This window comes from Streptosporangiales bacterium (assembly GCA_009379825.1).
In the GTDB taxonomy this organism is placed as follows: Bacteria; Actinomycetota; Actinomycetes; order Streptosporangiales; family WHST01; genus WHST01.
This window is the reverse complement of the sequence record WHTA01000021.1, coordinates 1-57671: the sequence shown is the minus strand read 5'-3', so window position 1 is coordinate 57671 and position 57671 is coordinate 1. Positions and strand designations below refer to the sequence as shown.

Here is a 57671-nt window from a genome sequence, read left to right as displayed (position 1 = left end):
GCGCACGCTCGTCGAGTCGCCGCTGGTGTGGCGCGACGGCGGGCCGAGCCTCGACCTGGACGACCTGGCGGCCAAGTTCGCCGCCGGCGCCCGCGTCTACCTGCTGTGCCACCCGCACAACCCGTCCGGCCTCGTGCTCACTGCCGCCGAGCTCGCCAGGATCGTCGAGCTGGCCGAGCAGTACGGCGTGCTCGTCGTCAGCGACGAGGTGCACGCTCCGCTGACCTACCCGGAGACGGCCTGCACGCCGCTGCTGAAGGTCGCAGGCGCCGACCGCGTCGCCGTCGCCGTCACCAGCGCGAGCAAGGCCTGGAACATCCCCGGCCTGAAGACGGCGGTCGTCGTCGCCGACGACCCGGCGCGGCACCAGGCACTGCTCGACCTGCCGGTACGCACGCGGATGGGAGCGAGCATCCTCGGCGTGCACGCCAACATCGCGGCCTGGACGCAGGGCGCGGCCTGGCTCGCGGACGTGCTCGGCTACCTCGACGGCCAGCGCAGATACCTCGCCGAGCTGCTCGCCGCGGAGCTGCCGGACGCCGGGTACACGGTGCCAGCAGCCACCTATCTCGGCTGGCTCGACCTGCGCGCGTACGGGCTCGACGACCCTGCGGCCGCGATCCTCGAGCGCGGCCGCGTCGCGGTGTCGAACGGCGCCGAGTTCGGCGAGCCAGGAATCGGCTGGGTACGGCTGAACTTCGCCACCTCGCGCGCACTGCTTGCGGACCAGGTACACCGGATGGCGAAGGCACTGCGCACCGGCTGACGCCGGGTCAGCGGCCGCGAGCTATGGCCGACCTATAGCGGCTCTCCCTAGCCTCGTACCGAGCAGGCGAGGTCGTCCCTTAGGAGCGCTGCATGCCGAAACCGAGCTGGCTGCAACGGTTGCAAGAACGCCGACAAGAGAAGCAGTACGACAAGGCGTACCGGAATGCGCTGTCCAACGAGATCGTGATGCAGCACTATGCGGAGAACAGGTGGCAGTACCCACCGGGAGCCAGGCCCCAGCCGCTGGAGAGAGCATTCCTGGAGAAGCACGGGTTGCAGAGCCGGGCGAGGCCCAGCGACCGGGAGCGTGGCCGCGGCAGTGAGGACAGCGGCCGCAGCACGCGCTGACCGGTCACCACAGCCAGCTGCCGGTGTCCTCGAACGTCCAGTGCTCACCGGTCTCGTCGTGCGTCCACGACGAGCGGACGTGCCCGTTCATCAGCCTGGTGGCCATGGCGTGGAACTCGAACAGCGCCTGGAACAGGTCATCCGGGTAATCCGCACCGAACGGCGTGCGCCCGTTCACGGCTATCCGCACCCGTTTGTCGTCCTGCTCGACCACCTCGTACGGACGCCGGCTGGCCTTCAGCAGCTCGGTGTGCAACGTGGCGACATCGGCGAGCGACGACCCCTCGGCACCCGTACGCGCACGCAGGTCGGGCAGGTACTGCACGGCAAGCATGCGCATGGTGTCGCCGACGATGTCGTGCGTGATGTTCGTGCCGAGGTAGCGGTAGAGACTGTCCACGGTCGCCTGGCTGTACCTGGACGAGAACTTCGGCCGCGCCTTGAGCATGCGCACCTCTGGCCACAGCTCGGGGTCGAGCGTCGGCGCTACCGCCGGATCGAACTCTGGCGTCCTGGTGGCGACCTCGAAGCGCATCACCTGGTCCGGCCGCAACGACTCGTCGTGCTCGATGAAGTAACCCTCGTCGTACGGGTCGCCCTCCATCACGAACTTCGTGCCGACGTAACCGAGCCGGTCGCAGCCCATCAGCTCGCCGTTGCGCGGGTGCCAGGAGCTGAAGATGGTGCGGCGCAGGTTCCCCGGCATCGCCATCAGCGCGGTGCCCGCGTACGTCCACATCGGCGACAGGTACCTGATCCATACCTTCTTCTTGCTCTCCTCGACGTACTCCATCTCGAGGCCGCCGATGATGTTGGTGAAGTAGTGGTACTTCGCCGCGGCCACGGCCGGCGGGTCGCCGTCGATGCCGAGGCGGCGCAGCCCGTCGACGTACTTGTCGTCCTGGTGACTGGTGAGCACCGAGTACCAGAGCTTGTTCACGAAGTCGCTGCCGTGCCAGCGGTACGCCACCGCGGTCAGCCCGGAGAACGCTTTCGACCAGAACGCTGTCGCGAGCTCGGAGTAGCGCCTGACGACGTCCTCGTCGGTGCTGCCGAACGGGTCGGTGTACATCAGCAAGACCTCCACTGTGCTCAGAACTCGGTGCCTGCGGCGCGGTCACGTAACGGCGCGCGGGCGATCTTCCCCGACTGCGAGGTGGGCAACGTCTCCACGAACTCGACCACCCGCGGGTAGCCGAACTTCGAGTGATGGGTGCGTACGAAGTCCTTGATCGAGTCGGCCAGCCCCTGCCCCGGTTCGCCTTCGACGACGAGGAACGCCTTCACCAGCTGGCCGCGCGCGGCGTCCGGCACCCCGACGACGCCGGCCACGCGTACCTCTGGATGCCGTTCACAGACCTGTTCGATCTCGTACGGGCTGATCCGGTAGCCGGCCGACTTGATCAGGTCGTCGCGGCGGCCGAGGTGCCAGAAGTAGCCGTCCTCGTCGACGTACGCCGCGTCCTTCGTGCGGAACCACTCGCCGCCGAAGTCGCGTTCGGTGTCCTCCGGCCGGTTCCAGTAGCCGAGCGGGAACTGTGGGTTCGACCGCGCGCGCAGGCAGATCTCGCCCGGCTCGCCCTCCGGCACCGGCTCGCCGTTCTCGTCCAGCACGTGCACGTCCCACCCGGGCGTGGGACGCCCGATGGAACCGCGCTTCACCGGCATGGTGCGGAAGTTCGCGACCATCGGGTACGCCTCGGTCATCCCGTAGTTCTCCAGTACGGGGATCCCGAACTGGCTCTCGAACCACTCCGCCTCCGCCGCGCCCAGCGGCTCGTTCGCCGCACAGCAGACGCGGAACTGCTGCGGGTACCGCTTCGCGGCGTCGTCGACCTGTGTCATCAACCGCAGACCGGTCGGGTTGACGAAGAGGTTCGTCACCCCGGTCCTGGAGAGGAAGTCGAACAGCCGCTCCGGGTCGTACCGCCGCTTCGTGCTCTGTACGGCGTTGACGGCACCGAGCCGCCACGGGCCGAGGATCTTGTAGATGCCCCACGCCCAGTCGCCCATCCAGTAGCTGAGCTCACCGTCGCGCAGGTCCTGGCAGTACTCGAACTCGTTGTGCGCGAGCAGAGCACGGTGCGGCGACACCACGCCCTTCGGCCGTCCTGTGCTGCCCGATGTGTAGTAGATGAACGCAGGGTCGTCCGCGGACGTGTCGAAGGTCGGGCAGTCGGCGGAGTACGCGGACAGGTCGAGCCGCGCCAGGTCCACCGCGCCGCCGCACGCCGCCACAGGCGGCCGGTCTACGTTCTCCGCGTTGGTGAACACGACCTTCGGCGTGCAGTCAGCCAACCGGAACTGCAGCGAGTCGTCGCTCCACAGCGGCGACATGGTCACGGCCACCGCACCGACCTTCAACGCGGCGAGCACCGCTGCCGCCGTCTCTGGCGCGGGCCGCAACAGCACGGCGACCCGGTCGCCGGGCACCACGCCTTGCGACCGCAGGAAGTTGCCGAACCTGGCGGCCAGCTGTTGCATCTCGCCCCAGCTGACCCGGCCACCGCCGCCGGCGTCGTCCTCCCACATCATGGCGAGCTTGTCCGGCGGGTGCCGGTCGCAGACCGCGGTGGCCACGTTGTAGCGCGCCGGCACCTGCCACCGGTGCCGGTCGCGCATCGTCTCGTAGTCGGCGAGCACGCTCATGAGGCTGGCTTTCCTTGTGAGGCGGCATCGTGCAGGTCGATGGCTGCGTCGACGGTTCTGGACAGCTGGCCCTTGGCGACCCGGCGGCTCGGCGTCAGCGGCAGCTCACCCACCAGCTCGACGTACCGCGGTAGCTGGAAGTCGGCCAGCCGTTCGCGCGCCCACCGCACCAGCTCGTGCGGGTCGACGGCCCGGTCCCCCTCGGGCGCGACGAACAGCTTGATCTCCTGCTCGCCGACCTCGGCTGCCACGCCCACGGCCGCGCACTGCGCGACGTTCGGGTGCACGGCGAAGACGTTCTCCACCTCCCAGGCGGACACGTTCTCGCCGCGGCGGCGGATGCTGTCGCTGCTGCGGCCGGCGAAGTGCAGATGGTTGGTCTCGGCCACCCGTCCCAGGTCGCCGGTGCGCCACCACTCGCCGGCGGCGGCCTTGCTCGTGGCCGCCGGGTTGTTCAGGTACCCAGGTGTCACCAACCCCGGCAACGTGCCGCGGACGAGGATCTCACCGGCACCGCGCACCCCGTCGTCGCCGCCGTCGAGGCGTAGCTCGAACCAGGGCAACGGCAGTCCGGCGCCGAACTCCGGGCCGTCGCGGTTCACCGTCACGACACTGGACGTCTCGGTCATGCCGTAGCACTCCCGCAACGTGATACCGAACCGGCGCTCGCACTGCGCCCAGATCGACGGCGTGGCACCGGCTCCCCAGCCGACCCGTACGCGGTGCCGCTGTTCCGCAGGCGACGGCGGCTGGTTCAGCAGCATCTGCAGGATGCCGCCGAGATAGTGGATGTGGGTCGCGTCGAGGTGCGCTACGTCGGTCCAGAACCTGGACGCACTGAACCCCTTCGCCATGGCGATGCTGACGTCGGCGAACAGCGGCAACAGCAGCACCTGTGCCCCGCCGATGTGGTATACGGGCTCCCACAGGTACATCCGGTCACCTGGCACAGGCCCGGCGGCTTCCACGCAGCCGAGCGCGGAGGCCAGCAGCATCCGGTCGGTCACCTGCACGCCCTTGGCCGGCCCTGTGGTGCCTGAGGTGTACAGCACGGCGCAGGTACCGGACTCGACGTCCGGCGTCGCTTCCGGCCGGCTCGGTGTCACGACACCGATGCCGCCGTACGCCTCACCGAGACCACCGAGCGACTGCTGCTCGAACGGTGCGCGCTTCGCCGCAAGCGCACGGTGCACGGCGTCCTCGGACTCGCTGCCCACCCGCACGATGACGTGCGTCGCCGCGCAGTCGTCGATGACGTGCTCGAGCGGCGCCCCGCGCAGCCGCACGTTCAGCGGCACCCACAGCGCACCGAGCTCGAGCAGCGCGAACAGCACGCTGATGTGCGGCATGGAGTTCGGCAAGCCGAGCATCACCCGCGCGCCTCGGCCGACGCCGAGCTCGGCGAGGTGGGCGGCCACCCGGCTCACCTCTGCGTCGAGCTCCCCGACACACACGCTGCGCTCCGCGTCGATGCAGTACAACCGATCCGGGTCCGACTGCGCCCGGTCGGCCAGCAGTCCGCGGACGGTCGTACGCAGGATCTGCGTACGCACGCTCAGTTCGACCATGGTCAGCTACCGGCCCGGTCGGCGTCAGGACTGTGCAGCGGCACGCCGGTCCCGCCGCTCGGCGAAGAAGTCTCGCGCAGTGGCCTGCGGCTCACCGGTGCCCCAGGCCACCCGGTCGACCTCCCTGGCGGTCTCGAAACCGTCGGCAAGCCCAGGCCACAACACGTCCCTGATCCGTTGCTTGGTGAGCCGCAGCGCGGTGGCCGGCTGCGCGGCCAGCTGCTCCGCGACCGCGATCGCCTTCGACAGCACGTCTTCGGCCGGTACGACGTGGTGGATGAGCCCGAGCCGTTCGGCTTCGTCGGCATCCATCATCCGCCCGCTGAGCATGAGCTCTGTGGTACGGGAATGTCCCACCGACTGCCAGGTGAGGTACATCCCCGTGATGCTCGGGATCCCCGAGCTCACCTCCGGCTGACCGATGCGCACGCCCGGGTGGGCGACCCGCACGTCACAGATCAACGCCACCTGGTAGCCGGATCCGGCTGCTACGCCGTTGAGCGCGGCCACGACCGGCTTCGGCGTCGACAACACCGCGTCGTAGAGCTCCGCGAACCCGTCCAGCCACACGTCGACCTGGTCGGTGGTGAACCCCGCTGTCTCGTTCAGGTCCTGCCCGGCACAGAACGCGTCACCGGCACCGGTGAGGACGATCGCGTCGACATCCGCGTCCTCCGCCAAGCTGGTGAGCTGCGTCCGCACCTCGCGTTGCATCGACATGTCCCAGGCGTTCAACGCCTTCGGCCGATTCAACGTGAGCACACCGACCCGTCCGGTCAACTCCCGCAACACCTGTGACACGCAACGTCCTCCGTTCGATCGACACCGTGACTCGCAACCGGCACTCAGGCCGCGTCGGACGACTGGCCGACGACCCAACTCATTCGTCGCTCCGCCAGGTATTCCAACAACTTGTCGGTGGCGAACCCGGCAGCACCGATGCTGATCATCGCCGCGACGACATAGTCGAACTTGAACTGGCTGTAGCTGTACATCAACGTGTAGCCGAGCCCGCTCTTCGCACCGAGCATCTCCGCCACCACGACCGTGGTCCATGCGATCGCAGCCGCCACACGCATCCCCACCACGATGTTCGGCAACGCCGCCGGCAGCACCACACGGAAGGTGATCTGCGACGGCCGCGCCCCGAGCATCCGGGCTGCTTGCACCAGCCGGCCCTCCGCGTACCTCGCACCGGAGAGCGTGTTGACGTACACCGGGAAGAACGTGGCCAACGCCGTCAGGAAGATCGCCGGCCGGTAGCCGATGCCGAAGATGATCAGTGCCAGCGGCACCCACGCAGTGACGGAGATCGGCCGGATGGCGTTCACGGACGGATCCACCATCCGCCGCCCGATCCACGAGATGCCGCTGATCAACCCGAGCAGCACACCGAGGAAAGTGCCGATCACGAAACCCAACGCGACCCTCGTCGTGCTGGCACCGAGTGCGCTCAACCACTTGCCGGCAACCGCGTCACCCTGGTTGCCGCCGAAGATCCACGCCCACAGCGCGTCCAGGCACGCGGTCGCCGAAGGGAACAGCCCACCGGCAAGCAGGTGTCGTGACCCGACGTACTGCCAGACCGCGATGACGACCACGGGGATCACCACCGGCAACAACAACCGCAGCCAGATCGGGCGTCCCTTCGTGGGCCGCGGGTCCTCCGGCGCCGTCGCCTCGGCGTCGGCCGGCGACTCGGCTGGTGTCGTCATGGCCTGCTCCTTCGTCGATCTCACGACGACGACTTCCCGAGCTCGGTGGGCGACTTGCCCGTAGCCTTCTCCAGGAAGCTGTAGTCGAGGTGTTCGACGAGCTTCCCCTTGACGCTTGGGTCGAGCTGACCGGCATCGAGCAATGCGGTCTCGACCCGTTGGACCTGGTCCTGGTCGAGGCGGTAGTCCAGGGTCACGTGCTTGAACGCCTCGTCGAGCACCTTGGGCTCACCGGTCGCATGCTTCAGGTAGACCTCCTGCGCGAACGCCGGGTCCTTCTTCAGCTTGGCTTCCATCTCGGTGTACGTCTTGATGATCTCGACACCCCACTTCGGGTGCTTCTCCAGGAAGTCACCTCGCGCGAGGATGCCGCTCGACACCTCGAACGAGTTGTCGAACAGCGTGTCCTGGATCGCCGGTACCCGCTTCGCGACGCCGTCGATGGTCGCCTGGCTGGCCAGCGGTTCGTAGCTGATCGTCGCGTCGACCTCACCGCGCTGGAGAGCCAACATGATGTCGGTGCCGGACTGGAAGTTGACGAACTTCACGTCCTTGCCGAGCTTCATGCCGTTCTTGCGCAAGCCGTTCACCAGGTGGACGTACTCAGCAGAGCCACGGACTCCGCCGACTCGCTTGCCCTTCAGATCCGACCAGCCGTCGACCCCGGCGTCCTTGCCGGCGATGAACGTCGCACTCTTCGTCGAGGCGCCGGCGACGTACTGCAGGTCGACATCGCTCTTGCCCAAGGTGTCGGCGAGGACGTTGTAGCCGACCGCACCGAGGTCGATCGAACCGTTCGTCAACGAGACGAGCGTGTCCGAGGAGCTCTTGAAGTCGGTGAGCTGCAGCCGGAACTCCGGTGAGTCGAGCTGGTCGACGGTGGCGAGCCAGGTGATCCACGCGACGGTCGGTACCCAGCCGACCTTGACGACCACCTTGTTCCCCTCCGCCTGCTGCTCACCGCCGGCGCCACCACCCCCGCCACAGGCGCTGAGTACGGCGAACAGGGCGAGCACGGCTGCGAGTGCGAGAGAACGGCAACGCAGGAGCCGATGCATGTCAGTCTCCAATCGGGGGTTGCTGCGTCACAGGGACTCAGCGACGAGGGCTTGGTCGTGTAGCTGCTCGAACAGGCGGTTGCGCAGGTCGCGGAACACGCTCTCGTTCGTCACCTGATATGCACGCGGGCGCTCGAGTGGAACCTCGATGGTGTCCTGGATTCGCCCTGGCCGTACGGACATCACGTACACCCGATCCGCGAGCAGCAGCGCTTCGTCGATGTCGTGCGTCACGAAGATGACGGTCTTTCTTTCCTTCTCCCACAGCTCGAGCAGCAGCTCCTGCATGATGATGCGGGTCTGCGCGTCGAGCGCACCGAACGGTTCGTCCATCAGCAGCACGGGCGGGTCGTTGATGAGCACCCGCGCCAGCGCGACCCGCTGGCGCATTCCGCCGGACAGCTGCAGTGGCAACCGGTCCGCGAAATCGGATAGGCCCACCCGCGAGAGGTACGTGTGCACCTGCTCGCGCAGCTCGGCGCTTCCGGTGACACCGCGCATCTGCGGGCCGAACGCGACGTTCTTCTCGACGCTGAGCCAGGGGAAGATGTTGGCGTCCTGGAACACCACGCCGCGGTCGGGCCCTGGCCCACTCACCGGTTGCCCACCAACGGTGATCCGCCCAGCCGTGGGATGTCGGAAACCGGCGACGAGATTCAGCAGTGTCGACTTCCCGCAGCCGCTGGGACCGAGCAGGCAGACGAACTCACGGTCGGCGACCTTCAGGTCGACGTCGTCGAGCGCGCGAACCGTTTGCTTGTTACGACGCTTGCCGGTGTGGAAGTCGACGGTGACGTGTTCGAGGGTGATATCCGGCATGGGCTCGCCCCTTCACGCGGTTTCGACAATCCTGCGTAGCGCCCGCGGCAAACGGAAGAGCCTGGGAACTCGGGCTTCTTGTGTCGAGCTGCAGAATTGCTTAACCTCAATCCACCGCTGCGGTACGGGGGTGTGAGGTTGGTGTCCGTGCATGCTGCAAACGAGCTGGCTACATACCTTCGAGGCCGTCGTACGACTGGGCTCCTTCGCGGACGCAGGGCGAGAGCTCGACTACACGACTTCGGCCGTGTCGCAACAGATGGCGGCGCTGGAACGCACCACAGGCCTGCAGCTGTTCGAGCGCCACTCGAGACACATCACGTGCACGCCGACCGCGACGTATCTGTACGAACGCAGCAGCGAGCTGATCGGGCTGCTCTCGCGCGTACAGAACGAGCTGACCAGGCTGTCGGCGGGGAAGGCCGGCCGGATAAGGATCGGCAGCTTCGCCTCTGCGGGCACCGCGCTGCTACCGCGCGCGTTCGAACGCTTCCTGCGCAACCGTGACGACATCGAGGTCACGCTCGACGAGGGCGAACCGCACGACCTGGTGCCGCGCGTAGTGCAAGGCGATATCGACGTCGGCCTGGTGTTCCGCTACGACCTGGTGCCCCGCACCTGGCCGAACGAGCTGCGTGTGATGGAGCTGATGACCGAACCCCTCGTCGTCATCGCGTCGAGCAGGCATCGGTTGGTGCGGCGGAAACGACCAGCCAGCTTCGACCAGCTCACCGACGAGCGATGGATCGCGACACTGGAAGGCACCGCGCTACATTCGTGCCTGCTCGCACGTGGTGTCGCGTCCGGCTTCCGACCCGACATCGCGTTCCGCACCAACAACTTCGCGGCGGTACGCGGCCTGGTGAGCGCGGCGGTGGGCGTCGCGATCATCCCCACGTTCGCGTACGACCCGAGCAAGGACATCAAGGCGCTCACCATCGGGGACGGCCTGCCGCAACGCCACGTCGCGGCGGTCTCGCGCCGCCTCGACGACGGCCCGTTGGTGAACGCGTTCCTCAGGTCCCTGCGCGACGCGGCCGACAGCATGACCGGCTACCGCAAGCCGGTGCCGCAAGGGGCGTCCTAGCCGGGGTCTGCGCCCAGGCCGCGGAGGACGAACGTCGTCACGCGGTCGATGGCGGCGTCGAGCTCGTGCCGGCCCTGGCCAAGCGGGTGGCGCTCCGCGCCGAGGCAGGCGTGCACCAGCGACGCTGCCTCGCCCGGGTCGCCGGCCGCGAACTCACCGCTAGTGATGCCGTCGGCGACGATCTGGGTGAGCAGCGCCGCCAGCGGGCGTACGTGGGCGTGCATCCGCTCGTACGCGTCCGGGCCGAGCAGCGCGGCGAGCTCGTGGCCGGCCGGCTGCGGGTACTCGACGAAGTCGGTCAGCTGCATGCGCACGTAAAGGCTCACCCGCTCGGTGGCCGTGCCCGCGTCGGGCAGCGCGGCGGTGAACGCGTCCATGAACCTGCCGGTCTCGGCCTCGGCATGCGCGATGAGCAGGGCGTGCTTGTCCGGGAAGTAGTGGTAGACGACGCTCCTGGCCACGCCGGCCTGCGTCGCCACGTCCGCGAACGACACCTTCTCCACCCCGCGGGTGAGCGCGAGCTCGCGCACCGCGGCCAGTATCCGCGCGCATCGCGGCACGGTGCTCGTCCAGGTTGCCGGTCGCCGGTGCCATCGCGCCCATGCTAGCCGGCCACCCCGCAGGACCCAGCCTCCCAAATGATGGCTGCACGATGTCGCTATAGTTGCCGACACGATGTAGCTATCAAGCTGGGAGTGTCCGTGGCCGCCAACCCGCTCCTCGTCGCCAGCGATCAGCTGATCACCGGCGCCGTCGCCGCGTACCTGCTCGCACTGCCGCTGTACGGCATCGCGTTCGCGTACCGCCGTGCCGGCGTCGCGGCAGCCGGCGCTCGCCGGTGGCGGAGCGCTCACGTCGCGCCTGCCGGCGATCGCCGGCCGCTACGGCACCGGCCTGGCCGCGCTCGGCGGGTTGCTGCACCTCGGCCACACGGTGACGCTCGGCGTCGCCGCCGGCCGGCCGCCGTGGGGCACGATGGGCGAGTTCGTCGCTGCGCTCACGCTGGCGGCCGTCGGCTGTTTCCTGGTCCTCGCGGTGCGGCACCGCGCGCACTACCTCGGGCCGTTCGTGATGATCGCGGCCGTCGCCGGGGTGGCACTCGCGACGACCGTCCTGCACCGCCCGCTGCCGCAGCTGGTGCCGGCACTGCACTCCTACTGGCTGAGCATCCACGTGACGGCCGCGCTCGCCGCCGCCGGCGCGAACACGGTGGGCACCGCGCTCGTGCCGCTCTGCCCCTACCGGTCGCGCCGCGACAGCAGCGGGTCGCTATCTGACGCCGAGACGCTGGACCGGTTGGCGCAGCGCACGGTCGTGTTCGCGTTCCCGCTGTGGACGCTGGCGATCGTCACCGGGGCGATCTGGGCGGAGGGCGCGTGGGGCAGGTACTGGGGCTGGGACCCGAAGGAGACCTGGGCGTTCATCGCCTGGCTCGCGTACGCCGCGTACCTGCACGCCAGGTCGACCACCGGCTGGCGGGCCAGGCGGGCGGCGGTGATCTGCTGCGTGGCGTACGCCTGCGTGCTGTTCAACCTCGTGGTGGTGAACGTCTGGATCACCGGCCTGCACTCCTACGCACTGCCGTGATCCGCACCTGGAAAGATGACTGGCGATGAACGCAACGCTGTCCACTATCCTCACCTTCGCGCCGCTGGCGGGCGCCCTGTTTGCGCTGGTGATGGCCATCGCGAACAAGCCGATGGGGATGCCTCACCTGGTCGTGCTCGGCATCCTGGAGCTGGGACTGCTCGTGCAGCTGGTCGTCTCGATCGTCGTCCTGGTGCAGGGCGAGCGGCCGGCGGACGGGATGCTGACGTTCCTGCTCTACCTGATCGGCTCGCTGCTGGTGCTGCCGATCGGCGCGGCGTGGGGGTTCATGGACCGCAGCCGGTGGAGCTCGGTCGTCGTGGCGGTCGCCTGCTTGGTGCTGCCGGTGCTGATCGTGCGGATGAACCAGGTGTGGGCCGGTGCCTGACGAACCCCAGCCGGTGCGCCGGCGCGGCCCGGGACGCGTGCTCGTCGCGGTGTACGGGATCTTCACCGTCGCCGCAGGCTCACGGGCGACCGTGCAGATCATCGACAGGTTCCACGAGGCGCCGCTGGCGTACACGCTGTCCGCGTTCTCCGCGGTCGTGTACGCGCTGGCGACGGTGATGCTGGCCCGCCGCGGCCGCACGTCGTACCGTATCGCCGTGGCCGCGTGCACGGTCGAGCTGCTCGGTGTGCTGGTGATCGGCACCGCCAGCCTGGTCGACCCGGGCGCCTTCCCTGACGCCACCGTGTGGTCTCTCTACGGCCGCGGCTACCTCTTCATCCCGCTGGTTCTGCCGGTCGCCGGCCTGCTGTGGCTACGTCGCGCCCGGCCTGCTCCAGCCCCCTGAGCACCTTCATCGCGTAGACGGCACTCTCCACTCCGCCGTCGACGCCGTTCACACACCGGATGCGAATGTGTCCGGGAGCGCCGGTGAAGTAGCCGAGCCAGGTGACCAGGTACACCAGCTCGGCGTCGGTCGGCGACAGTTGAAGGCTCCTGATGTGCACGTTGCCGGCACGCAGCACCTGCCAGCGAATGCCGTGGGCGGCAAGACGCGTCGCGTCCTCGGCCGGCACCTGGTTCACCACCCTCGCCGCGGCACGCGTCGTCGCGTCGAGCTCGACGACGGAGGCGCCATCCGGCACCGCGCGACACTCACCCGACACACCATCGACGAACACCGACGTCTGCCGTGTTCCGCTCCGTCCCCGGCGGGCCGTCGTGACGTCGAGCCGCACCAGCCAGCTGGGGACCAGCACCTGCTCGACGCCGCGCAACGAGTCCGGCGGAGCACCGCGCAGCAAGCGCGCAGGGCTGAACCGGCGGTAGCGCTGCGCGGCGAGCCTGGCGCGTACTCCGTCCGCACCGAGCGCGCCTGGAAGCCGGAGGATGCGTTCGGTCATCGCAGCTCCCGTCACCAGAAGACGATGAGGCTGAGGAAGATCATCAGGCAGATGAACGAGACGCTCAGCAGTACGTCGCGCCGGTACCAGGGCAGGCTCCCGTCCTCAGGGACCTGGAAGGGTCGAACCGGGCCGGCCTCGAGCCGTTCGCTGCTCTGTTCCAGCCACGTCCCACGCACCGCTTCCAGCCGCGTCTGCGCGACCTCGGACAGGTCGGCCGGCAGGACGTCGCGCGTACGGTAGGTGAGGCCCGCGATGTCGGCATCGCGCAACGCGCCCCTGCGCCGCGACACCAGGCCCGAGAACACCGCCATCGACGCCAGCGTGACGGCGGGCGCCCAGAGGTAGGTCCACCAGGTGTTGCTCACCCAGATGGGCACTCCCTCCCAGGCCGCGACGCCAAGCGGCTCCAACCCGCCGCCTGCCACGAACGCGAACACGCCGTACAGCGAGCCCACGATCAGGCCGACCGTCGCAGAACCCCGGTGGAACCTGCTGAACGCACCGACGAGGAAGACCGCTGCGAGCGGCATGACCAACACCGAGGTGAGGGACACGTAGAACTGGAACGCACCCGCCTCGAGGAACGGGATGTACACGAACCCGCTGGCGACGATCAACGGCACGAGCAGCCTGGACACCGTCAGGTAGTGCGCGTCGTCGCCGTCCTTCTTGATGAAGCGTGCGTACACGTCGCGGGTGAAGACGGCAGAGAGCGCGATCGCCACCGAACTGAAGGTGGAGACACCGGCCGCGATCACACCTGCGATCACCAGCCCGACGAGAACGGACGGCAGGTAGTTCTGTACGAGCAGCGGGAAGATCCGGTCGACGACCTCGAGGTCGGGGAACAGCGCGCGCCCCATGATGCCCAAGGTGATGTTGAAGAACATCACGACGACCGTCACCGCGCTGGCGGCGAGCGCGGCCATCTTCATGTCCCACTCCGAGCGTGCCGCAAGGAACCGCATCGTCTGCGTGTGGTTCACGACGTTGTACCCGACGAGCAGGACGATGAACCCGTAGACGGCCAGCGTCGGCGGGACGCCGGGCTCGTCCATCCCTCCGACGTGCAGCATCCACCCGAGGTCGCCGCCCGGCTTGTCGGGGTCGGGAATGGCGTTGAGCTTGTCCTGCAAGCCGTTCCACCCGCCGACCTGCCGGTAGACGAAGAACCAGAGCAGGAACGACCCGACGACCATGGCGAGCCACTGCGGGATGTCGGCGAACGCGGCCGAGATCAGACCACCCAACGCCGAGTAGATCGCAGCGAGCGCAGCGATCCCGACCACCACGACCCACGCCCACACCGGGGAGAGCCCACCGACGACGGTGACCAACAGGTAGATCGACCAGCTCACGTTCCCCAGCACGTTGGTACGGAACTGGAGCTGGATGAACGCCCCCACGACGCGTGAGAACGGCCCGAACCGGTACTCCAGCCACTCCGAGTTGGTGTACACGCCTGACCGGTACATCGGCAGGAACACGAAGTACGAGACCAGGAACCAGCCCAGCGGCAGTCCCAACCACCACGTGGTGAGGTTGCTCAACCCGAAGCCGTAGGCGCCGCCCGCAACCACCACGTAGTCGCCGGAGTCGACCGCCGTTGCGAACGCGGAGAGTCCGACGATCCACCACGGCAGGCCCCTGGCGGCGAGGAGGAAGTCCTTGGCGTTCTTCGTCCTACGAGCGAGGGTGAGGGCGTAGATGCCGATGACGACATTGACGCCGATGGCAATGCCCCAGTCGATGACCGTCATGAGCCATTCCTCAGCTAGGCACAGACGGGTGAGTCAGCGCTCCATCGGTTGAACGAGGGGGTGGATCCGGCGGCAAGATCCGCCCGCGCCGTGTGCCACATCGCGCTCCACGCAGCAGCATCGGAGAGCACGTCCTGCGGACGTGTGCGTGACCGAGCCACGAAGCCGGGGAAATGCGGCCTCCCGGTAGGAGTACCCACCGGTTGATAACGCAGGTCCATACTGATCCGCACCTGGTCGGTGGTGGAGTTCTCCAGCGAGCTGTGCGGGGTGCGTGGATGCATGAGCAGGATGCTCCCTGGCCGCGTGGGCAACGAGACGACCGCGTCCGCGGGCACGTACTTGTCCGGGATGTGAGCGCCCTTGCTGGACGACGGGCAGTGCGCCATCAGGTCGGTGTTACGGGGAGCAGGGATGACCTGCAGGCAGCCGTTCTCGACGGTCGCCTCCGTCAACGGCAACCACACCGTCAGCACCTCGGCGTCGTCGGCCTCCTCGAGCACCACGCCGTTGTCCTGATGCCACGGGATCTTGGCCATCATGCCGTCGCCGGCAGAGATGGTGCCTTCGGGGAGCTTCATCCGCACGTGCCCGACAGGGCTGCAGTAGATGTCCGGGCCGATGATGCTCTCGGCGATGTCGAGCAGGTTGCTGTTGGTCAGCAGGTTGAAACACGCGGGTCCGACGTGCATCGGTGTGTCGGCACGTACTCCAGTTTGCGGCAAGCTGATGTCGAAGTGCTGCGAGACGCTGCGGCCGCGCTCCCTCGTGATGCGGATCAGCCGTTGCCCGAACGGCAGGTCGGCGAAGGTCGACGAGATCTCGCCGCGCTGGTGCAGGGTGACCGCCAGCTCTTCGAGCACCACCTCGTACCCGTCGAGAACCGGCTGCAGATCGCGCTGGACGTCGAGCACACCGTCGAGGACCAGGTAGCCGTCATCCATCAGGGCTGTGGTCTGCGAACTGTCGAGGAACGCCATGACATCTCCCTTGAGGTCACACGTGTACGTTGCTTGCTCGACATCCGAGAATCGATTCTCCGGACAGTAACATCCTTCGCGCACCGTGGGAAGTATCATGTGCGAACAGGTAGCTGCTCCTGGCGCCCACGTCGGCGTCCGAACGAGGCAAATGGGGAATGGCAACGATCAAGGAGGTCGCGGCGGCAGCCGGGGTCGCGCCGTCCGTGGTGTCCCGTCTCCTCAACGGCGACGCCACATTGCGCATCAGGCCGGAGACCCGCGATCGCATCCACGGCGCCGTAGAACAGTTGCGCTACACCCCCAACGTCGCCGCCCGGTCGCTGCGCGGTGCTCGGTCGGGGGCGATCGCCATGGCGCTGCACGAGGTGGTCAACCCGGTCTACGCGGAGATCGTCGCGGGCGCCCAGGCCGCCGCGGCGGACCACGACCAGGCGCTGTTCCTCGGTGACGTCGACAACCTGGCGCAGGGCTCGGGCACCCTCGTACGCCTGATCGACGGCGGTGCACTCGACGGCCTGGTGATTCAGGGGGCGAGCCGCCCGTCGGACGACGTACTCGCGCACCTCGCCAACAAGGTCCCCACCGTCATGCTGCAGGAGGATCCGCGTCCCGGGATCGGCGTGGTCGCGCTGCCGGACGAGCAGGCGGCACGCGTCGCCACCGAGCATCTCGTCGAGCTCGGACACACCCGCGTCGGCTGCGTCACCACCATGCGCGGCACCCGGCACGCGCGCGACCGGCTCCGCGGCTGGCGTCGCGCCCTGCAGGCGGCGGGGATCAAACCAGAACCGACGGACTGGCTGTGGGGACTGTGGAACGAGCCGGAGTCAGGCGCCCGCGTGATGGGCCGCCTGCTCGACCGCAGCCCGGACCTCACCGCGGTCGTGGTGTGCAACGTGATCGCGGCCATCGGCGCGCTGGGAGCCGCCAGCGACCGCGGCTACGAGGTACCGCGCGACATCTCCGTGCTGGCGATCCACGACCTCCCGCTGGCCAGGTTCGTGCGTCCCGCCCTCACCACCGTGCAGCTCCCGCTGGCCGAGCTCGGCCGGCAGGGTGTGGACCTGCTCGCCGACAGCACCCGCGCCGCCGATGCAAGCCTGGTCGTCTCTGAACCGGCCCCCGCCCTGATCCCGCGGGCGTCCACCGCACCCCCACCGGCCTGACCCGGCCGGTCAGACGGTGCGGGCCACCACGTAGTCGCAGAGGGACTCGAACACCGCTCGGGCCGGGCCTTCTGGCAGCGGGGCCAACGCGCTGCGGGCGCGGTCCGCGGTGTCGACGAGCACGTCGTGCGCCTGTTGCATCGCGCGGTGGGCGCGCAGCAGCTCGAGGGCCTCCGCGAGCTTGGCGCCGTCGGCGTCCAGGTCGCTCTCTAGCAGCTCATGCAGGCGAGCGTCGGCCGGGTCGCCGGAGCGGAGTGCGTAGAGCAGCGGCAGGGTACGTACGCCCTCGCGCAGGTCGGTGCCGGGGGTCTTGCCGAACTCGCCGGAACTGCCGGAGATGTCCAGCAGGTCGTCGCTGAGCTGGAACGCCAACCCGATCAGCTCACAGCACTCGGCCACCCGCTGCACCATGGTGTCGTCGGCGCCGCCGAGCATGGCACCGAACCGGCCGGCGGTCGCGATGAGCGACGCGGTCTTGTCGCCGATCACCTGCAGGTAGTGGTCGACCTCGTCCGCACCGTCGTCCGGCCCGATGGTCTCCCTGATCTGACCGTGCACCAGCCGCTCGAACGTCCTGGCCTGGATCCGCACGCACTCCGGGCCGAGGTCGGCCAGCAGGTCGGACGCGCGGGCGAACAGGAAGTCGCCGGTCAGGATCGCGACGGTGTTGTCCCACCGGGCGTTCGCGCTCTGCGCGCCGCGGCGCAGCTCGGCCTCGTCCATCACGTCGTCGTGGTACAGCGTCGCCAGGTGCGTCAGCTCGACGACGACCGCGGCCGGCACGACACCGGTCGCCCGCGGGTCACCGAAGTGCGCGCTCAGCAGCACCAGCAGCGGCCGGAACCGCTTGCCACCCGCCGTCAGCAGGTGTTGCGCGGTCTCGGAGACGAACGGGTAGTCGCTCTTGACCGAGGTCCTGAGCAGTTCTTCCACGGCGTCCAGCCCGGACCGCAGCGACTGGTCGAGGGCGGGGTCCGGTACGGGGAAACCGGTACTTATCGAGGCGCCGCTCGGCACGACTGCTCCACTCCGCTAGAGGGACACCGTCAGCCGACGAACAGGTTCCTGGCCGCCTGTTCGGCCAACTGCAACACGGGTCCGGGCAGGATACCCAGCACTACGGTAACCGCCACCCCGAGCGCGATCGCGATCGAGGTGTACGCACTCGGCGCCGCTACCGTCGCGACGTCTTCCTTCGGCATCTGGAAGAACATCAGCACGATCACGCGCACGTAGAAGAACGCGGCCACCACGCTGCTCAGCAGACCGACGATCACCAGCGGCATCAACCCGCTGTCGACGGCGGCCAGGAACACGGCGTACTTGCCAGTAAACCCACTGGTCAGCGGGATGCCGGCAAACGCGAGCAGGAAGAACGCGAACAGCGCGGCCACCAGAGGCGACCGGCGGCCGAGTCCCACCCAGCGGGAGAGATGGTTCGCCTCGCCGGCGCCGTCGCGGACGAGCGTGACGATCGCGAACGCGCCGAGCACCGAGAAGCCGTACGCGCCCAGGTAGAACAGCGCGCTCGACAGCCCCCGCTCGGACGCCGCGATCACCGCGGTCAGGATGAAGCCGGCATGCGCCACCGACGAGTACGCCAGCATCCGCTTGACGTCCGTCTGCGTGATAGCGAGCACCGAACCGACTACCATGGTGAGGATGGCGATCACCCACATCATCGGCTGCCAGTCCCAGCGCATCCCGCCGAAGGCCACGTAGAAAACCCGCAGCAGCGCGCCGAAGGCGGCGACCTTCGTGCAGGCGGCCATGAACGCGGTGACGGCGGTCGGGGCGCCCTGGTAGACGTCCGGGGTCCAGCTGTGGAAAGGCACCGCACCGATCTTGAACAGCAGGCCGACGCCGAGCAGCGCGAGGCCGGCGTACAGCAGCACGCTGTTCTCGGTGCTCGAACCCGCGGCCTCGGCGATGCCGGCGAGCGTGACCGTGCCGGCGTAGCCGTAGAGCAGCGCAACGCCGTAGAGGAAGAACGCGGACGCGAACGCGCCGAGCAGGAAGTACTTCAGCGCTGCTTCCTGCGAGAGCAGCCGGCGTCGACGAGCCAGGCCGCACAGCAGGTACAGCGGCAGCGAGAGCACTTCGAGCGCCACGAACATCATCAGCAGGTCGTTGGCCGCGGGGAACAGCAGCATGCCCCCGACGGAGAACAGCACCAGCGGGTACACCTCGGTGTGCTCGGAACCCTCGCGCAGCCCGCGGCGTTCCTGCTCGCTGCCGGGCACCGCCGACGCCTCTGCGACGAACGAGCCGCCGGCGGACACCTTGCGCTCGGCCACGAGCAGCAGGCTCACGAACGTCAGCAGCAGGATCGTGCCCTGGATGAAGATGGTCGGGGTGTCCACGCCGACCGCACCCATCGCCGCGACGGTGTGCCCGCCGCCGGCGAAGAACAGCCCCGCGAACGCGAACGCCACCGCGGCGAACGCGAGCGGCACCTGCAGCGACCTTCTGGCCTCCCGCGACGCGAACGCCTCGATGAGCACACCGATGACCGCGGCGCCGAACACGATGAGGATCGGCAGCAGCTGCGTGTACTCGATGGTGGGAGCCTTCATGCGCACCCGCCTTCGTTCTCGTAACCCGTTACGGTCACGGCTGGACCTCCGCGCTCACGTCCTGCACATCGAGCCGCGTCATGGTGTGTTGTACCGCGGGGTCGATGACGTCGAGTACCGGTTTCGGGAACAACCCGAGGAAGAGCAGCAGCGCGATCAGCGGCGCCACCGCGAGCTTCTCGCGCCGGCCGAGGTCGCGGATCTTCTCCACGCCGGCTCCCGGTGTGCCGGTCATCGTGCGCTGGTACAGCCAGAGCATGTAGAACGCCGCGAGGATGATGCCCAGCGTCGCGACGATCGCCGCGACCGGGTACCTCCCGAACGTGCCGAGCAGCACCAGGAACTCGCTGATGAACGTGGACATGCCCGGCAGCGCCAGCCCGGAGAGGCAGGCGATCAGGAAGGTGCCGGCGAGCACCGGTGCCACCTTCACCACGCCGCCGTAGTCGTCGATCTGCCGCGACCCGTGCCTGGCGATCAGCACGCCGGCGAGCAGGAACAGCGCGCCGGTGGAGAAGCCGTGGCTGACCATGTAGAAGGTCGCACCGACCTGGCCCTGCGAGGTCATAGCGAAGATGCCGAGCACGATGAAGCCGAAGTGCGACACCGAGGTGTACGCGATCAGCCGCAACAGGTCCTTCTGCCCGATCGCCGCAAGTGCGCCGTACAGCACGCTGATCACCGCGAGCCCCACGATCACCGGGGTGAAGAAGTGGGCGGCCTGCGGGAACAGCTCCAGGCAGTACCTGATCATGCCGAACGTGCCGGCCTTGTCCATCAGCCCGACGAGCAGCAGCGCGGACGTCGGCCGGCCCTCGGACGCGGCGTCCGGCAGCCAGGTGTGGAACGGCCACATCGGCGCCTTGATGGCGAACGCGATGAAGAAGCCGAGGAACAACCAGCGCGCCGCCGAGTCGCTGAGGTCGACCTGCGTCAGCGCCTCGAAGCCGAACGTGGTCTGCCCCTGCTGGCGCGCGATGACGGCCAGGCCGATCACCGCGGCGAGCATCAGCATGCCGCCGAGCAAGCTGTACAGGAAGAACTTGACCGCCGCGTACTGCCGTCGGGGACCGCCGTAGCGCCCGATCATGAAGTACATCGGGACCAGCATGACCTCGAACAGCACGTAGAAGACGAACAGGTCGGTGGCGGCGAACACCCCGATGACCGCGGTCTCGAGCACGAGCGCGAGGGCGAAGTAGCCCTTGATGCCGGGACCGTCCTCGCCGCTGACAGCGCCCTTCTCCCGCCACGCGCCGAGCAGCGCGATCGGCACGAGCAGCACCGTGAGCCCGACGAGCACCAACCCGATGCCGTCGAGACCGAGCGAGTACCTGACCCCGAACTGCGGGATCCACGCGTAGTCCTCGACGAACTGGAACCGCGGGCCGTCGATCCTGAACTGCGCCGCCATGACCGCGGTCAGCACGACCACGATGCAGGAGACGGCAAGCGCGAACCGCTTCGCGGCCTCGGTGCTCGCCTTCGGCATCGCCGCGACGATGATCGCCCCGACGAGCGGCACCCCACCGATCACGGTGAGCCAGGGGAACGAAGTCACTAGATCACCACCACGATCAGCACCATCGCCGACACCACCGCGGCGCCGAGCAGCATGGAGAGCGCGTACGACCGGACGAACCCGGTCTGGGCCTGCCGCCACCACAACGACGCGCCGCCGAACAGGCCCGCGATGCCGCGCACCGCGCCGTCCACGACCTTGTTGTCGAAGTAGACCAGCGACCTCGTCAGGTACTGTCCCGGCCGCATGAACACGCCCTCGTTGAACGCGTCGCCGTAGAGATCGCGACGGCCTGCTACGACGAGCGCGTTGCCCGCGGGCGCAACCTCGGGCACCGACCTGCGGCCGTACATCAGCCAGGCGAGCAACACCCCGAGAGCCACGAGCACCACCATGCCGACCTGCAGCGTGAGCTCTGCGAACGGCAGGTGGCCGTGGTGCGTCTCGCCGACGACCGGATCGAGGAAGTGCGCGAGCCTGTCACCACCGATGAGGAACCAGCCACCGAACACCGAGCCGACCGACAGGATGATCAGCGGCACGGTCATCACCGCGGGCGACTCGTGCGGGTGCACGTCATCGTCCCAGCGTTCCTTGCCGAAGAACGTCATGATGATCATCCGCGTCATATAGAACGCGGTGATGGCGGCGCCGAGCGCGGCCGCACCGCCGAGGAACCAGCCGCCGACCGGGCCGTAGGCGAACGCCGCCTCGATGATCTTGTCCTTGCTCCACCAGCCGGCGAACAGCGGCACGCCGATGATCGCCGCCCAGGCCAGCATGAAGGTCCAGAACGTGATCGGCATCTTCTTGCGCAGGCCGCCGAACTTGCGCATGTCGACCTGGTCGTTGGTCGCGTGCATCACCGAGCCGGCGCCGAGGAACAGCACCGCCTTGAACGTGCCGTGCCCGAGCAGGTGCGCGATGGCGAACGCATAGCCCAACGGCCCGAGGCCCGCGGCCAGGTGCATGTAGCCGATCTGGCTCATGGTGGAACCGGCGAGCGACTTCTTGATGTCGTCCTTGGCGCACCCGATGATCGCACCGAACAGCAGCGTCACCGCACCGACGATGCACACCACCAGCTGTGCGTAAGGCGCCGCCTCGAAGACCGGGTTCGACCGGACGATCAGGTAGACGCCGGCCGTCACCATGGTCGCGGCGTGGATCAGCGCCGACACCGGGGTCGGGCCCTCCATCGCGTCCAGCAACCAGGACTGCAGCGGCACCTGCGCGGACTTACCGGTGGCACCGAGCAGGATCAACAGCCCGACTGCGGTCATCATCGCCGTGTTCGCCTGGTCCACGCCGGCGAACACCTCGGTGAACGAGACCGCGCCGAACATGGAGAACATCAGGAACACTGCGACGGAGAGGCCGAAGTCACCGACCCGGTTGACCACGAACGCCTTCTTCGCCGCCACCGCCGCGGCCGGCTTGTGCTGCCAGAAGCCGATCAGCAGGTACGAGGCGAGACCGACGCCCTCCCAGCCGATGTAGAGCATCAGGTAGTTGTCGCCGAGCACCAGCAGCAGCATCGCCGCGATGAACAAGTTGAGGTACGCGAAGAACCGCCGTCGGTTCGGGTCGTGCTCCATGTAGCCGATGGAGTAGATGTGGATCAGCGAGCCCACACCGGTGATCAGCAGCACGAAACAGATCGACAGCGGGTCGACGAGGAAGCCCCACTGCACCTGGAAGTCGCCGACCGCTGCCCAGGTGAACAGCTCCTGCTGGACCGAGCGGTGCTCAGGGTCGAGGCCGAGCATCGAAACGAACAGCACGACCCCGATCACGAACGGCGCCAACGAAGCAGCGCAGCCCAGCAGGTGCCCCCACCGGTCGGTACGCCTGCCACCGAGCAGCAAGACCGCAGCGCTGGCGAGCGGAATCGCGACCAGCAGCCAGGTCAGCGAGAACGCGCCGCTGGCCGCGGCCGGCTCCAACGCCTCGGCAGCGATCGTCACAGCTCCTCCTGACATGTGCTTCCCGCCCTGCCCCTCAGAACTTCAGCAGGCTGGCGTCGTCGACGGACGCCGACCGGCGGGATCGGAAGATGGTCACGATGATGGCCAACCCGACCACCACTTCGGCGGCGGCCACGACCATCACGAAGAACGCCATGATCTGGCCGTCGAGGTTGCCGTGCATCCTTGCGAACGCGACCAGCGCGAGGTTCGCCGCGTTGAGCATCAGCTCGATGCTCATGAACACGATGATGGAGTTGCGCCGCAACAGCACGCCGCCGGCACCGATGGTGAACAACGTCGCGGAGAGCAAGAGATACGCAAGTGGCGTCACGAAGCGGCCCCCAGAGTGAGCATCGTAGCGAGCATGCCCTCCGAGGTCGATGTGCACAGAGCACGTGAGCGAGGAGCGGAGCGGCGGGGGCCGCTGGGCAATACAGTCACGGCTGCTGCTCGCTTTCCTCTTCCTCGGGCGGCGTAGGTTCGGCCGGTTCGACGGCAGGGTTACCGGCGCCCTGTGCGGTCTCCGCAGTGATCTCGGCGCCCGCCTCCTCGGCGGCCGTGGTCTCCGTCGCATCGGCGGGCAGCACCGTCGTGCCGGCGCCGGCGCCGTTCTGCTCGAGCTCGCCGGCCACCACCTGGCGGTCGCCCCTGCGCACCGAGCGGAACACCGGGTGCACCGACTCCTCCGAAGGAGTGCCGTCCGGCAGCAGGCCAGGCGTGTCGACCGCGTTGTGCGTGGCGTAGACGCCCGGCGGGGTCGCCGGGGTGGCCCGGCCGGCGGCGACCCGGCGACGCTGCAGCATCTTCTGGCTGAGCCGCTCGCGGCTCTCCCGGTGCGCGAGCACCATCGCGCCGAGCGCGGCGGTGATCAGCAGCGCGCTGGTCACCTCGAACGCGAGCACGTACGTGCTGAACAGGTCCTGTGCGATGCCGAGCACGTTGCCGTCGGCGTTCGGCTCCGCGAGGCTGCCGGCGGACGAGCCGGCGAGCCCTGCGCCGACACCGGAGAGGACGAGCAGCAGGAAACCCGCGCCGAGCACGAGCGTCGCGACCCGCTGGCCGCGGATCGTCTCCGTCAGCGAGTCGGAGGAGTCCACGCCCACCAACATCAGTACGAACAGGAACAGCATCAGCACCGCGCCGGTGTAGACGATGATCTGCACGAAAGCGAGGAACGGGGCGTCGAGCACCACGTAGAGCACCGCGAGCGAGATCATCACCAGCGCGAGGCAGAGCGCGCTGTGCACGGCCTTGCGGGCCGCCACCATGGTGATCGCAGCCGGCACCGCAAGGAGCGCGCACACCCAGAACGTCGCCGCCTCACCGGTGTGCGAGACCGGCAACGCACCGAGCCCGAACAACATGGAAAGCAGCCCGACGGACCCGATGGTGCCCGCAAGCACGTACTTCCGCGCGACTCCGGCCCCCGCCGCAGCGACGACCAACAACACGGCGGCGAACCAGAATCCGACGGCTCCGGCAGGAAACGCAGCACTCATGCGCGACCGCCTCCTCCCGACCCTCCGGCAGGTGCCGCGAAGGCGTCAGCACCGGCGCTCATCGCACCGCGGCCCCTACCTCCGGTTCGCTCGTCGAGCTCCATCGCTTGAGAGCTCACACGTCCTCCCGCGGCTTCTCCGTGCTGACGCCTTCCCGCGTGGCGTGCTTGTAGTAGTCCGTCTCGGTGTCGCCGAGGCGCATCGGGTGCGGCGGCGTCTCCATGCCCTCGCGCAGCGGCGCGAGCAGCATCTCCTTGGTGTAGATCAGGTCGTTCCTGGAGTCGTCGGCGAGCTCGTACTCGTTCGTCATGGTGAGCGCACGGGTCGGGCAGGCCTCGATACACAGCCCACAGAGGATGCAGCGCAGGTAGTTGATCTGGTACACCCGGCCGTACCGCTCGCCGGGCGAGTACCGCTCCTCGTCGGTGTTGTCCGCGCCCTCCACGTAGATCGCGTCCGCGGGGCAAGCCCATGCGCACAGCTCACAGCCGATGCACTTCTCCAAGCCGTCCGGCCACCGGTTGAGCTGGTGCCGACCGTGGAACCGGGGGAACGTGTCCTTCTTCTGCTCCGGGTACAGCTCGGTGAACGGCTTCTTGAACATCGCCGAGAAGGTGACACCGAATCCCTTGAGATCAGGCACTGTGACTCACCTCCCGTTGTTGTACGTCGCGTAGGTGCGGCGCGTCGAGCGGCGGGACGGGGAAGCCCCCAGCCGTCGGGTCCTCCTCGATCTGCTCCGCGTACTCGACGTCCTCGGCCTCTTCCCGCTTCTCCCGGTTGCGCACGCTCCGGTCCCAGATCACGTACCCGGCGATCAGCACGACGAACAACGCGCCCGCGACCACCAGCCGTGGCGTGGTGCCGAACGACGACACGTGCCGCATAGCGCCCACGAACACCACCCAGCCGAGCGCGACCGGGATCAGCACCTTCCAGCCGATCTTCATGAACTGGTCGTACCGCAGCCGCGGCAGCGTACCGCGCAGCCAGATGAAGCCGAACAACAGGATCAGGATCTTGCCGACGAACCACAGCAGCGGCCACCAGCCGGTGTTCGCGTCGTCCCACAGCGAGATCGGCCACGGTGCACGGTAGCCACCGAGGAACAAGGTGATGGCGATCGCGGAGACGGTGACCATGTTGACGTACTCGGCGAGGAAGAAGTTCATGAACTTCACCGACGAGTACTCGGTGTGGTACCCGCCGACCAGCTCACCCTCGGCCTCCGGCAGGTCGAACGGGGCCCGGTTGGTCTCACCCACCATCGAGATGACGTAGATGATGAACGGCACGAACGCGGTCTGCACGACCATCCAGTTCGGTAGCTCGATCCACGCCGGCACCCACGCGGGCAGCGAGATGACACCGCTCTGCGCGTCGACGATGTCGGACGTCCACAGCGAACCCGACACCATGAAGACCGTGACCCAGGACAGGGCCATCGCGATCTCGTAGCTGATCACCTGCGCCGAGGAGCGCAAACCGCCGAGCAGCGGGTACGGCGAGTTGCTCGACCAGCCGCCGAGCACCAGGCCGTACACGCCCATCGACGCCATCGCGAGGAAGAACAGCGCGGCGACAGGGAAGTCCGCCAGCTGCAGCTGCGTCTTGACCCCGAACATCGTCACCTCGGGGCCGAACGGGATCACCGCGAACGCGGTGAACGCCGCGCCCGCGGAGATCGTCGGCGCGATCCAGAAGGTGATCTTGTCCACGCCGCGCGGGTTGATGTCTTCCTTGAGGATCAGCTTGATGCCGTCCGCGAGGCTCTGCAGCCAGCCCTTCGGGCCGTGCCGCTGCGGCCCGAGCCGCACCTGCATCCGCGCAACGACCTTGCGCTCGTACACGATGTTGAAGACCGTGAACAGCGTCAGGAACAGGAAGACGCCCGTCGCCTTGATGCTGACGATCCACCACGGGTCGTGCCCGAAGATGGCCCGCCCCGGCTCCTCGGCCAGCACCAGCGCAGCAGTACTCATCGGCGACCGCCTCCAGCGCTCAACGTGACGACGTCGCCGGCGTCCGCGCGCAGCTCGCTGCGCACCGCACACCCGGGACTGTTGGTCGGCAGCCAGACCACCCGGTCGGGCATCTCCGTGACGACGAGCGGCACGGTGATCGAGCCGTGCTCGGTGGCGACGGTGAGCTTGTCGCCGTCCGCCACCCCCGCCTCGGCGGCGGTCACCGCGGACACCCGCGCGTGCGCCGCCGGCGCGGTGCCGGCCAGGTACGGCTCGCCGTCCTGCAACCGGCCTGCGTCCAGCAGCAGGTGCCAGGTCGCCAGCGCCGCCTGCCCGGGCTCCGGGCGCGGCTTGGCCGCCGCCGACGCCGCCGGCGCCTCCGGCCGCGGGCCCGCCCAGACGCCGAGCTGCCGCATCTCGTGCTGTGCGGTCGCGGCGTCCGGCAGGCCGAGGTGGATGTCCATCTGGTCGGCAAGCGCGTTCAGCGCCTGCAGGTCCGACATCGACGCCCGCTGCGCGAACACCGCGTCGAACGGGCGCTCCCGGCCCTCCCAGTCGACGAACGTGCCGGGCTTCTCCGACGTCGCCGCCACCGGCAGCACGACGTCGGCGCGGTCGGTGACCGTGCTCGCACGGGTCTCCAGGCTCACCACGAACGGCGTGTGTTCCAGGGCGGCCAGTGCCTCCGCCGGGTCGGGTAGATCCGCCGGGTCGACACCGGCCACCACGAGTGCCTCGAGCTCGCCGGACCTCGCCGCCGCGAGGATGGCCGCAGTGTCCTTGCCGGCGCCGATCGGCAGGTCGCGCACCGCCCAGGTGCGCGAGACCTGCACGCGTGCCTCCGGGTCGTCGACCGGCCGGCCGCCCGGCAGCAGGTTCGGCAGCGCGCCGGCCTCGACGGCACCGCGCTCGCCCGCGCGCCGCGGGATCCACGCGAGCCGCGCACCGGTCGCGTGCGCGAGCCGTGCCGCGGCGGACAGCGCACCGGGCACAGCGGCCAGCCGCTCACCGACGAGCAGCACCGCGCCGTCACTGCGCAGCGCCTCGGCCGCCGCGACGCCCACCTCGTCCAGGCCGGCGTCCGTGCCACCGAGTACGAGCGCGTCGAGCACCTCGGGCTCGGTGCCGGGGGCGGTCTGCACGAGCGTGCCGAACGCCTTCTTCAGACCGCGGGTCTCGTACGGAGCCAGCGAGTACACCGAGGTGCGCCCCTCCCGTGCTGCCTTGCGCAGCCGCAGGAAGACGATCGGCGACTCCTCCTCCATCTCGAACCCGGCGAGCACCACCGCGGGCGCCTGCTCCAGGTCGGCGTACGTGACACCGAGGCCGGTGCCGGCGACCTGCGCGGCGAGGAAGTCCGCCTCCTCGGCCGAGTGCGGCCTGGCCCGCATGTCCACGTTGTTGGTGGCGAGCGCCGCGCGGGCGAACTTCGCGTAGCCGTAGGCGTCCTCGAGCGGCAGCCGGCCGCCGGTCAGCACGCCGGCCTTGGCGCGTGCCTTCGCCAACCCCTCGGCCGCGATGTGGAGTGCCTCCTGCCAGGACGCCGGCACGAACTTGCCGTCCTCGTCGCGTACGAGCGGAGTCTGCAACCGGTCGGGCAGCGAGTCGCTGTGGAACGCCCACCGGCCCTTGTCGCAGTTCCACTCCTCGTTCACGTCCTGGTCGTTGCCGGCCAGCCGGCGCATGACCGTGCCGCGCCTGTGGTCGGTACGTTGGGAGCACCCGGACGCGCAGTGCTCACACGTCGACGGCGTCGACACCAGGTCGAACGGCCGCGATCGGAACCGGTACGACGTGCTGGTGAGCGCGCCTACCGGGCAGATCTGCGTGGTGTTGCCGGAGAAGTACGAGTCGAACGGCTTCTCCTCGAACACGCCGACCTGCTCGAGCGCGCCGCGTTCGAGCAGCTCGATGAACGGGTCACCGGCGATCTGCTCGGAGAACCGCGTGCACCGCGCGCACAGCACGCACCGCTCGCGGTCGAGCAGCACCTCAGCGGAGATGGCGATCGGCTTCGGGTAGGTGCGCTTGACGTCGTGGAACCGCGACTCGCCCTGCCCGTTGCTCATCGCCTGGTTCTGCAACGGGCACTCGCCGCCCTTGTCGCAGACCGGGCAGTCGAGCGGGTGGTTCATCAGCAGCAGTTCCATCACACCGCGCTGCGCCTTCTCCGCGACCGCGGAGCTCTCGTGCGTCTGCACCACCATGCCGTCCATGCACGTGGTCGTGCACGACGCGGCCGGCTTCGGCATGCCCCTGCCGTTGCCCATGTCGGTGACCTCGACGAGGCACTGCCGGCAGGCACCGACCGGTTCGAGCAGTGGGTGGTCGCAGAAGCGCGGGATCGCGACGCCGATCATCTCCGCCGCGCGGATGATCAACATGCCCTTGGGCACGTCGAGGGTGGTGCCGTCGATCGTGACGGTCACCATGTCCGCCGGCCGCTCGGCAGGTGGACCCGCCTTGCCCGTAGTCACTGTCATGCGCTCTCGCTTCCCGCAAGCGCCTTCGTCTTGCCCCGCACCCGGCTGTCGAACGGGCAGCCGCCGCGTTCGTAGTGCTGGACGTACTCCTCCTTGAAGTACTTCAGCGACGAGGTCACCGGGCTCACCGCACCGTCGCCGAGGGCACAGAACGCCCGGCCGAGGATGTTCTCGGACAGGTCGAGCAGCGTCGCGAGGTCTTCCTCGCTCGCGCCGCCGGCCTCAAGCCGCTCGTAGATCTGCACGTACCAGAACGTGCCCTCCCGGCACGGCGTGCACTTCCCGCACGACTCGTGCGCGTAGAACTCCGACCACCGCCTGGCGGCGCGCACGACGCAGTCGGTGTCGTCGAAGATCATCACCGCGCTGGTGCCGTTCATCGAGCCGGCCGCGGCCACCGAGTCGAAGTCGAGCGGGATGTCGATGTGCTCGGCGGTGAACATCGGCGTGGACGAGCCACCCGGCGTCCAGAACTTCAGCTCGTGCCCGTCCCTGATGCCGCCGGCCATGTCGATCAGCTCGCGCAGCGTGGTGCCCATCGGCGCCTCGTACTGCCCGGGCCGCTTCACCCGACCGGACAGCGAGTAGATGCTCGTGCCCGGCGACTTCTCCGGCCCCATCGACTTCCACCATTCGGCGCCGTGGCGCACGATGTGCGGCACGGACGCGATGGTGCCGACGTTGTTCACCACGGTCGGCGACTGGTACAGGCCGTGCGTCGCGGGGAACGGCGGCTTCAGCCGCGGCTGGCCGCGGAAGCCCTCGAGCGAGTCGAGCAGTGCCGTCTCCTCGCCGCAGATGTACGCACCGGCGCCCGGGTGCACGGTGACCTCGAGGTCGAAACCGGAACCGAGCACGTCGGTGCCGAGGTAGCCCGCCTCGTACGCCTCGCGCACGGCGTTCTGCACCCGGCGCATCGCGTGCAGCGCCTCGCCCCTGATGTAGATGAACGCGTGGTTCGCGCGCACCGCGTAGCAGGTGATGGCGATGCCCTCGATCAGCGCGTGCGGGTCTGCGATCATCAGCGGGATGTCGCGGCAGGTGCCTGGCTCACCTTCGTCGGCGTTGACCACCAGGTAGTGCGGCTTGTCGTCACCTTGCGGGATGAAGCCCCACTTCATGCCGGTGGGGAAGCCTGCACCGCCGCGGCCGCGCAGGCTGGACTCCTTGATCAGGTCGACCAGCTCGTCCTGCGAGGTGCGCAGCGCCTTGCGCATGCCCTGGTAACCGTCGTCGTCCTCGTAGGTACGCAGCAGCCACGACTCCGGTGTCGTCCAGCGCGCGGTGAGAACCGGGGTGATCGGCACCTCAGTCCTCCTCTCCGGTCTCATCGCGAAGCCGTTCGCGTGCGTCCTCGGCGTGCTCGGCCGCCTTCCGTGCGACGCCACCGCTCGGCGGCACCTCACTGGTGACCCTCCTTGTCGTGCTGCTCTGACCGGACTGCGGCGTGGCCGGCACGTGTTCGCCTGCGCCCTCGTGCCGCTCCGCCGGGTCGATGTCGCCGGCCAGCTCGGACGCCCCCGCAACGTCGGCCATGCCGTGGCCCTCGGTGAGCCGCAGCCCGGCGAACGTCGGCTCGCCGCCGCTGCGGCCGCCGGCCAACGCGTCCTCGCGCTCGTCCGGGAAGCCGGCGAGCATCCGCTCGACCTGCTTGAAGGTGCACAGCGGCGCGCCGCGGGTCGGCGTCGGCGGCTCGCCGGCCCGCAGTGCGCGCACCACGTCCTTCGCGGACTGCTGCGTCTGCTGGTCGAAGTACTCGTAGTTGACGGTGACGACGGGCGCGTAGTCGCAGGCCGCCAGGCACTCGGCGTGCTCCAGCGTCACCTTGCCGTCCGGGGTGGTCTCGTTGCCGCCGACGCCGAGCTCGCGCTGCAGCACCTCGTAGATCTCGTCGCCGCCGAGCATCCCGCACAGCGTGTTGGTGCAGACGCTCACCAGGTACTCGCCGGTCGGCTGCCGCTTGTACATCGAGTAGAACGTCGCGACGGCGGTGACGGCCGCCTCGGAGAGGTCGAGCATCTCCGCGCAGAACTTTATGCAGGCCGGGCTGACGTACCCCTCGACCGACTGGGTCAGGTGCAGCATCGGCAGCAGCGCGGACCGCGACTTGCCCTCCGGGTAGCGCGCGATGATCTCCCGCGCCTGCGCGCGGATGTCCTCGCCGAACACCGTCTCCGTTGAGTTAGAGCTCACCTATCCACCCCACCCATCACCGGGTCGACGCTCGCCACACCGACGATCACGTCGGCGACCATGCCGCCCTCGACCATCACCGGCACCGCCTGCAGGTTGTGGAACGAGGGGTCGCGCATGTGCACCCGGTACGGCCTGGTGCCGCCGTCGGAGACGACGTGCACGCCGAGCTCGCCCTTCGCCGACTCGGTCGGCACGTACGCCTGCCCGGCGGGCACGCGGAAGCCCTCGGTCACCAGCTTGAAGTGGTGGATGAGCGCCTCCATCGAGGTGCCCATGATGTGCCTGATGTGGTCCAGCGAGTTGCCCTGCCCGTCGGAGCCCACGGCCAGCTTGGCTGGCCAGGCGATCTTCGGGTCGTCGACCATCACCGGCTGCTCTCCCGGCGGACCGAGCCGGTCGAGGCACTGCTCGACGATGTTCAGCGACTCCTTCATCTCCTCCAGCCGGATCAGGTACCTGTCGTACGCGTCCGCGCCGGTGCCGGTGACCACGTTGAACTCGTAGTCCTCGTAACCGCAGTACGGCTCGGCCTTGCGCAGGTCCCACGGCACCCCGGTCGACCGCAGCACCGGGCCGGTGACGCTCAGCGCCATGCAGCCGGGGAGGTCGAGCACGGAGACGCCCTTGGTGCGGCCGATGAAGATCGGGTTGCCGTTGAGCAGCTTCTCGTAGTCGGGCAACCGGTGCTTGCGCATGATGCCGATGAACTCACGGATCTTCTCCGTGGCGCCTTCCGGCAGGTCCTGCAGCACGCCGCCTGGCCGGATGTACGCGTGGTTCATCCGCAGCCCGGTGATCATCTCAAACAGGTCGAGGATGGTCTCGCGTTCCCTGAACCCGAACGTCATGACGGTCAGCGCGCCGATCTCCATGCCGCCGGTGGCGATCGCCACGATGTGCGAGGAGATTCGGTTGAGCTCCATCAACATGACCCGGATGACGTTCGCGCGCTCCGGGATGTCGTCCTCGATGCCGAGCAGCCGCTCCACAGAAAGGCAGTAGGCCAGCTCGTTCGCCAGCGGTGTCAGGTAGTCGGCCCTCGTGACGAAGGTGACGCCCTGGGTGTACGTGCGGTACTCGCAATTCTTCTCGATACCCGTGTGCAGGTAGCCGAGGCCGAGCCGGCACTCCGTGCACGTCTCGCCGTCCAGCGCGAGCATCAGCCGCAGCACGCCGTGCGTGGACGGGTGCTGCGGACCCATGTTGACGACGAGGTGGCCCTCTTCGTCCTCGGCCACGGCGTCCGTGATGCTGTCCCAGTCGCCGCCGGTGACGGTGAACACGCGGCCCTCGTCGCCGGCCCCTGCGTCCGCGTAGAGATCTGACGTCTCAGTCATGTCAGTTGTACGCTCTCCGCTCGTCGGGCGGCGGGATGGACGCGCCCTTGTACTCCACGGCAATGCCACCGAGTGGGTAGTCCTTGCGCTGCGGGTGGCCAACCCAGTCGTCCGGCATCTGGATCCTCGTCAGCGCCGGGTGGCCGTCGAAGACGATGCCGAAGAAGTCGTACGTCTCGCGCTCGTGCCAGTTGTTGCCCGGGTACACGTCGACGAGCGAGGGGATGTGCGGGTCGGCGTCCGGGCACGACACCTCGACCCTGATCCGCCGGTTGTGCGTGATGGACAGCAGCGGGTAGACCGCGTGCAGCTCGCGGCCGGTGTCCATCGGGTAGTGCACCCCGGAGACGCCGAGGCACATCTCGTAGCGCAGATCCGGGTCGTCGCGCAGCACAGTCGCCACCTCGACCAGCCGCTCCCGCTTCACGTGGAAGGTGATCTCGCCCCGATGTACGACGACCTGCTCGATCGCGTCGCCGTAACCGTGGTACGCGCCCTCGAACGCGTCCGCGATCTCGTCGAAGCCCTCGCCGTACGGACGCTGCGCCGGACCGGGGAACGGCACCGGCTTGCGCAGCCTGCCGTACCCGGAGGTGTCGCCGGTGTCGCGGTTGCCGAACATCCCGCGCGCGTACGTCGGGCGCGCCGACGCGTCACTGTCCCGCTTCTCCGGGACGTTGTCTTCCGTCACCAGCCGACCCCTCGTGAACCCGACGTCGGCAGGGCCTCGAGGGCGGCGCGCTCCGCCTCCTCTTCGACCTGCTCCCTGTGCACGCCGAGCTTCTCGTTCTCGATCTTGTCGTGCAGCTTGAGGATCGCGTCGATCAACATCTCCGGCCGCGGCGGGCAGCCGGGCAGGTAGATGTCGACGGGCACGACGTGGTCGACGCCCTGCACGATCGCGTAGTTGTTGAACATGCCGCCGCTGCTCGCGCAGACGCCCATGGAGAGCACCCACTTCGGGTTCGGCATCTGGTCGTAGACCTGCCGGAGCACCGGCGCCATCTTCTGGCTGACCCGGCCGGCGACGATCATCAGGTCGGCGCTACGCGGCGAGGCGCGGAACACCTCCATGCCGAACCTGGCCAGGTCGTAGCGGGGGCCGCCGGACGTCATCATCTCGATCGCGCAGCAGGCGAGCCCGAAGGTCGCCGGCCACAACGACGAGCGGCGACACCACCCGACCGCCTTCTCCACGGTGGTGAGCAGGAAACCGCTCGGCAGCTTCTCCTCGATGCCCATCAGTAGGTCTCCTCGTCTCCTACGTCCACTCGAGCCCGCCGCGCCGCCAGACGTAGGCGTAGGCGACGAGCACCGTGAGGAGGAACAGCACCATCTCGACCAGACCGAACAGCCCGAGCTGGTCGAACGCGACCGCCCACGGGTACAGGAAGATGATCTCGATGTCGAAGATGATGAAGAGCATCGCGGTGAGGTAGTACTTCACCGGGAACCGCCCGCCGCCGACCGGCTGCGGTGTCGGCTCGATGCCACACTCGTACGCTTCGACCTTCGCCCGGTTGTAGCGCTTGGGCCCGGTAATCGCGCCTAGCACCACCGTAACGGCTGCGAAGCCGAATGCGAGTACGGCGAGTACGAGGATGGGAACATAGAGACTCATCTCGTCCTCCTCTCCGCACCGGGCGTGCCGGTGCCTCCATCGCCTGCGTGGCCGCGCCGGGCGATCAGTCTAGGACCGCGGCCACCTCGGGCCCTGGCCGGGATCATGCCGCCGGGGCGAGCTTGGTCATGGCATTGATGACCCTGTCGGCCGCGTCACCGCCTCGTGGATCGGTGAGGTTGGCCAGCATCTTCAACGTGAACCGCATCAGGGTGGGATGCGGGAGCCCGTGCCTGGTCGCGACCTTCATTAAGTGCGGGTTGCTGATCATCCTCACGAAGATCCTGCCAAGCGTGTAGTAGCCGCCGTACCTCGCCTTGAGCTGCTGCGGGTACGCCTCGAGCACGCGCTCCCTCGCGCCGGCCGTCGGGCGCGCCAGCGCCTGCACCACGGTGTCGGCGGCGATCTCCGCGGACTCCATGGCGTACGCGATGCCCTCGCCGTTGAACGGGTTCACCAGGCCGCCGGCGTCGCCAAGGAGCAGCATCCCGTTGGAGTAGGCGGGGGTGCGGTTGAGGCCCATCGGCAGCGCCGCGCCCCTGATCTTGCCGACCGCGTGCGGCTCGGTGAACTGCCACTCCTCCGGCATGGCGCCCAGCCAGCGCTTCAGCAGGTCGCGGTAGTCGACGTGCTTGAACGACGCCGAGGCGTTCAGGATGCCGACACCCACGTTGGACGTGCCGTCGCCGACGCCGAACACCCAGCCGTAGCCGGGCAGCAGCTTCTCGCCGTCCCACAGCTCTAGCCACGACTCCAGCCAGTCGTCATCGTGGCGCGGGCTCTCGTAGTAGCGCCGGTACGCCACGCCCATCGGCCGGTCCTCGCGGCGGCGCAGGCCCATGGCGATGGACAGCCGGGTGGAGTTGCCGTCGCACGCGAGCACCAGCGGCGCGCGGTACTCGACCTCGGCGCCGTCCCGCTTGGCGGTGACGCCCTGGATCCGCCCGCTGCGGTCGTCCACGATCGGGCCGGTGACGTTGGTCTGCTCGAGCAGCCGCGCGCCGGCCTTCTCCGCGTGCCTGGCCAGCGTCTCGTCGAAGTCCAGCCGGGTGCGGACGAGGCCGTAGTCGGGGTACTCGGCCAGCTCGGGCCAAGGCAGCTCCAGCCGCATGCCGCCGCCGTAGATGCGCAGCCCCTGGTTGCGGATCCAGCCGTCGGCCTCGTCGATGCCGATGCCCATCTGCACCAGCTGCTTCACGGCCCGCGGGGTGAGGCCGTCGCCGCACACCTTCTCCCTGGGGAAGGCCGTCTTCTCCAGCACGAGGACGTCGAGGCCGGCCTGGGCGAGGTAGTAAGCGGCCGTCGAACCCGAAGGGCCAGCGCCGACGACGATGACATCTGCGGCCTCTGCCCCCGGTGTTATCTCGGCCGCTGTCTGCGCCTGGTTGCTCATGCCCGCCTCGTTCTGCCCACCGAAGATCGAGTGCACTTGTGAATCGCTTCACGAGTTGCCAGTCGCCAGCGTACTCCTGCCCCTCGGCGCGCGCCCGCCACCCCATGACTCACCGTTTACCCTCCCGTCCCCGGGCCGCTACCAGGGCCGCCGGTACGGTCTGCCGTATGGCGGACTCCAGCGACCCGCGCTCCGGGCAGGGCACGCACGAGCACGTGGCTGACCCCCGCAACGACGACATCCTCATCTACGTCAACGGCGAGCTGAAGCGGCGCGACCAGGCGGTGGTCTCGGTCTTCGACGCGGGCTTCGTGCTCGGCGACGGCGTCTGGGAGGGGCTGCGCATCCACCGCGGCCACCCGACGTTCCTCGACCGGCACCTGGACCGGCTGTACGAGGGCGCGAAGGCGATCGCGCTGGACGTGGGGCTCGGCCGCGAGCAGCTCACCGACGCGATCTACACGACGCTTCGCGCCAACGACATGGCCGACGGCGTGCACGTCCGGCTGATGGTCACCCGCGGGCCGAAGAGCACGCCGTACCAGGACCCGCGGGCGAGTGCCGGCCCGGCGACTGTGGTGATCATCGCCGAGCACAAGGAGCCGCTGCCGCAGACCGTCCGCGACGGCATCACGCTGTTCACCGTGCACGTGCGCCGCAGCTCGCCGGACATCCTCGACCCGAAGCTGAACGCGCACAGCAAGCTCAACGACATCACTGCGTGCATCCAGGCGTACACGGCCGGTGCCGAAGAGGCGCTGATGCTCGACCCGCACGGCTTCGTCGCCACCTGCAACTCCACGCACTTCTTCGTGGTGCGCCACGACGACGGCGAACCCGAGGTGTGGACGTCGTCCGGGGAGTACTGCCTCGGCGGCATCACCCGCGGCAACGTGCTCAGGGTCTGCCGCCAGGCCGGTATCCCCGCGTTCGAGAAGCCGTTCAGCCTCACCGACGTGTACGGCGCCGACGAGGCGTTCGTCACCGGCACGTTCGCCGGCCTGGTGCCCGTGCGCGAGGTGGACGGCCGGGTGATCGGCGCCGGCAGCCGCGGGCCGGTGGTCGAGCGCCTGCAGCGGCTGTACGCCGACCTGGTGACCGCGGACGTCGCGGCACGGGCGGAGGTCGCGTCGTGACCCCCGTACGGCTCGCCATGTGGTCCGGCCCGCGGAACATCTCCACCGCACTGATGCGGTCGTGGGAGAACCGGCCGGACGCAGTGGTGGTGGACGAGCCGCTGTACGCGTACTACCTGGCCACCACCGGGCTGGACCACCCGGGCAGGGACGAGGTGGTCGCAACCGGCGAGACCGACTGGCGGCGGGTCGTCGACATGCTGCTCGGGCCGGTGCCGCCCGGCACCGCGCTGTTCTACCAGAAGCACATGACCGGGCACCTGCTCCCCGAGGTCGACCGCGGCTGGGTGCGCGACCTCACCAACGTGATCCTGATCCGCGACCCCCGCGAGGTGGTGGCGTCGTACACGAAGGCCAGGCAGACCATCACGCCCGAGGACATCGGGCTACCCCAGCAGGTGCGGCTGTACGACGAGCTCGCCGCCGACGGGCTCGCCCCGCCGGTCGTCGACGCCGCGGACTTCCTCCGCGACCCGGCGAGCCACCTGCGGGCGCTGTGCGCGTACGCGGGCGTGGAGTTCACCGACCGGATGCTGCACTGGCCGGCCGGGCCGCGGGACAGCGACGGAGTGTGGGCGAAGCACTGGTACGCGACGGTCGAGAAGTCGACCGGGTTCGAGCCGTACCGGCCCCGCGAGCCGCAGCTGGCGGGCGCTGCCGCCGAGGTGGCGGCCGCGTGCCGCCCGCACTACGAGCGACTGCGGGAGCACCGGCTGCAGCTGTGACAGCCGCGGGCGCTCTGCACCTTCCGTCGTACCTCGGCGCCGCACTTCACCCGCCGGCCGCCGCCCGGATATCCTCACCCCACCCGAGCCAGCGAGCGAATCGAGAGCGCGTCCCATGCCTCCCGCGGACAAACCACTCCCCGCCGAGATCGACACGACCAAGCCGAGCCTCGCGCGCGTCTACGACGCGATGCTCGGCGGCAAGGACAATTTCGACGTCGACCGCGACCTGTACGAGAAGATGTCGGAGCTGGTGCCAGAGACGCGCCAGATCGCCTGGGACAACCGGGCGTTGCTTAACCGGGTCGTCAGGTGGCTGTCGAACACCCCGGGGATCGACCAGTTCATCGACGTCGGCTCCGGACTGCCTACCGCAGAGAACACGCACGAGGTAGCGCTGCGCGCCAACCCGGACGCAACCGTCGTCTACGTCGACAACGACCCTTCGGTGTGTGCACACGGGCGTGCGCTGCTCGAGGACAGCGACCACACCTACTTCACCGCCGCTGATCTCACCGACCCCGACGCCATCTTCGGCAGTGACGTGGTCACGGCGCACATCGACCTGGACCGACCGATAGCGGTGCTGCACTTCCTCACCCTGCACCACATCGCCGACCACGCGGAGGTGGAACGCGTGGTGCAGCGGTACGTCGAGCTGATGCCCGCGGGCTCGTACCTCGCCCTGACACACTTCCAACAAGCGGACGGGAGCACAGAGGAGGGCCGGCGGTTCCTCGAAGCCGCGAGCCGGTACCGCGCGTCGTCGCCGGGATTCACCGCTCGTACGAAGGAACAGCTGGAGAGCATGATGCGCGGCCTGGAGCTCGTCGAACCCGGCCTGGTACCGGTGGTCGACTGGTGGCCGGACGGGCCGGCAACCGCACCCCGCTCGTTCGCGGACTTCCTCATCGGCGGTGTAGGCCGCAAACCCTGAAGGGCGTGTCCCGCGTCATGGCTGAACACGAGTGGCAGCCGCCCACCGGAGTCGACACCAGCAGTCCCAACCTCGCGCGCGTGTACGACTCGCTGCTCGGCGGCAAGGACAACTTCGAGGTCGACCGTGAGCTGCACCGGCAGCTCGAACAGCTGGTGCCGGAGATCGGCGACGTCGCGCGCGAGAACCGGAAGTGGCTCGGCCGCGCCGTGCGCTGGCTCGTACGAGTGGCCGGCGTCGACCAGTTCCTCGACCTCGGCTCCGGCCTGCCCACCACGCAGAACACACACGAGATCGCGCAGGCCGTCGACCCGGACAGCATCGTCGTCTACGTCGACAACGACCCGACGGTCATCGCGCACGGCCGGGTGCTGCTCGACGACAACGACCGGTCGTTCTTCTGCCCCGGCGACCTCGCCGACCCTGCGGCGGTGTTCGACCACCCGGTGGTCAAGGAGCACCTCGACCTGGACCGACCGATCGGACTGCTGCACGGCCTCACCCTGCACCACATCGCCGAGCTGGAACGCGCGCAACAGGTGATGGTCGGGTACGTCGAGCGGCTGCCGGTCGGCTCGTACGTGGCGATGAGCAACATCGGCCGACCGGCAGAAGACTCACCGGAAGCCGGCCGGGTGTTCGAAGGGGTGGAGCGGCTGCGCGAGATCGCCGGCGGCTTCACCCTGCGCAGCCACGACGAGCTCGCCACCCTGCTGCCCGGCCTTGAACCCGTCGAGCCCGGCCTGGCCGTCGCCAGCGACTGGTGGCCGGAGGGCCCGCGCCCGGACCGGCTGCCCTACGCACTCACCCTGTTGGTCGCCGGCGTAGCACGCAAGGCCTAGCCTCGATCCTGCACGCGCGGTCGGCACGCTCGGGCCACTTCGAGCAGATCGACATTCTGCCAGTAATAGTGGGGCGAAGGAGTTCGGGATAAACGTGTTGTTCGCGCTGGCCGGTGCCGCCGCCATCACCTACGGGGTCCTGGGACTCAACAACGACACCGTGAAGTGCGGCGGCGATGTGCTGAGCCCGGCGATACATGTATGACCTGGGCGGGCGACAGCTCGACGCACAGGACGTACGCCGAACAGGCCGCGCACAACGACTACCAGGATCGCCTGGTAATAGGCGGTGGGGTCCTAGGCATCGTGGTCGGCGCGGCGGGAGGCGCCTTTCAAGTCCGTAAAGTACGGCGCCGAGGGATCGCAACACGGTCTGAGCACCCCTGACGGCGTACGCGGGTATCCTCGCCGGCAACACCGAAGTTGCACGACGGACGGGGGCCATGCCTGCTGGTTCGCTGCCACCGCAGACCGACACGACCAAACCGAGCATCGCGCGCGTCTACGACGCGTTCCTCGGCGGTAAGGACAACTTCGAGGTCGACCGCGAGGTGTGCGCCAAGCTCGTCGAGTTCAACCCGGACGCGCCCTACCTCGCCCGCGACAACCGCCGGTGGGTGCGGCGAGTGGTGCGCTGGTTGGCCCGCGACGTCGGCGTGGACCAGTTCCTCGACCTCGGCTCCGGCCTGCCCACCGTGGAGAACACGCACGAGGTCGCACAGCGCATCAACCCGGACGCCATCGTCGGCTACGTCGACAACGACCCGACGGTGATCGCGCACGGCCGGGCGCTGCTCGAGGACAACGAGAACACCGTCTTCTGCGGCGGCGACCTCACCCAGCCGGCGCAGCTGCTCGACGACCCACCGTCGCGAACCACCTGGAGTTCGACCGCCCGATCGCCGTGCTGCACTGCCTCACCCTGCACCACATCCCCGACCAGCAGCAGGCGGAGCGGATCGTCGCCGGCCACGTCGACCGGCTGGCAAGCGGCTCGTTCGTCGCCCGCACGCACAACCGGCTGCCGGAGCCGGACGACGAGCGGCGACCCAGGTTCATGGAGTTCGTGGCGGAGTACCGCGAGGCAGCCCCGGCTACACCCCGCGGCCGCAGAAGGACATCCCCCGCCGCGCGACCTGGCCGAGTTCGTCTGCGGCGCGGTGGCGAGGAAACCCTGAACGCACCCGTCGCCCACGGGGATGCAGGGCGACGGGCACGGACCAGCTACGGGAGCGTCGCGAAGGCGCGGCGGGCTTGGGTGTCGACGAGGTACCTGGCGTAGCCGGGGATGGTGAGGAAGGTCGGGTACTCCTCGCTCAGGGCGACCTCCTCGAACAGCTTGCGCGCGTCCGCGAACCGGTTGGCCGGGCCGGAAGCGTCCGTGCGGGTGCGCTCCTCGTCGTCCAGGATCTGCCGCACGAGTTCCGCGGTCACCTGACGGCCGTCGTCGAGCCGGGTGCCGTGGTTGATCCACTGCCACACCTGCGACCTGGAGATCTCCGCGGTCGCGGCGTCCTCCATCAGGTTGTTGATCGCGGCCGCACCGTTGCCCCGTAGCCAGGACTCGATGTACGCCAGCCCGATGCCGACGTTGGCGCGCAGGCCCTGCTCGGTCACCGAACCGGGCGTGGACGCGACGTCGAGCAGCTGTCGAGCGGTCACCTCGACGTCCTCGCGCAGCCGGTCGATCTGGTTCGGCAAGCCAGCGAGCACGCCGTCGAAGATCTCGCGCACCGGCGGCACCAGGTCGGGGTGCGCGACCCAGGAGCCGTCGAAGCCGTCAGCGGCCTCGCGCTCCTTGTCACCGCGCACCTGCTCGAACGCCTTCGCGTTCACCTCGGCGTCGCGCCGGCTCGGGATGAACGCCGACATGCCACCGATCGCGTGCGCAGAACGGCGATGGCAGGTGCGCACCAACAGTTCGGTGTACGCCCGCATGAACGGCACGGTCATCGTCACCGCCGAGCGGTCCGGCAGCACGTACGCGTCACCGCGGGTGCGGAAGTTCTTTATGACGCTGAAGATGTAGTCCCAGCGTCCCGCGTTCAAGCCCGCCGAGTGCTCGCGCAGCTCGTAGAGGATCTCCTCCATCTCGAACGCCGCGGTGATCGTCTCGATCAGCACGGTCGCACGGATGGTGCCGCGCGGGAGGCCGAGCAGCTGCTGCGCCAGCACGAACACGTCATTCCACAGCCTGGCTTCCTCGTGGCTCTCCAGCTTCGGCAGGTAGAAGTACGGGCCGAGCCCGCGGTCGAGCTGCCGCTGCGCGCAGTGGAAGAAGTACAGCCCGAAGTCCACCAGGCTGGCGGAGATCGGCTCGCCACCGATCAGCAGGTGCTTCTCGCTGAGGTGCCAACCACGCGGCCGCACCACGATGGTGGGCATGTCGTCGCCGAGCCGGTACTCCTTGCCCTCAGGCGTGACGAAGTCGATGGTCCGGTCGAGCGCGTCCTTCAGGTTCAGCTGACCCTCGACCATGTTCGACCAGGTCGGGCTGTTCGCGTCCTCGAAGTCGGCCAGCCACACCTTTGCGCCGGAGTTCAGCGCGTTCACGGTCATCTTCTTCTCGGTCGGCCCGGTGATCTCCACCCGGCGGTCGACCAGGCCGGGAGCCGGCGGGGCCACCCGCCAGGTCATGTCCTCCCTGATCCGCCTGGTGTCCTCGCGGAAGTCGAGGTCCACCCCGGACGCGATCCGCCTCCTGCGCTCGGCGCGTGCCGTGAGCAGCTCGTGCCTGCGCTCCGCGAACGCGCCGTGCAACCGGGCGACGAAGTCCAGCGCCGCCGGCGTGAGGATCTCGCCGAACCGCTCACCACTCGGCCCGACCACGTCGATCGTCCCGCTGCCCGGCGCAAGCCCGCGCCGGGTACGAGAGCGATTCGCCAGCATCGTGCTCATGCGCGACCGCCTCCATCACAACGGTCGGTCGACATGCTGTGTCGCGCACGCGACCGACTGCGCCATCCCGAACCTCCGGCAGGTGCCGCGGCGATGTCAGCTGCGGTACTCACCGCACCGCGACCCCTACCTCCGGCTCGCTCGTCGAGCTCCTTCGCTGGCGTGCTCATTGGAACTGCTCCTCTTCGGTCGAGCCGACGAGGGCCAGGGTGCCGGCGTCCGGGTTGATGGCGGTGCTCACCTGGTCGAAGTAGCCGGTGCCCACCTCGCGCTGGTGCTTCACGGCCGTGTACCCGTCGTCGACGGCGGCGAACTCGGCGTTCTGCAGCCGGACGTACGCGGGCATGCCCTCGTCCGCGTAGCCGCGCGCGAGCTCGTACATCGAGTGGTTGAGCGCGTGGAAGCCGGCCAGGGTTATGAACTGGAACCTGTACCCCATCGCGCCCAGCTCGCGCTGGAACTTGGCGATGGTGTCCTCGTCGATGTGTGCGCTCCAGTTGAACGACGGCGAGCAGTTGTACGCCAGCATCTTCTCCGGGTACTTCTCGTGCACGGCGTCGGCGACCTTGCGGGCGAACTCCAGGTCCGGCGTGCCGGTCTCCACCCAGAGCATGTCGCAGTACGGCGCGTACGCGAGGCAGCGGGCAATGACCGGCTCGATGCCGCCCTGCACGCGGTGGAAGCCCTCGCTGGTGCGCTCGCCGGTGAGGAACGGCCGGTCGCGCTCGTCCACGTCGCTCGTGATCAGGTTCGCCGCGAGCGAGTCGGTGCGGGCGACCACCAGGCTGGGCACGCCGCTGACGTCCGCCGCCAGCCGGGCCGCGTTCAGCGTCCGGATGTGCTGCGCCGTTGGCACCAGCACCTTGCCGCCCATGTGGCCGCACTTCTTCTCCGAGGCCAGCTGGTCCTCGAAGTGCACACCGGCCGCGCCGGCGGCGATCATGCCGCGCATCAGCTCGAACGCGTTGAGCGGGCCACCGAAGCCGGCCTCCGCGTCCGCGACGATCGGCGCGAGCCACTCGGTGTCGCCGGCCGGGTTCTCGACGAAGTCGACCTGGTCGGCGCGCATCAGCGCGTTGTTGATCCGGCGCACGACGGCCGGCACGGAGTTCGCCGGGTACAGGCTCTGGTCCGGGTAGGTCTGGCCGCCGAGGTTCGCGTCCGCCGCGACCTGCCAGCCGGAGAGGTAGATCGCCTTCAGCCCGGCACGCACCATCTGCACGGCCTGGTTGCCGGTCAGCGCGCCGAGCGCGTGCACGTAGTCCTCGGTGTGCAGCAGCTCCCACAGCCGGTCGGCGCCGCGGCGGGCGAGGGTGCACTCCTCGACCACCCGGCCGCGCAGCCGCACGACGTCCTCGGCCGAGTACGTGCGCTCTACGCCGTGCCACCGCGGGTCGGCGTCCCAGGAACGGGCCAGCCGCTGTGCGGCCTGCTCGAGGTGGGTGCGGTTCGACGTGCCGTTCTCGGTCGGTGCGGTCATCGGATACTCCCCGAAGTCGTCAGTAGAGGGATATCTATGACTCTCGCCGCAATCCTTGGCCGCCTTCAACAGAATCTGGATGAAAAAAATGCACTTCTTTCGATAGAGTGAAGCCATGACCGACCCGTCGACGGTGGACGTCCTCACCTTGGGCCAGCGGCTGCGGCACGCCCGCCAGCGCAGGGGCTGGACGCTCGCCGAACTCAGCAGAGCCACCGGGCGCACTTCGTCCCAGCTGTCCCAGGTGGAGAACGGCAAACGCGAGCCGCGGCTGTCGATGCTGCAGCAGCTCGCCGACGCGCTCGAGGTGCCGATGAGCGACCTGCTCGGCACCAACCCGCCGAGCCGCCGCGCGGCGCTGGAGATCAGCGTGGAGCGTGCGCAGCGGGGGCCGCTCTACTCGGCACTCGGGCTGCCGAAGGTCAAGATCAGCAAGCGCACACCCACCGAGGTGCTCGAGGCGCTCGCCGGGCTGCAGGCCGAGCTCGACCGCAGGATCAACGAGCAGGCCGCAACCCCGGAGGAGGCGCGGCGGGCGAACACCGAGCTGCGCGACCAGATGCGGGCGAGGAACAACTACTACGAGCAGATCGAGCAGGCCGCCGCCGGCATCCTCGACACCGTCGGGTACTCCGGCGGGCCGTTGTCGCACCACGTGATCTCCGACATCGCCGGCCACCTCGGCTTCACTCTGCACCACGTGCGCGACCTGCCGCACTCCACCAGGTCCGTCATCGACCTGAAGAACCACCGGATCTACCTGCCGCAGACACACACCGCGGGCGGCCACGACCCGCGCGGTGTGGTGCTGCAGGCGCTGGGTTCCGTGGTGCTCAAGCACAGCGACCCGGACAGCTTCGCCGACTTCCTCAGGCAGCGCGTCGAGACCAACTACCTCGCCGCGGCACTGCTGGTGCCGGAACGGCAGGCGGTGGACTTCCTGCGGCGGGCCAAGCAGGACCGCAACCTCGCCGTGCAGGACTTGCGCGACGTCTTCGCCGTGTCGTACGAGACGGCGGCACACCGCTTCACCAACCTCGCTACCCACCACCTCGGCATCCCCGTGCACTTCATGCGGGTGCACGAGAACGGCACGCTCTACAAGGCGTACGAGAACGACGGCGTCGACTTCCCCACCGACCCGACGGGCGCGGTGGAGGGCCAGCTGGCGTGCCGGAAGTGGGCGTCGCGGGTGGCGTTCGGCGTGCAGGACAAGTTCGCGCCGTACTACCAGTACACCGACAACCCGCGCGGCACGTACTGGTGCAGTGCACGCACCGAGCCCGCGGCTGAGGGCGAGTTCTCCATCACCGTGGGCGTGCCGTACGTGCACTCGAAGTGGTTCCGCGGCCGCGACACCACGCACCGCACGAAGTCGTGGTGCCCGGAGGAGAGCTGCTGCCGCGCCGCACCGCGGCAGCTGGCCGACCAGTGGGCCGGCTTCGCCTGGCCGAGCGCCCGCGCGCACTCACACCTGCTGGCCGCGCTGCCGCCCGGCACGTTCCCCGGCGTCGACGACACCGAGGTCTACGCGTTCCTCGACCGGCACTCCCCGGACGGCGACGACACCTGACCGGGGCTGCGGCGGGCCCGGGCGCTGGTAGCGTTCCTGGGCGTGTCGGCGAATCCGAACGAACCCACGCGGCCGCGGTCGCTGGCCGTCATCGTGGACGGCAACACCATGCAGTTCGAGCCCGGCCAGGCGGTGGTCGTCGGCCGCACCCAGGACTCCGCGCTCTTCCTCGACGACCCGCGGGTCTCCCGCCAGCACGCCAGGATCCAGTACGAGGAGGGCGGCTGGATCCTGCGCGACCTGGGCAGCCGCAACGGCACCTTCGTCGGGCCGACCCGGGTCGTACGGCTGAGCATCGCCGAGCCCTGCGCCGTACGGTTCGGCAACCCGACCACAGGGCCGCTGGCCATCCTGCAGCCGGTCGGCGACGGTTCGACGGTCACCGGGTACCGGCCGCCACAGCCGACCACGGCACAGCTGCAGGAGCGCGAACCCGACGTCGTACACCCGATCGGCCCGCGGGTACGGCTCGGCCGGGACGGCGACAACGACATCGTGCTCGGCGACCTGCTCGTCTCCGGCCATCACGCGGAGGTCCGCCGCAGCGGGCAGGGCTTCGAGATCATCGACCTGAACAGTCGCAACGGCACGTACCTCAACGGTCAGCGCGTCACGCAGGCGCCGTTCACGCCTGGCGACCTCGTGTCGGTCGGCCACCACCAGTTCGTACTGCAGGAGGAGCAGCTGCGGCAGTACGTGGACTCCGGGCGGGTCTCGCTGTCCGCCGACGACCTCAGCGTCACCGTGGAGGGCGGCACGGTGATCCTGGACCGGGTCGGGTTCACCCTCGACGAGTGCAGCCTGCTCGCCGTCGTCGGGCCGTCAGGCGCCGGCAAGTCGACCATGCTGAACGCCCTCACCGGCGCGAAGCCCGCGCAGGCCGGCCGGGTGGTGTACGAGGGCCGCGACCTCTACGACAACTACGAGGACCTGCGCCACCGGATCGGCCTGGTACCGCAGGACGACATCCTGCACCGGCAGCTCACCGTCAAGAAGGCACTGGAGTACGCGGCCGCGCTGCGTTTCCCCGACGACGTGAAGAGGCGCGAACGCGACGTGCGGATCGCGGAGACCTGTGCGTCGCTCGGCCTCACCGAGCACTTCCACAAACGGATCGACAAGCTCTCCGGCGGGCAGCGCAAGCGCGTCTCCGTCGCGCTCGAGCTGCTCACCCAGCCGTCGCTGCTGTTCCTGGACGAGCCGACGTCCGGTCTCGACCCCGGCCTGGACAAGCAGGTGATGACCGAGCTGCGCAGGCTCGCCGACGACGGCCGCACGGTCATCGTCGTCACGCACAGCGTGCTCAGCCTCGACCTGTGCGACCGGGTGCTGCTGCTCGCGCCAGGCGGCAAGACCGCGTACTTCGGCCCGCCGGGCGAACCGCTGCTCGAACACTTCGGCGTCACCGACTACGCGTCGGTCTTCCAGATGGTCACCGACGACCCGGAGCACTGGCAGCACGCGTACCGCCGTTCCCCGCACTACCGGCAGTACGGTGGCGCGCCGCAGACCCACAACGCGTTCGAGCGCGCGACCAGCTCGGTCGGCCCGGCGGCGGCACGGCGGCAGCAGAACGTCTTCCGCCAGTTCGGCATCCTCTGCCGGCGGATGGTCTCCGTGCTGACGGCCGACAAGCCGTACGCGGCCTTCATGTTCGGGCTGCCGCTCGCACTTGCGTTGCTCGCCCACGCCGTGCCCGGCGACAACGGTCTCGCGCAACCGCCTGGCATACCTGGCCGCACGATCGAGGCACAGCAGCTGCTCGTCGTGCTCATCGTCGGCGCGGCGTTCATGGGCACGGCCGTCGCCATCAGGGAGCTGGTCGGCGAGGTCGCCATCTACCGGCGGGAACGATCCGTCGGCCTGTCACCGACGGCGTACCTGTTCAGCAAGCTGTTCGTGTTCGGCGTCGTCAACGTCGTGCAGGCGATCATGCTCGTGCTGCTCGGCATCGCCGGTCGCGACTTCCCGAAGGGCCCGGTGCTGCTGCCGTACGGCTGGTGGGAGGTCACCGCCGCGATCGCGCTGCTGGCCATCGCGTCGACGGTGCTCGGGTTGCTGATATCCGCGCGCGTGACGAGCAACGAGCAGACGATGCCGGTGCTGGTGCTCGTCATCATGGGCCAACTGGTGTTCTGCGGCGGCCTGTTCAAGATCGTCGACCGCGCCGGCCTCGAACAGCTCGCGTGGCTGATGCCCGGCCGATGGGCGTACGCCGCCGCAGCCGTCACCGTAGACCTGCGCGAGAGCATGCTGGTGGAGTACAAGGACCCGCTGTGGGAGCACACAGCGGACGCCTGGCTGGTCGCCATGGGCATCCTGCTGCTGCAAACGGTGCTGCTGGTCATGGCCACCAGGCTGATGCTGCGAGTCCACGAGCCTTCGCACAAGCAACGCACCCCGGGACGCCCGCAGCGCCCCGCGAACGACGCGGCCGGCGCACCCACCGGCCAGCAGCCAGCACAGCCACCGCCACCGGGCGACGTGCCGGCGCCGGGGCTGCCGCCGGCGCACACCACGGTCGCGCGGCCGGATGGGCGTCCGGTGCCGCCACCGCCGCCGGTGCGGCCACCGCCACCACCACGGCACGGCCCGCCGCCTGGCTGAGTCAGGGCTCTCGGTCGTGCTCGCGGCTGGGGTCGTGGTCGCGGGGGCGCGGGCGGCGGTCCCTGCTCAACCGGTTGCTGCGCCTGCTCCGCTCGATCCGTGCGCGGGGGAAGTGCACCTGCTGGTCGTCCGCGGTACGGAAGTGGCTCTCCAGGCCAAGCCTGCGGTCGCGCTCCTGCTGCCATGCGCGGCCGGCCCGCAGGTTGACGCCGACGCCGCGTGTGTCCGGCTGGAACAACCGGTCGATCAGCTGGTGCAGCCCGCTCGACCCGCCCGCCGCACGGTCGAACTCGTACACCGCGAGCAGCTCGGTGGTCGCGCGGACGGCGGCGCTCACGGTTCCGCTCTCCAGCGGCGGCCGGTCGAACCGCTGGTCGTGGGTGTCGCGCAGCACCGGGTGGAAGACGTTCAGCGACTGCACCGGCGCGTTCGGGTCACCGCCGTAGACGGCGTCGCCGCGCCAGGTGTGCGCCCCCGAGTAGCTGTCCTGCACCGCGTGGACGGCCGCACCCAGGTGCACCATCTCCGCGCGGCCGCCGGCCGTCGCGGCGAGCAGCTCGGCCAGCACGTACTCCTTGACCAGCCCAAGGTTGTCCGCGCCCGAGCGGCGCGGGTCGGCCAGCGCGTGGGCGCGCTGCACGCCGGGGTTCCAGGTGCCAGGGTGCAGCGTCGGACCGAGCAACGTGCGGCGGTCGAACGGCCTGTCCTGGTACGCCTGCGCGCGGTTGACCGCCTGGAAGTACCCACCCTCGGACAGCGCACCCATCCGCACGGACGGGTGCGCGCGGAACAGCTCCGCCACCGCCCGGCGGGTGATCTCGCGATGCTCCGGCTGCCGCATCAGCCGGGACGGTAACCGCGATGCAGTGCGACGGCGCCGCCGGAGAGGTTGCGCCACGCGACCCGCGACCAGCCGGCGTCCTGCAACGTACGGGCGAGCGCCGGTTGGTCGGGCCACTCCCTGATCGAGTCGACGAGGTACCGGTACGCCTCGGGGTCGCTCGACACCACGCGTCCCGCCGCCGGCAGCACCTGGCCGAGGAAGACGTCGTACGCGAGGCGGAACGGTCGCCACGTCGGGGTGCTCACCTCGCAGACCACGATCCGGCCGCCAGGCACCGTCACCCGCAGCAGCTCGGCCAGCGCCGTGTGGACGTCCACGATGTTGCGCAACCCGAACGAGATGGTCACGGCGTCGAACGTGGCGTCCGCGAACGGCAGCGCGAGCGCGTCCGCCGCGACGAACGGCAGCTCGGGGTGTCGACGCTTGCCGACCCGCAGCATGCCGAGCGAGAAGTCGCACGCGACCACCTCGGCGCCGAGTTCGGCCAGCGGCACCGTGGACGGGCCGGTGCCGGCGGCCAGGTCGAGGATTCGCTGGCCGGGACGCGGGTCGATCGCACGCACCACGGCGGGCCGCCACAGCAGGCGGTCCTGACCGAGCGACATGACCAGGTTGGTCGCGTCGTACCTGGCCGCCACCTGGTCGAACATCGCCGCGACCTCGGCCGGGCGCTTGTCGAGGCCAGCCCTCACCGAGCCCCCTCCCGTCGTGCGGGATACGAAATCATCATGAGACCAAGTCTCACGCATCTCCTGTAGCGCAGTGACGGGGCTACGCAGTAACGTCCCGCCCATGGCGACGGCGACCACCGACGGGGACAGTCAGGGCGTCAAGGAACTCGCCGAACAGCGCGACGAGGAGCGTCCGTCCAGGAGGTTGTCCGGTCGGGTCGCCGCCGGCGTCACGTTCGTGTGCTTCGCGGTGTCGCTGTTCGTGGTGTGGCAGGTCTTCTCGCCACTGCCGAACGGCAACCAGTTCTACCTGATGCTGTTCCTGGCCTTCGCGCTGCCGGTCGTCTTCGTCTGCTACCGGATGACCACCCGCCGCCGGCAGCCTGGCCAACCGACCAACGACAACCCCGGAGCGCTCGACTGGGCCCTGGCCGGTGTCGCGTTCGTCACCTGTCTCTACCCGGTACTCCCGCTGCCACTCGGTGACCTCGGCGGCGGCGGCTTCAACGCGTTCCTCAACCGGCAGGGGTCACTGACCGTCCTCGACGTGGTGATGGGCGGCCTGCTGCTCCTGCTCATCCTCGAAGCCACCCGCCGCACGACCGGCTGGATCCTGCCCGGTGTGTGCGTGGCGTTCTTCCTCTACGCGTACTACGGCGGGTACCTGCCGCAGGGCCTGCCGATCGCGCACGCAGGCATCGACATCGACCAGATCATCAACGGGCTCTACAACGACGCAAGCGGCTTCTACGGCGTACCGCTGGACGTCGCGGCCAGCTACATCGTGCTGTTCACCATCTACGGCGCGGTGCTCGACTCGACCGGTGCCGGCAAGTTCTTCATCGACTTCAGCTTCGCCGCGTTCCGCAAGTCCCGCACGGCGCCCGGCCGTACGGTCGCGACGTCGGGGTTCCTGCTCGGCACGGTGTCGGGTTCTGGCACGGCGACCGCCGTCAGCCTCGGCTCGGTCACGTGGCCGATCCTCAAGCAGGCCGGCTACCCGAGGGAGAACGCCGGCGGCATGCTCGCGGCGTCCGGCATCGGCGCGATCCTTTCACCGCCGACGCGTTCATCATCGCCGAGTACCTGCAGACGTCGTACCTGAACGTGCTCATCTGGGCGATCGTGCCCACACTGCTCTACTACCTGGGCATCCTGCTCGCGGTGGAGATCGACGCACGCAGGTTCGGCGCCGCGGCCGTCGAGATCCACGCGAAGAGCGCATGGAAGCTGCTGCTGCGGTTCGGCTACCACTTCCTGTCCCTCGGTGTCATCGTCCTGTTCCTCGCGCTCGACATCCCACCGTTCCGCGCGGTGGTGTACGCGACGCTCGTCGCGCTGACTTTCGGACTGGCCGAGCGCGTGATCAGCCGCCGCGACCCGCGCGAACCGGACTCGGAGCAACAGCCGCTCAGGGACTCGTTGCTCGGCTACGTGAAGGGCGTCTACCTCGCGTTGTCCACGGGGATCAGGTCGGCGCTCGCGGTCGTCGCGGTATGTGCGGCGGCCGGCATCATCACGTCGGTCATCACGAAGACCGGGATGGGCCAGGAGCTCAGCGACCTGCTCGTCTCGCTGGCGCAAGCCCTGGCGGCGAGCCCGACGGGAACGCTGATCATCACCGCGGTCTTCGCCGCGATCGCGGTCGGCGTGCTCGGCCTGGCGGTGCCCGTCACCGCGTCGTTCATCATCGCCTGGGTGGTCATCGGGCCGGCGCTGATGGCGCTGGACATCGCGCCACCTGAGGCGGCGATGTTCATCTTCTACTACGCAGTGCTCTCCGAGGTCTCGCCGCCGACCGCGCTCGCCGCCGTCGCGTCCGCCGCGATCACCGGCGGCCACGTCATCAAGACCATGTGGCAGACGTGGAAGTACACCCTGCCCGCGTTCCTTGTGCCGCTGGCGTTCGTGCTCACCGACAACGGCGCGCACCTGCTGTTCCGCGGCTCGTTCGTCGACGTGCTCTGGACGACGGCGGTCTCGGCGATCGCCGTGGCGGCGCTGGCCGTCGTCACCGGCGGTTGGATCGTGCAGCGCGCACACTGGCTGGAACGCCTGCTGTGCGCGCCTGCCGCCGCGTTGCTCCTGTACCTCCAACCGGTCACGATCCTCGTGGGGTTCGGATTCCTCGCCGCGGCGATCGTGATCCATCTCGTACGAACATTCCGTCACCGGACCGGCGGAGACCTCCGTCGACCACTCAACGAAGGGACGTCGTCGTGAAGAAGCGCCTCGTCAAGCTGTTGGCCCCCGCGCTGGTCGTGGGGCTGGTGGCCACCGCGTCCGGATGTGGAGGCAAGCAGGAACCGGAAGCCGTGGGTGGCGGCAAGTGCGAAGCCGGCAGCGGCTCCATCACCATCGCCACCGGCAACTCCACCGGCGTGTACTACGTCGTCGGCGGCGGCCTCGCGCAGGTCATCAGCAAGAACACCGACCTGAAGGCGACCGCGGCCGAGACGGGTGCGTCGGTGCAGAACATCGAGCAGCTCGTCGACGGCACCTACGACGTCGCGTTCTCATTGTCCGACACCGCCGCGGACGCGGTGAACGGCAACGAGTCGTTCGACCAGCCGCAGCCGGTCCGCGCGCTGACCAACCTGTACCCGAACACCACGCACGTCGTCGTGCGTGCCGACTCCGGCATCGACTCGCTCGAGGACATGAAGGGCAAGACCATCTCCACCGGTTCGCCGAAGTCCGGCACCGAGGTGATCGCGAACCGGCTACTCGAGCAGGCCGGCGTCGACCCGGCGAAGGACATCAAGGCGCAGCGGCTCGACATGGTGAAGACCGCCGACGGGATGAAGGACGGCACCATCGACGGGCTGTTCTGGTCCGGCGGCCTGCCCACCCCGCAGATCACCGACCTGTTCACCTCGCTCGGCGACAAGGTGAAGTTCATCGACGTCAGCCCGATGCTGCCGAAGATGAAGGAGATCAACGACGTCTACGAGGCGTCGACGATCAGCAAGGACGTCTACAAGACGCCCGAGGACATCAAGACGTTCGACACCCCGAACGTCCTCCTGGTGAAGGACGACTTCGCGAAGTCGAACGCCTGTGCGATCACCAAGCTGATCTTCGACAAGAAGCAGCAGCTGGTGAAGGTGCACCCGGCGTCGAAGGACATCTCGCTGGACACCGCGCGCCAGACCACACCGGTCAAGCTGCACCCGGGCGCCGAGCAGGCCCTGGACGAGCTCAAGGCGCCGAAGTAGGGAGGCGCGAGTCGCGTCAGCGGGTGGCCAGGTACAGGGCGTAGCTGAACGTCCTGCCCTCCCTGGCCACCTGCAGCGGGATCTCGTCGCAGGACGCGGCCAGGGCGGTGAGCGTGCGGTGCAGGGCCGGCGCCGGGTCGGCGGACCAGACGGCGAGCACGCCGCCCGGTCGCAGCCGGGCGAGGCAGGCGGCCAGGAACGGCTCCTCGTACACCGGCGCGTTGGCGCCGTGTACGAGGAACAGCGGGCCGTTGTCCACGTCGAGCAGCACGCAGTCCACCGACTCGGCGGGCAGCAGCGTGGGCAGCACCGCGCGCACGTCGCCGGTACGCACCCGCACCCGCGGGTCGTGCATCAGCTCGGCGCCGCCGGGCACCACACCGGACGACAGCCACTCGACCAGGTTCGGCTCCAGCTCGACCACCTCGACGGCACCCACCCGCGGCTCGTCGAGCAGTGCGCGCACCGTGTAGCCGAGGCCGAGGCCGCCGACGGCGACGGTCAAGGCGTCGCCGGCGACGCGGTCGAGGACGGCCGTCGCGAGCAGCCGCTCGGTGGCGGTGTGCACGGTGTCCATGGCGAACACGCCGTCGACGATCAGCTCGTGCACCGGCTCGCCTTCGCCGTCCGTACGAGCCCGCAGCACCACCTCACCGCCGAGCGCGCCTGGCGCACGGCGCAGCACGGTCGGCCGCTCGGTGGAGGTGCTCACGGCGCGAACTCGGTGGCGATCCTGACCCGCGCCTCCAGCTCAAGCAGCTTGCGCTTGATGTCCAGCCCGCCGCCGTAGCCCACCAGCGTGCCGTCGGCGCCGACCACCCGGTGACAGGGCACCACGATGGGCAGCGGGTTCTGCCCGTTCGCCGACCCGACCGAACGCGGGTTCGCGGAGCCGTCCACCCGCTCGGCGAGCTCCTTGTACGTCCAGGTGTAGCCGTAAGGCACTTCGAGCAGCGCCTGCCACACCCGGAGCTGGAACGGCGAGCCGCGAAACGCCAGCGGCAGGTCGAACGTGGTGCGCTCGCCGGCGAAGTACGTGCGCAGCTGCTCGCCGACCTCACGCAGCACGGGGTGCGCGGGCCGCTCGTCCACCGGCGCCGGCGACTCCTTGCCGAGGAAGTCGATCACCCGCACGCCGGACTCGTCGACCTGCACGGCGATCTTGCCGACCGGCGAGGCGAACACGGCCTCCGCCACGGCGGCGGGTCTGGACATCGAGGTGGTGGTCACGCCCCCGACTGTAGCTGGCCCAACGCGTCGCCGACGGCGGCTTGCACCCGCCTGTGGAGAACCGCGTTGTCGCCCCGGTCGGTACGTACGACCACGGCCGTGATGCCGGGCGTCGGTGCAAGCGCGGCACGCAGGTCGGCCGCCTTCGCCACCTCGGTGACAGGCACCCGGTACGCGGCGAGCACCGCGCAGAGGTCGAGCCCGTGCGGCGTGCCGAAGACCCGCTCGAAGCCCGCCACGTCCTGCTGCTCGAGCAGCGAGAAGATGCCGCCGCCGTCGTTGTCCACCACGACGAACGTGAGCGCGGGCGGCTGCTCCCCAGGCGGCACGGCGAACCCGTTCACGTCGTGCAGCAACGCGAGGTCGCCGAGCAGCGCGTACGCCTGGCCACCGCCGGCGCGCTGGTGCGCGTACGCCGCTCCCATCGCCGCGGACACGCTGCCGTCGATGCCCGCGAGCCCGCGGTTGCCGTACACGTGCACACCGGTGCGCGGCACCGCGTACGCCTCCAGGTCGCGGCCCGGCCGGCTCGAACCGGCGAACAGCAGTGCGCCGTCCGGCAGCTCGGCGAACAGCTCGCGCGCCACCCGCGGCTCGGAGAGCTCCTCGGTCTCGTCGAGCACCGTGTCGACCGCCTGCCGCGCCGCGGCGTCGGCCGCCTGCCAGGCACGCAGCCAGTGGCCGGGCTCGCGTCGTACCCCGGGCACCGGCACGGCCGGCACCACCCGGGTGGCGGTGCGGGTCGGGTCGGCGAAGCCCGGCGCGGGATCGACCACCAGGTGCTCACCGGCCGCACGCAGCCAGGCCAGCACGCTGCGGCTCAGCCCCGGCGCGCCCGCGACGACGACCAGGTCGGGACGGTGCCGCGCGGCGAACTCCTCGTCGGCAAGCAGCAGCGGGAAGGTGCCGATGGCGACGTCGGCCGTACGCGCGTCGCCGGACGGCTCGGACAGCACCGGCCACGCCAGCGCCTGCGCCAGCCGGACGGCGGCGTCCGGGTCCTGGCAGCCCTCGCCGACCAGCACCGCGCCGCGCTCGGGCGGATCGCCGAGCACGTCGACCGGCGGCAGCGCCTGGTCGACCTCGATCCACGGCCGGCCGGCCGGCCGGCCGGCGAGCGGCTCCGGCCACTCGCCGTCGTCGTCGTCCGGCACCAGCGGCTCGCGCAGCGGCATGTTGACGTGCACAGGACCGGCGTCGAGCGGCCGGGTGGCGACCGCGCAGGCGCGGGCGGCGACCGAACGCCAGTACGCGACGACGCCAGACCGGCGTTCCGGCACGCCGAGCTGGGTCGCCCAGCGGGGCGCGGAGCCGAAGACCCGCACCTGGTCTGTGGTCTGGTTGGCGCCGGTCTGCTGCAGCTCCGGCGGGCGGTCGGCGGTGAGCGCGAGCAGCGGCACCCTCGCGTGCGACGCCTCGAGCACCGCGGGGTGCACGGACGCGACCGCCGTGCCCGACGTGCAGACGACCGCCACCGGCTGTCCGGACACCTTGGCCAGGCCGAGCGCGAGGTAGCCGGCCGAGCGCTCGTCGTGCCTGACGTGCAGCCGGATCCGCTGGTCCGCGACGAGCGCGAGCGCCAGCGGCGCCGACCGGGACCCGGGGGCGAGCACCGCCTCGCGCATGCCACCACGGACGAGCTCGTCCACGAACACCTCGGCGAACGCGCTCGACGGGTTCACTGCCGCCCTTTCCGCCTCGACTGCAGCCTGACCAACGGGTCGTTCCACGGCGCCGGCCGCCCTAACCCGCACTGGCCGCCGCCACGGCGGCGAACCGCTCCTCCCAGCGTCGCACGATCGCCGCGTCCGGGCGGCACATGGTGATCCGTTGCACCGTCGGTTCGGGGCGCGACACGGGGACCACACCACGTTTCGGCGACAGTGCGTGATCGACGACATCCGACGTGAGCAACGGCACAGTGCCCAGGCCACAGGCGTACGGCAGCTCCGGCAGCGCGGCGGCCAGCGCCACCCCGGCGGCGAGCCCGACGCTCGTCTCGATCGCGCTCGACACCACGACCGGCAGCTGGATCTGCTCCGCGACCCGCAGGCAGGCCGCCACCCCGCCGATCGGCTGCACCTTAAGCACGGCGACGTCCGCGGCCTGCAACGCGGCCACCCGCAGCGGGTCGTCGGCGCGCCTGATCGACTCGTCGGCGGCGATCGGCACGTCCACCCGGCGGCGTACGGCGGCGAGCTCCTCGACGGTGCGGCACGGCTGCTCGACGTACTCCAGACCGCCGGCCGCGGCGTCCAGCTGGCCGATCATCCGCACCGCGGTGTCCACGTCCCAGCCGCCGTTGGCGTCCACCCGCACCCGGCCGCCCGCGCCGAGCGCGTCGCGCGCGGCGGCCACCCGCTCCAGGTCGTCGCCTGGCTGCTGGCCAGTCTCGGCGACCTTCACCTTGGCCGTAGTACACCCGTCGCTCGCACGTACGACGGCGGCCACCCGGTCGGCCGGCAGTGCGGGCACGGTGCAGTTCACCGGGATCTCCGTGCGTACCGGCGCCGGCCACCGGCCGTACGCGGCCTCCCTGGCGGCGGCGAGCCACGGCACACAGGTGACGTCGTCGTAGTCGAGGAACGGGGAGAACTCCGCCCAGCCGGCCGGCCCGCGGAACAGCACGCCCTCCCTGACCTCCGTACCGCGGAACCGCTCGCGCATGGGGATGGCGTACACGTGCAGCTGCGCGGGGTCGGTCACGCCAGCAGCCTAGTACCGCGGCCGGGCACACTTGCTCGGGTGAGCCCTGACCACCTCGACGTCCTGCCCTGCCCGGCCGACGCCGCGGCGCTCGACGCGCTGCTCCCCCCGCTCGGCGCCGCCCTCGACGGGCACGGCCCTCCGCTCGCGCTGGTGCCGGAGTGGCCGGCCGACGAGCTGCTCGCCGCGCTCCGCCCGGACGAACCGGTCGACGCGCCCGGCATCGCGGCGGTGGTGACCACGTCCGGCTCCAGCGGCGAGCCGAAGCCGGTGCTGCTGCCCGCGGCCGCGCTGCGCGCCTCGGCCACCGCCACGCTCGACCACCTCGGCGGCCCGGGCCAGTGGCTGCTCGCCCTGCCCGCGCAGTACGTCGCCGGGCTGCAGGTCGTGGTGCGTTCGCTGGTCGGCGGCACCACGCCGGTCGCGCTCGACACCAGCGGCGGGTTCACCGTCGACGGCTTCGTCGCGGCCACCGGCAAGCTCGACGCCGGCACCAGGCACTACACGGCGCTCGTGCCCACCCAGCTCGGCCGGCTGCTCGCCGAGCCGGCCGGCCGCGACGCGCTGCGCGGGTACCACGCCGTGCTGCTCGGCGGCTCGGCCGCGCCGGACGGGCTGCTCGACCGGGCCAGGGCCGCCGGCGTCGCGGTGACCACCACGTACGGCATGAGCGAGACCTGCGGCGGTTGCGTCTACGACGGCCAGCCGCTGGCCGGCGTGGACGTCGAGATCCGCGACGACGGCCGGGTGCTGCTCGCCGGCCCGGTGCTCGCCGCCGGCTACCGGCTGCGCCCTGACCTGACCGCCGCCGCGTTCCAGCACGTACGCGGCCGCCGGGTGCACGTGACGCCGGACCTGGGCCGGCACACGCCGGACGGCCGGCTGGAGATCCTCGGCCGCGCCGACCACGTGGCGGTCTCCGGCGGCGTGAACGTGCCGCTGGCCGCCGTCGAGCAGACGCTGGTCGGCCACCCGGCGGTCGCGGCCGCGGCCTGCGCCGCCGTCGCCGACGCGCAGTGGGGCGAGCGGGTGACCGCGGTCGTCGCGCCCGCGGCGGGCGCCCACCCCACGCTGGCCGAGCTGCGCGCCCACGTGGCCCGCACCAGCCCGCGCGCGTGGGCACCGCGCGAGCTGGTGTACGTCCCGGCCATCCCGCAGCTGAGCTCGGGGAAGACCGATCGGCTAGCGGTGCAGCAACTCTTGGCCGACGCCAGCAGGGAGCGGATGTCCTAGGTACTTCGACCTGAAAAATGGTGGGCTGGGGTGACCTGGTTCGTGTTCGGTGGGTTTCTTCGAGCGTGGTCTTCCCGGGTGGCTCTTCACGCGGCCAGTGCACCGATCTTGACCAGGTTGTGGGCGAAGATGCCGTGTCCGCACCAGGT

General features: G+C 69.6%; 48 protein-coding genes and 4 pseudogenes (1 of these 52 running past the window's edge). 17 read left to right on the top strand and 35 right to left on the bottom strand.

All coding sequences use genetic code 11. The annotated features are described in order from the left end of the window. Together GEV07_13125 and GEV07_13120 are read left to right on the top strand one after the other, a co-directional pair. Nucleotides 1–766, top strand: the 3' portion of a protein-coding gene (locus tag GEV07_13125) for an aminotransferase class I/II-fold pyridoxal phosphate-dependent enzyme (GenBank protein MQA03612.1). 287 nt of this gene lie to the left of the window's left edge; the window shows 766 of its 1053 coding nt (coding positions 288–1053); its start codon lies beyond the left edge, outside the window; the stop codon is at nt 764–766. Between the two features lie 92 nt (nt 767–858). Continuing rightward, nucleotides 859–1116 carry a hypothetical protein gene (locus GEV07_13120; GenBank protein MQA03611.1) on the top strand — a complete coding sequence of 86 codons (258 nt, stop codon included), beginning with the start codon at nt 859–861 and terminating at the stop codon, nt 1114–1116. Between the two features lie 4 nt (nt 1117–1120). On the opposite strand, the gene GEV07_13115 is transcribed toward GEV07_13120, so the two are convergent. Genes GEV07_13115 through GEV07_13085 form a run of 7 tightly spaced genes read right to left on the bottom strand, consistent with a single transcriptional unit; the run spans nt 1121 to nt 8925 of the window. Beyond that, on the bottom strand, nt 1121–2188 hold the full coding sequence (locus tag GEV07_13115; protein MQA03610.1) for a hypothetical protein: 1068 nt from the start codon (nt 2186–2188) through the stop codon (nt 1121–1123). A 20-nt stretch (nt 2189–2208) separates the two neighbouring features. Then, nucleotides 2209–3738 carry an AMP-binding protein gene (locus GEV07_13110; GenBank protein MQA03609.1) on the bottom strand — a complete coding sequence of 510 codons (1530 nt, stop codon included), beginning with the start codon at nt 3736–3738 and terminating at the stop codon, nt 2209–2211. 23 nt (nt 3739–3761) lie between these two features. Continuing rightward, the gene (locus GEV07_13105) at nt 3762–5333 is read right to left on the bottom strand and encodes an AMP-binding protein (GenBank protein ID MQA03608.1); all 1572 of its coding nucleotides are present in this window, start codon (nt 5331–5333) and stop codon (nt 3762–3764) included. 24 nt (nt 5334–5357) lie between these two features. Beyond that, a complete protein-coding gene (locus GEV07_13100) occupies nt 5358–6389 on the bottom strand; it encodes an enoyl-CoA hydratase/isomerase family protein (protein MQA03607.1) in 1032 nt (343 codons plus the stop codon). Next, a complete protein-coding gene (locus tag GEV07_13095; GenBank protein ID MQA03606.1) occupies nt 6179–7048 on the bottom strand; it encodes an ABC transporter permease subunit in 870 nt (289 codons plus the stop codon). The genes GEV07_13100 and GEV07_13095 overlap by 211 nt, the downstream gene beginning before the upstream one ends. 20 nt (nt 7049–7068) lie before the next feature. Continuing rightward, nucleotides 7069–8106 (bottom strand): transporter substrate-binding domain-containing protein, encoded by a 1038-nt coding sequence (locus tag GEV07_13090; GenBank protein MQA03605.1) that lies wholly within the window; start codon nt 8104–8106, stop codon nt 7069–7071. Between the two features lie 27 nt (nt 8107–8133). Then, nucleotides 8134–8925: an ATP-binding cassette domain-containing protein gene (locus GEV07_13085; protein MQA03604.1), complete on the bottom strand. Its 792-nt coding sequence runs from the start codon at nt 8923–8925 to the stop codon at nt 8134–8136. Between the two features lie 151 nt (nt 8926–9076). Here GEV07_13085 and GEV07_13080 point away from each other — a divergent pair, with 151 nt between their 5' ends. After that, the gene (locus GEV07_13080; protein ID MQA03603.1) at nt 9077–10012 is read left to right on the top strand and encodes a LysR family transcriptional regulator; all 936 of its coding nucleotides are present in this window, start codon (nt 9077–9079) and stop codon (nt 10010–10012) included. Between the two features lie 404 nt (nt 10013–10416). Here GEV07_13080 and GEV07_13075 read toward each other — a convergent pair. Continuing rightward, nucleotides 10417–10749: pseudogene (locus tag GEV07_13075) on the bottom strand (TetR family transcriptional regulator). Between GEV07_13075 and ccsB the strand changes: the two are divergent. From ccsB to GEV07_13060, 3 genes and pseudogenes are all read left to right on the top strand, one after another. After that, nucleotides 10654–11599, top strand: a pseudogene (gene ccsB / locus GEV07_13070) (c-type cytochrome biogenesis protein CcsB). The pseudogenes GEV07_13075 and ccsB sit on opposite strands and share 96 nt — an antisense overlap. Before the next feature lie 25 nt (nt 11600–11624). Beyond that, a complete protein-coding gene (locus tag GEV07_13065; GenBank protein MQA03602.1) occupies nt 11625–11987 on the top strand; it encodes a hypothetical protein in 363 nt (120 codons plus the stop codon). Beyond that, nucleotides 11980–12393: a hypothetical protein gene (locus GEV07_13060; GenBank protein MQA03601.1), complete on the top strand. Its 414-nt coding sequence runs from the start codon at nt 11980–11982 to the stop codon at nt 12391–12393. The genes GEV07_13065 and GEV07_13060 overlap by 8 nt, the downstream gene beginning before the upstream one ends. Here GEV07_13060 and GEV07_13055 read toward each other — a convergent pair. The 3 genes from GEV07_13055 to GEV07_13045 are packed head-to-tail and all read right to left on the bottom strand — an operon-like array spanning nt 12323 to nt 15791. Further along, entirely contained in the window at nt 12323–12949 is a 627-nt protein-coding gene (locus GEV07_13055; GenBank protein MQA03600.1) for a hypothetical protein, read from the bottom strand. The genes GEV07_13060 and GEV07_13055 overlap by 71 nt on opposite strands. Nucleotides 12950–12960: 11 nt before the next feature. Beyond that, entirely contained in the window at nt 12961–14712 is a 1752-nt protein-coding gene (locus tag GEV07_13050; protein MQA03599.1) for a hypothetical protein, read from the bottom strand. A 14-nt stretch (nt 14713–14726) separates the two neighbouring features. Then, entirely contained in the window at nt 14727–15791 is a 1065-nt protein-coding gene (locus GEV07_13045; GenBank protein ID MQA03598.1) for a phytanoyl-CoA dioxygenase, read from the bottom strand. A gap of 59 nt (nt 15792–15850) precedes the next feature. Here GEV07_13045 and GEV07_13040 point away from each other — a divergent pair, with 59 nt between their 5' ends. After that, nucleotides 15851–16861 carry a LacI family DNA-binding transcriptional regulator gene (locus GEV07_13040; protein ID MQA03597.1) on the top strand — a complete coding sequence of 337 codons (1011 nt, stop codon included), beginning with the start codon at nt 15851–15853 and terminating at the stop codon, nt 16859–16861. 9 nt (nt 16862–16870) lie between these two features. On the opposite strand, the gene GEV07_13035 is transcribed toward GEV07_13040, so the two are convergent. From GEV07_13035 to GEV07_12960, 16 genes are all read right to left on the bottom strand, one after another. Continuing rightward, complete coding sequence (locus GEV07_13035) at nt 16871–17860, bottom strand: polyprenyl synthetase family protein (GenBank protein MQA03596.1); 990 nt, start codon at nt 17858–17860, stop codon at nt 16871–16873. Nucleotides 17861–17907: 47 nt separating this feature from the next. Further along, nucleotides 17908–19437 carry an NADH-quinone oxidoreductase subunit NuoN gene (gene nuoN, locus GEV07_13030; protein MQA03595.1) on the bottom strand — a complete coding sequence of 510 codons (1530 nt, stop codon included), beginning with the start codon at nt 19435–19437 and terminating at the stop codon, nt 17908–17910. A gap of 34 nt (nt 19438–19471) precedes the next feature. Next, nucleotides 19472–20998, bottom strand: coding sequence for an NADH-quinone oxidoreductase subunit M (locus GEV07_13025; protein ID MQA03594.1), 1527 nt, complete (start codon nt 20996–20998; stop codon nt 19472–19474). Further along, the gene (nuoL, locus tag GEV07_13020) at nt 20998–22941 is read right to left on the bottom strand and encodes an NADH-quinone oxidoreductase subunit L (protein MQA03593.1); all 1944 of its coding nucleotides are present in this window, start codon (nt 22939–22941) and stop codon (nt 20998–21000) included. The genes GEV07_13025 and nuoL overlap by 1 nt, the downstream gene beginning before the upstream one ends. Before the next feature lie 19 nt (nt 22942–22960). Then, on the bottom strand, nt 22961–23260 hold the full coding sequence (gene nuoK, locus GEV07_13015; protein ID MQA03592.1) for an NADH-quinone oxidoreductase subunit NuoK: 300 nt from the start codon (nt 23258–23260) through the stop codon (nt 22961–22963). A 106-nt stretch (nt 23261–23366) separates the two neighbouring features. Beyond that, nucleotides 23367–24293 carry an NADH-quinone oxidoreductase subunit J gene (locus GEV07_13010; GenBank protein MQA03591.1) on the bottom strand — a complete coding sequence of 309 codons (927 nt, stop codon included), beginning with the start codon at nt 24291–24293 and terminating at the stop codon, nt 23367–23369. Nucleotides 24294–24543: 250 nt separating this feature from the next. Then, nucleotides 24544–25032: an NADH-quinone oxidoreductase subunit NuoI gene (nuoI, locus tag GEV07_13005; protein MQA03590.1), complete on the bottom strand. Its 489-nt coding sequence runs from the start codon at nt 25030–25032 to the stop codon at nt 24544–24546. Nucleotides 25033–25063: 31 nt separating this feature from the next. Continuing rightward, nucleotides 25064–26410 carry an NADH-quinone oxidoreductase subunit NuoH gene (gene nuoH / locus GEV07_13000; protein ID MQA03589.1) on the bottom strand — a complete coding sequence of 449 codons (1347 nt, stop codon included), beginning with the start codon at nt 26408–26410 and terminating at the stop codon, nt 25064–25066. After that, a complete protein-coding gene (locus GEV07_12995) occupies nt 26407–28875 on the bottom strand; it encodes an NADH-quinone oxidoreductase subunit G (GenBank protein ID MQA03588.1) in 2469 nt (822 codons plus the stop codon). The genes nuoH and GEV07_12995 overlap by 4 nt, the downstream gene beginning before the upstream one ends. Then, on the bottom strand, nt 28872–30206 hold the full coding sequence (gene nuoF, locus GEV07_12990; GenBank protein ID MQA03587.1) for an NADH-quinone oxidoreductase subunit NuoF: 1335 nt from the start codon (nt 30204–30206) through the stop codon (nt 28872–28874). Before nuoF ends, GEV07_12995 begins: the two co-directional genes overlap by 4 nt. Next, complete coding sequence (nuoE, locus tag GEV07_12985) at nt 30184–31068, bottom strand: NADH-quinone oxidoreductase subunit NuoE (protein ID MQA03586.1); 885 nt, start codon at nt 31066–31068, stop codon at nt 30184–30186. The genes nuoF and nuoE overlap by 23 nt, the downstream gene beginning before the upstream one ends. Further along, complete coding sequence (locus GEV07_12980; protein ID MQA03585.1) at nt 31065–32408, bottom strand: NADH-quinone oxidoreductase subunit D; 1344 nt, start codon at nt 32406–32408, stop codon at nt 31065–31067. Before GEV07_12980 ends, nuoE begins: the two co-directional genes overlap by 4 nt. A 1-nt stretch (nt 32409) precedes the next feature. Next, nucleotides 32410–33102, bottom strand: a complete 693-nt coding sequence (locus GEV07_12975; protein ID MQA03584.1) for an NADH-quinone oxidoreductase subunit C — start codon at nt 33100–33102, stop codon at nt 32410–32412. After that, the gene (locus GEV07_12970) at nt 33096–33650 is read right to left on the bottom strand and encodes an NADH-quinone oxidoreductase subunit B (protein ID MQA03583.1); all 555 of its coding nucleotides are present in this window, start codon (nt 33648–33650) and stop codon (nt 33096–33098) included. Before GEV07_12970 ends, GEV07_12975 begins: the two co-directional genes overlap by 7 nt. 19 nt (nt 33651–33669) lie before the next feature. After that, nucleotides 33670–34029 (bottom strand): NADH-quinone oxidoreductase subunit A, encoded by a 360-nt coding sequence (locus tag GEV07_12965; GenBank protein ID MQA03582.1) that lies wholly within the window; start codon nt 34027–34029, stop codon nt 33670–33672. Nucleotides 34030–34132: 103 nt separating this feature from the next. Next, nucleotides 34133–35422, bottom strand: a complete 1290-nt coding sequence (locus GEV07_12960) for a geranylgeranyl reductase family protein (GenBank protein MQA03581.1) — start codon at nt 35420–35422, stop codon at nt 34133–34135. A gap of 167 nt (nt 35423–35589) precedes the next feature. On the opposite strand from GEV07_12960, the gene GEV07_12955 reads away from it, so the two are divergent. The 5 genes and pseudogenes from GEV07_12955 (at nt 35590) to GEV07_12935 (ending at nt 40344) form a co-directional block, all read left to right on the top strand. After that, complete coding sequence (locus GEV07_12955) at nt 35590–36558, top strand: aminotransferase class IV (GenBank protein ID MQA03580.1); 969 nt, start codon at nt 35590–35592, stop codon at nt 36556–36558. 17 nt (nt 36559–36575) lie between these two features. After that, complete coding sequence (locus tag GEV07_12950; GenBank protein ID MQA03579.1) at nt 36576–37283, top strand: HAD family hydrolase; 708 nt, start codon at nt 36576–36578, stop codon at nt 37281–37283. Between the two features lie 115 nt (nt 37284–37398). Then, nucleotides 37399–38220, top strand: a complete 822-nt coding sequence (locus GEV07_12945; protein ID MQA03578.1) for a hypothetical protein — start codon at nt 37399–37401, stop codon at nt 38218–38220. Nucleotides 38221–38237: 17 nt separating this feature from the next. Beyond that, nucleotides 38238–39062, top strand: coding sequence for a hypothetical protein (locus GEV07_12940; protein ID MQA03577.1), 825 nt, complete (start codon nt 38238–38240; stop codon nt 39060–39062). Nucleotides 39063–39505: 443 nt separating this feature from the next. Beyond that, nucleotides 39506–40344: pseudogene (locus GEV07_12935) on the top strand (hypothetical protein). On the opposite strand, the gene GEV07_12930 reads toward GEV07_12935, so the two are convergent. Together GEV07_12930 and aceA are read right to left on the bottom strand one after the other, a co-directional pair. Next, on the bottom strand, nt 40287–41951 hold the full coding sequence (locus GEV07_12930; protein MQA03576.1) for a malate synthase A: 1665 nt from the start codon (nt 41949–41951) through the stop codon (nt 40287–40289). The pseudogene GEV07_12935 and the gene GEV07_12930 sit on opposite strands and share 58 nt — an antisense overlap. A gap of 175 nt (nt 41952–42126) precedes the next feature. Further along, entirely contained in the window at nt 42127–43440 is a 1314-nt protein-coding gene (gene aceA / locus GEV07_12925; GenBank protein ID MQA03575.1) for an isocitrate lyase, read from the bottom strand. A gap of 115 nt (nt 43441–43555) precedes the next feature. Here aceA and GEV07_12920 point away from each other — a divergent pair, with 115 nt between their 5' ends. Both GEV07_12920 and GEV07_12915 read left to right on the top strand, forming a co-directional pair. After that, complete coding sequence (locus GEV07_12920; GenBank protein ID MQA03574.1) at nt 43556–45013, top strand: helix-turn-helix domain-containing protein; 1458 nt, start codon at nt 43556–43558, stop codon at nt 45011–45013. A gap of 42 nt (nt 45014–45055) precedes the next feature. Further along, nucleotides 45056–47620 carry an FHA domain-containing protein gene (locus GEV07_12915; protein ID MQA03573.1) on the top strand — a complete coding sequence of 855 codons (2565 nt, stop codon included), beginning with the start codon at nt 45056–45058 and terminating at the stop codon, nt 47618–47620. A gap of 1 nt (nt 47621) precedes the next feature. Here GEV07_12915 and GEV07_12910 read toward each other — a convergent pair whose 3' ends face one another. Together GEV07_12910 and GEV07_12905 are read right to left on the bottom strand one after the other, a co-directional pair. After that, nucleotides 47622–48461, bottom strand: a complete 840-nt coding sequence (locus GEV07_12910; protein MQA03572.1) for a hypothetical protein — start codon at nt 48459–48461, stop codon at nt 47622–47624. Beyond that, the gene (locus tag GEV07_12905; GenBank protein MQA03571.1) at nt 48461–49213 is read right to left on the bottom strand and encodes a demethylmenaquinone methyltransferase; all 753 of its coding nucleotides are present in this window, start codon (nt 49211–49213) and stop codon (nt 48461–48463) included. The genes GEV07_12910 and GEV07_12905 overlap by 1 nt, the downstream gene beginning before the upstream one ends. Nucleotides 49214–49256: 43 nt before the next feature. Between GEV07_12905 and GEV07_12900 the strand changes: the two are divergent. Both GEV07_12900 and GEV07_12895 read left to right on the top strand, forming a co-directional pair. Then, nucleotides 49257–51358, top strand: a pseudogene (locus tag GEV07_12900) (TRAP transporter fused permease subunit). After that, nucleotides 51355–52353, top strand: a complete 999-nt coding sequence (locus tag GEV07_12895; GenBank protein ID MQA03570.1) for a TAXI family TRAP transporter solute-binding subunit — start codon at nt 51355–51357, stop codon at nt 52351–52353. Before GEV07_12900 ends, GEV07_12895 begins: the two are co-directional and overlap by 4 nt. A 16-nt stretch (nt 52354–52369) precedes the next feature. Here the strand turns inward: GEV07_12895 and GEV07_12890 are convergent, their stop codons facing one another. From GEV07_12890 to GEV07_12875, 4 genes are all read right to left on the bottom strand, one after another. Then, the gene (locus GEV07_12890) at nt 52370–53065 is read right to left on the bottom strand and encodes a hypothetical protein (GenBank protein ID MQA03569.1); all 696 of its coding nucleotides are present in this window, start codon (nt 53063–53065) and stop codon (nt 52370–52372) included. Then, the gene (locus GEV07_12885; GenBank protein MQA03568.1) at nt 53062–53568 is read right to left on the bottom strand and encodes a methylated-DNA--[protein]-cysteine S-methyltransferase; all 507 of its coding nucleotides are present in this window, start codon (nt 53566–53568) and stop codon (nt 53062–53064) included. Before GEV07_12885 ends, GEV07_12890 begins: the two co-directional genes overlap by 4 nt. Before the next feature lie 11 nt (nt 53569–53579). Then, nucleotides 53580–55265 (bottom strand): 2-succinyl-5-enolpyruvyl-6-hydroxy-3-cyclohexene-1-carboxylic-acid synthase, encoded by a 1686-nt coding sequence (gene menD, locus GEV07_12880; GenBank protein ID MQA03567.1) that lies wholly within the window; start codon nt 55263–55265, stop codon nt 53580–53582. 61 nt (nt 55266–55326) lie between these two features. After that, nucleotides 55327–56250 (bottom strand): o-succinylbenzoate synthase, encoded by a 924-nt coding sequence (locus GEV07_12875; GenBank protein MQA03566.1) that lies wholly within the window; start codon nt 56248–56250, stop codon nt 55327–55329. A 78-nt stretch (nt 56251–56328) separates the two neighbouring features. Between GEV07_12875 and GEV07_12870 the strand changes: the two genes are divergently transcribed. Next, nucleotides 56329–57522 carry an AMP-binding protein gene (locus tag GEV07_12870; GenBank protein ID MQA03565.1) on the top strand — a complete coding sequence of 398 codons (1194 nt, stop codon included), beginning with the start codon at nt 56329–56331 and terminating at the stop codon, nt 57520–57522. The last annotated feature ends 149 nt before the right edge of the window (nt 57523–57671 follow it).

Bases quoted from the DNA above. Each gene is read 5' to 3' on its own strand.
- nuoI (MQA03590.1), bottom strand. From the start codon at position 25,032: ATGTTCAAGAAGCCGTTCACCGAGCTGTACCCGGAGCAGAAGAAGGAC.
- nuoF (MQA03587.1), bottom strand. From the start codon at position 30,206: ATGAGACCGGAGAGGAGGACTGAGGTGCCGATCACCCCGGTTCTCACC.
- GEV07_12910 (MQA03572.1), bottom strand. From the start codon at position 48,461: ATGCGGCAGCCGGAGCATCGCGAGATCACCCGCCGGGCGGTGGCGGAG.
- GEV07_13065 (MQA03602.1), top strand. From the start codon at position 11,625: ATGAACGCAACGCTGTCCACTATCCTCACCTTCGCGCCGCTGGCGGGC.
- GEV07_12995 (MQA03588.1), bottom strand. From the start codon at position 28,875: ATGACAGTGACTACGGGCAAGGCGGGTCCACCTGCCGAGCGGCCGGCG.
- GEV07_12875 (MQA03566.1), bottom strand. From the start codon at position 56,250: ATGCGCGAGCGGTTCCGCGGTACGGAGGTCAGGGAGGGCGTGCTGTTC.
- GEV07_12945 (MQA03578.1), top strand. From the start codon at position 37,399: ATGCCTCCCGCGGACAAACCACTCCCCGCCGAGATCGACACGACCAAG.
- GEV07_12885 (MQA03568.1), bottom strand. From the start codon at position 53,568: ATGTCCAGACCCGCCGCCGTGGCGGAGGCCGTGTTCGCCTCGCCGGTC.
- GEV07_13050 (MQA03599.1), bottom strand. From the start codon at position 14,712: ATGACGGTCATCGACTGGGGCATTGCCATCGGCGTCAATGTCGTCATC.
- GEV07_13040 (MQA03597.1), top strand. From the start codon at position 15,851: ATGGCAACGATCAAGGAGGTCGCGGCGGCAGCCGGGGTCGCGCCGTCC.
- GEV07_13080 (MQA03603.1), top strand. From the start codon at position 9,077: ATGCTGCAAACGAGCTGGCTACATACCTTCGAGGCCGTCGTACGACTG.
- nuoL (MQA03593.1), bottom strand. From the start codon at position 22,941: ATGTCAGGAGGAGCTGTGACGATCGCTGCCGAGGCGTTGGAGCCGGCC.
- GEV07_13095 (MQA03606.1), bottom strand. From the start codon at position 7,048: ATGACGACACCAGCCGAGTCGCCGGCCGACGCCGAGGCGACGGCGCCG.
- GEV07_13045 (MQA03598.1), bottom strand. From the start codon at position 15,791: ATGATACTTCCCACGGTGCGCGAAGGATGTTACTGTCCGGAGAATCGA.
- GEV07_13110 (MQA03609.1), bottom strand. From the start codon at position 3,738: ATGCGCGACCGGCACCGGTGGCAGGTGCCGGCGCGCTACAACGTGGCC.
- GEV07_12980 (MQA03585.1), bottom strand. From the start codon at position 32,408: ATGACTGAGACGTCAGATCTCTACGCGGACGCAGGGGCCGGCGACGAG.
- GEV07_12955 (MQA03580.1), top strand. From the start codon at position 35,590: ATGGCGGACTCCAGCGACCCGCGCTCCGGGCAGGGCACGCACGAGCAC.
- GEV07_12920 (MQA03574.1), top strand. From the start codon at position 43,556: ATGACCGACCCGTCGACGGTGGACGTCCTCACCTTGGGCCAGCGGCTG.
- GEV07_13055 (MQA03600.1), bottom strand. From the start codon at position 12,949: ATGACCGAACGCATCCTCCGGCTTCCAGGCGCGCTCGGTGCGGACGGA.
- GEV07_12930 (MQA03576.1), bottom strand. From the start codon at position 41,951: ATGCTGGCGAATCGCTCTCGTACCCGGCGCGGGCTTGCGCCGGGCAGC.
- GEV07_12905 (MQA03571.1), bottom strand. From the start codon at position 49,213: ATGCGTGAGACTTGGTCTCATGATGATTTCGTATCCCGCACGACGGGA.
- GEV07_12965 (MQA03582.1), bottom strand. From the start codon at position 34,029: ATGAGTCTCTATGTTCCCATCCTCGTACTCGCCGTACTCGCATTCGGC.
- nuoN (MQA03595.1), bottom strand. From the start codon at position 19,437: ATGAAGGCTCCCACCATCGAGTACACGCAGCTGCTGCCGATCCTCATC.
- GEV07_13010 (MQA03591.1), bottom strand. From the start codon at position 24,293: ATGTTGTTCGGGCTCGGTGCGTTGCCGGTCTCGCACACCGGTGAGGCG.
- GEV07_13105 (MQA03608.1), bottom strand. From the start codon at position 5,333: ATGGTCGAACTGAGCGTGCGTACGCAGATCCTGCGTACGACCGTCCGC.
- aceA (MQA03575.1), bottom strand. From the start codon at position 43,440: ATGACCGCACCGACCGAGAACGGCACGTCGAACCGCACCCACCTCGAG.
- GEV07_12940 (MQA03577.1), top strand. From the start codon at position 38,238: ATGGCTGAACACGAGTGGCAGCCGCCCACCGGAGTCGACACCAGCAGT.
- GEV07_12970 (MQA03583.1), bottom strand. From the start codon at position 33,650: ATGGGCATCGAGGAGAAGCTGCCGAGCGGTTTCCTGCTCACCACCGTG.
- nuoH (MQA03589.1), bottom strand. From the start codon at position 26,410: ATGAGTACTGCTGCGCTGGTGCTGGCCGAGGAGCCGGGGCGGGCCATC.
- GEV07_13100 (MQA03607.1), bottom strand. From the start codon at position 6,389: ATGGACCACGGTCGTGGTGGCGGAGATGCTCGGTGCGAAGAGCGGGCT.
- GEV07_13085 (MQA03604.1), bottom strand. From the start codon at position 8,925: ATGCCGGATATCACCCTCGAACACGTCACCGTCGACTTCCACACCGGC.
- GEV07_13120 (MQA03611.1), top strand. From the start codon at position 859: ATGCCGAAACCGAGCTGGCTGCAACGGTTGCAAGAACGCCGACAAGAG.
- GEV07_12960 (MQA03581.1), bottom strand. From the start codon at position 35,422: ATGAGCAACCAGGCGCAGACAGCGGCCGAGATAACACCGGGGGCAGAG.
- GEV07_13115 (MQA03610.1), bottom strand. From the start codon at position 2,188: ATGTACACCGACCCGTTCGGCAGCACCGACGAGGACGTCGTCAGGCGC.
- GEV07_12950 (MQA03579.1), top strand. From the start codon at position 36,576: ATGTGGTCCGGCCCGCGGAACATCTCCACCGCACTGATGCGGTCGTGG.
- GEV07_13090 (MQA03605.1), bottom strand. From the start codon at position 8,106: ATGCATCGGCTCCTGCGTTGCCGTTCTCTCGCACTCGCAGCCGTGCTC.